General features: G+C 62.9%; 41 protein-coding genes (1 of these 41 running past the window's edge). 23 read left to right on the forward strand and 18 right to left on the reverse strand.

The features are described 5' to 3' along the window. Positions 1-131 precede the first annotated feature (131 nt). Positions 132-1,352, reverse strand: a complete 1,221-nt coding sequence (locus tag AC6I6L_RS09395) for a DUF7350 domain-containing protein (protein WP_497917495.1) — start codon at positions 1,350-1,352, stop codon at positions 132-134. 167 nt (positions 1,353-1,519) lie between these two features. Between AC6I6L_RS09395 and AC6I6L_RS09400 the strand changes: the two genes are divergently transcribed. The 3 genes from AC6I6L_RS09400 (at position 1,520) to AC6I6L_RS09410 (ending at position 6,434) form a co-directional block, all read left to right on the forward strand. Then, entirely contained in the window at positions 1,520-1,945 is a 426-nt protein-coding gene (locus AC6I6L_RS09400) for a universal stress protein (protein WP_497917496.1), read from the forward strand. Positions 1,946-2,079: 134 nt separating this feature from the next. Then, positions 2,080-5,388: a bacterio-opsin activator domain-containing protein gene (locus tag AC6I6L_RS09405; RefSeq protein ID WP_497917497.1), complete on the forward strand. Its 3,309-nt coding sequence runs from the start codon at positions 2,080-2,082 to the stop codon at positions 5,386-5,388. Between the two features lie 308 nt (positions 5,389-5,696). Then, entirely contained in the window at positions 5,697-6,434 is a 738-nt protein-coding gene (locus tag AC6I6L_RS09410; protein ID WP_497917498.1) for a helix-turn-helix domain-containing protein, read from the forward strand. 111 nt (positions 6,435-6,545) lie between these two features. On the opposite strand, the gene AC6I6L_RS09415 is transcribed toward AC6I6L_RS09410, so the two are convergent. After that, entirely contained in the window at positions 6,546-6,731 is a 186-nt protein-coding gene (locus AC6I6L_RS09415; protein ID WP_497917499.1) for a DUF5786 family protein, read from the reverse strand. Between the two features lie 238 nt (positions 6,732-6,969). After that, a complete protein-coding gene (locus tag AC6I6L_RS09420) occupies positions 6,970-9,033 on the reverse strand; it encodes a cation:proton antiporter domain-containing protein (protein WP_497917500.1) in 2,064 nt (687 codons plus the stop codon). Positions 9,034-9,790: 757 nt separating this feature from the next. On the opposite strand from AC6I6L_RS09420, the gene glmS reads away from it, so the two are divergent. Next, entirely contained in the window at positions 9,791-11,605 is a 1,815-nt protein-coding gene (gene glmS, locus AC6I6L_RS09425) for a glutamine--fructose-6-phosphate transaminase (isomerizing) (protein WP_497917501.1), read from the forward strand. A gap of 412 nt (positions 11,606-12,017) precedes the next feature. Here the strand turns inward: glmS and glmU are convergent, their stop codons facing one another. Beyond that, entirely contained in the window at positions 12,018-13,199 is a 1,182-nt protein-coding gene (gene glmU, locus AC6I6L_RS09430) for a bifunctional sugar-1-phosphate nucleotidylyltransferase/acetyltransferase (protein ID WP_497917502.1), read from the reverse strand. A 378-nt stretch (positions 13,200-13,577) separates the two neighbouring features. Here glmU and AC6I6L_RS09435 point away from each other — a divergent pair, with 378 nt between their 5' ends. After that, positions 13,578-13,787: a DUF7563 family protein gene (locus AC6I6L_RS09435; protein WP_497917503.1), complete on the forward strand. Its 210-nt coding sequence runs from the start codon at positions 13,578-13,580 to the stop codon at positions 13,785-13,787. Positions 13,788-13,998: 211 nt separating this feature from the next. On the opposite strand, the gene glmM is transcribed toward AC6I6L_RS09435, so the two are convergent. After that, positions 13,999-15,330, reverse strand: coding sequence for a phosphoglucosamine mutase (gene glmM, locus AC6I6L_RS09440; RefSeq protein WP_497917504.1), 1,332 nt, complete (start codon positions 15,328-15,330; stop codon positions 13,999-14,001). Between the two features lie 463 nt (positions 15,331-15,793). Here glmM and AC6I6L_RS09445 point away from each other — a divergent pair, with 463 nt between their 5' ends. Next, positions 15,794-16,054 carry a MarR family transcriptional regulator gene (locus AC6I6L_RS09445; protein ID WP_497917505.1) on the forward strand — a complete coding sequence of 87 codons (261 nt, stop codon included), beginning with the start codon at positions 15,794-15,796 and terminating at the stop codon, positions 16,052-16,054. Positions 16,055-16,062: 8 nt separating this feature from the next. Here AC6I6L_RS09445 and AC6I6L_RS09450 read toward each other — a convergent pair whose 3' ends face one another. Together AC6I6L_RS09450 and AC6I6L_RS09455 are read right to left on the reverse strand one after the other, a co-directional pair. Further along, entirely contained in the window at positions 16,063-17,073 is a 1,011-nt protein-coding gene (locus AC6I6L_RS09450) for a lipid II:glycine glycyltransferase FemX (RefSeq protein ID WP_497917506.1), read from the reverse strand. Positions 17,074-17,075: 2 nt separating this feature from the next. Then, on the reverse strand, positions 17,076-18,701 hold the full coding sequence (locus AC6I6L_RS09455; protein WP_497917507.1) for an alkaline phosphatase family protein: 1,626 nt from the start codon (positions 18,699-18,701) through the stop codon (positions 17,076-17,078). Positions 18,702-18,960: 259 nt separating this feature from the next. Here AC6I6L_RS09455 and AC6I6L_RS09460 point away from each other — a divergent pair, with 259 nt between their 5' ends. Further along, positions 18,961-20,073, forward strand: coding sequence for a DegT/DnrJ/EryC1/StrS family aminotransferase (locus AC6I6L_RS09460; protein ID WP_497917508.1), 1,113 nt, complete (start codon positions 18,961-18,963; stop codon positions 20,071-20,073). Between the two features lie 46 nt (positions 20,074-20,119). Here the strand turns inward: AC6I6L_RS09460 and AC6I6L_RS09465 are convergent, their stop codons facing one another. Further along, positions 20,120-21,820 (reverse strand): ATP-binding protein, encoded by a 1,701-nt coding sequence (locus tag AC6I6L_RS09465; protein ID WP_497917509.1) that lies wholly within the window; start codon positions 21,818-21,820, stop codon positions 20,120-20,122. A 1,266-nt stretch (positions 21,821-23,086) separates the two neighbouring features. Between AC6I6L_RS09465 and AC6I6L_RS09470 the strand changes: the two genes are divergently transcribed. The 3 genes from AC6I6L_RS09470 to AC6I6L_RS09480 all read left to right on the forward strand — a co-directional run bounded on the left by AC6I6L_RS09470 (position 23,087) and on the right by AC6I6L_RS09480 (position 25,138). Further along, positions 23,087-23,914, forward strand: a complete 828-nt coding sequence (locus AC6I6L_RS09470; RefSeq protein ID WP_497917510.1) for a ParA family protein — start codon at positions 23,087-23,089, stop codon at positions 23,912-23,914. After that, on the forward strand, positions 23,907-24,320 hold the full coding sequence (locus AC6I6L_RS09475; protein WP_497917511.1) for a DUF7970 domain-containing protein: 414 nt from the start codon (positions 23,907-23,909) through the stop codon (positions 24,318-24,320). Before AC6I6L_RS09470 ends, AC6I6L_RS09475 begins: the two co-directional genes overlap by 8 nt. Before the next feature lie 137 nt (positions 24,321-24,457). Next, positions 24,458-25,138, forward strand: a complete 681-nt coding sequence (locus AC6I6L_RS09480) for a DUF4336 domain-containing protein (protein ID WP_497917512.1) — start codon at positions 24,458-24,460, stop codon at positions 25,136-25,138. Between the two features lie 52 nt (positions 25,139-25,190). On the opposite strand, the gene AC6I6L_RS09485 is transcribed toward AC6I6L_RS09480, so the two are convergent. Continuing rightward, positions 25,191-27,098, reverse strand: a complete 1,908-nt coding sequence (locus tag AC6I6L_RS09485; protein ID WP_497917513.1) for a DEAD/DEAH box helicase — start codon at positions 27,096-27,098, stop codon at positions 25,191-25,193. A 125-nt stretch (positions 27,099-27,223) separates the two neighbouring features. On the opposite strand from AC6I6L_RS09485, the gene AC6I6L_RS09490 reads away from it, so the two are divergent. Continuing rightward, complete coding sequence (locus tag AC6I6L_RS09490; protein ID WP_497917514.1) at positions 27,224-27,400, forward strand: hypothetical protein; 177 nt, start codon at positions 27,224-27,226, stop codon at positions 27,398-27,400. Here the strand turns inward: AC6I6L_RS09490 and AC6I6L_RS09495 are convergent. Further along, positions 27,393-28,343 carry a transcription initiation factor IIB gene (locus AC6I6L_RS09495; RefSeq protein WP_497917515.1) on the reverse strand — a complete coding sequence of 317 codons (951 nt, stop codon included), beginning with the start codon at positions 28,341-28,343 and terminating at the stop codon, positions 27,393-27,395. The two genes, AC6I6L_RS09490 and AC6I6L_RS09495, sit on opposite strands and share 8 nt — an antisense overlap. A gap of 738 nt (positions 28,344-29,081) precedes the next feature. Between AC6I6L_RS09495 and AC6I6L_RS09500 the strand changes: the two genes are divergently transcribed. Then, positions 29,082-29,678, forward strand: a complete 597-nt coding sequence (locus tag AC6I6L_RS09500) for a DUF7344 domain-containing protein (RefSeq protein WP_497917516.1) — start codon at positions 29,082-29,084, stop codon at positions 29,676-29,678. 286 nt (positions 29,679-29,964) lie between these two features. On the opposite strand, the gene AC6I6L_RS09505 is transcribed toward AC6I6L_RS09500, so the two are convergent. From AC6I6L_RS09505 to AC6I6L_RS09520, 4 genes are all read right to left on the reverse strand, one after another. After that, positions 29,965-32,070 (reverse strand): hypothetical protein, encoded by a 2,106-nt coding sequence (locus tag AC6I6L_RS09505; RefSeq protein WP_497917517.1) that lies wholly within the window; start codon positions 32,068-32,070, stop codon positions 29,965-29,967. 422 nt (positions 32,071-32,492) lie between these two features. After that, positions 32,493-33,440: a hypothetical protein gene (locus tag AC6I6L_RS09510; RefSeq protein WP_497917518.1), complete on the reverse strand. Its 948-nt coding sequence runs from the start codon at positions 33,438-33,440 to the stop codon at positions 32,493-32,495. Positions 33,441-33,921: 481 nt separating this feature from the next. Beyond that, the gene (locus tag AC6I6L_RS09515) at positions 33,922-35,109 is read right to left on the reverse strand and encodes a GNAT family protein (RefSeq protein ID WP_497917519.1); all 1,188 of its coding nucleotides are present in this window, start codon (positions 35,107-35,109) and stop codon (positions 33,922-33,924) included. Between the two features lie 65 nt (positions 35,110-35,174). Further along, positions 35,175-36,977, reverse strand: coding sequence for a hypothetical protein (locus AC6I6L_RS09520; RefSeq protein ID WP_497917520.1), 1,803 nt, complete (start codon positions 36,975-36,977; stop codon positions 35,175-35,177). Positions 36,978-37,442: 465 nt separating this feature from the next. Between AC6I6L_RS09520 and AC6I6L_RS09525 the strand changes: the two genes are divergently transcribed. Then, a complete protein-coding gene (locus AC6I6L_RS09525) occupies positions 37,443-38,780 on the forward strand; it encodes a hypothetical protein (protein WP_497917521.1) in 1,338 nt (445 codons plus the stop codon). A gap of 273 nt (positions 38,781-39,053) precedes the next feature. Here AC6I6L_RS09525 and AC6I6L_RS09530 read toward each other — a convergent pair whose 3' ends face one another. Continuing rightward, the gene (locus tag AC6I6L_RS09530; protein ID WP_497917522.1) at positions 39,054-40,646 is read right to left on the reverse strand and encodes an alkaline phosphatase family protein; all 1,593 of its coding nucleotides are present in this window, start codon (positions 40,644-40,646) and stop codon (positions 39,054-39,056) included. 286 nt (positions 40,647-40,932) lie between these two features. Here AC6I6L_RS09530 and AC6I6L_RS09535 point away from each other — a divergent pair, with 286 nt between their 5' ends. The 4 genes from AC6I6L_RS09535 (at position 40,933) to AC6I6L_RS09550 (ending at position 45,066) form a co-directional block, all read left to right on the forward strand. Continuing rightward, positions 40,933-41,883, forward strand: coding sequence for a polysaccharide deacetylase family protein (locus AC6I6L_RS09535; RefSeq protein WP_497917523.1), 951 nt, complete (start codon positions 40,933-40,935; stop codon positions 41,881-41,883). An 89-nt stretch (positions 41,884-41,972) separates the two neighbouring features. After that, the gene (locus tag AC6I6L_RS09540; RefSeq protein WP_497917524.1) at positions 41,973-43,076 is read left to right on the forward strand and encodes a Gfo/Idh/MocA family protein; all 1,104 of its coding nucleotides are present in this window, start codon (positions 41,973-41,975) and stop codon (positions 43,074-43,076) included. Next, complete coding sequence (locus AC6I6L_RS09545) at positions 43,073-43,996, forward strand: DUF362 domain-containing protein (protein WP_497917525.1); 924 nt, start codon at positions 43,073-43,075, stop codon at positions 43,994-43,996. The genes AC6I6L_RS09540 and AC6I6L_RS09545 overlap by 4 nt, the downstream gene beginning before the upstream one ends. Positions 43,997-43,998: 2 nt before the next feature. Next, a complete protein-coding gene (locus AC6I6L_RS09550) occupies positions 43,999-45,066 on the forward strand; it encodes an NAD-dependent epimerase/dehydratase family protein (protein WP_497917526.1) in 1,068 nt (355 codons plus the stop codon). Positions 45,067-45,140: 74 nt separating this feature from the next. On the opposite strand, the gene AC6I6L_RS09555 is transcribed toward AC6I6L_RS09550, so the two are convergent. Further along, positions 45,141-46,544 (reverse strand): outer membrane protein assembly factor BamB family protein, encoded by a 1,404-nt coding sequence (locus tag AC6I6L_RS09555; protein ID WP_497917527.1) that lies wholly within the window; start codon positions 46,542-46,544, stop codon positions 45,141-45,143. A gap of 195 nt (positions 46,545-46,739) precedes the next feature. Here AC6I6L_RS09555 and AC6I6L_RS09560 point away from each other — a divergent pair, with 195 nt between their 5' ends. The 3 genes from AC6I6L_RS09560 to AC6I6L_RS09570 all read left to right on the forward strand — a co-directional run bounded on the left by AC6I6L_RS09560 (position 46,740) and on the right by AC6I6L_RS09570 (position 49,929). Next, positions 46,740-47,840: a DUF354 domain-containing protein gene (locus AC6I6L_RS09560; protein ID WP_497917540.1), complete on the forward strand. Its 1,101-nt coding sequence runs from the start codon at positions 46,740-46,742 to the stop codon at positions 47,838-47,840. 212 nt (positions 47,841-48,052) lie between these two features. Next, positions 48,053-49,117, forward strand: coding sequence for a polysaccharide deacetylase family protein (locus AC6I6L_RS09565; protein ID WP_497917528.1), 1,065 nt, complete (start codon positions 48,053-48,055; stop codon positions 49,115-49,117). Continuing rightward, positions 49,114-49,929: a formyltransferase family protein gene (locus tag AC6I6L_RS09570; protein WP_497917529.1), complete on the forward strand. Its 816-nt coding sequence runs from the start codon at positions 49,114-49,116 to the stop codon at positions 49,927-49,929. Before AC6I6L_RS09565 ends, AC6I6L_RS09570 begins: the two co-directional genes overlap by 4 nt. Positions 49,930-50,060: 131 nt before the next feature. Here AC6I6L_RS09570 and AC6I6L_RS09575 read toward each other — a convergent pair whose 3' ends face one another. Further along, complete coding sequence (locus tag AC6I6L_RS09575) at positions 50,061-51,671, reverse strand: alkaline phosphatase family protein (RefSeq protein ID WP_497917530.1); 1,611 nt, start codon at positions 51,669-51,671, stop codon at positions 50,061-50,063. Positions 51,672-51,780: 109 nt separating this feature from the next. Continuing rightward, positions 51,781-52,791, reverse strand: coding sequence for a lipid II:glycine glycyltransferase FemX (locus AC6I6L_RS09580; RefSeq protein ID WP_497917531.1), 1,011 nt, complete (start codon positions 52,789-52,791; stop codon positions 51,781-51,783). A 229-nt stretch (positions 52,792-53,020) separates the two neighbouring features. Here AC6I6L_RS09580 and AC6I6L_RS09585 point away from each other — a divergent pair, with 229 nt between their 5' ends. From AC6I6L_RS09585 to AC6I6L_RS09595, 3 genes are all read left to right on the forward strand, one after another. Then, entirely contained in the window at positions 53,021-54,058 is a 1,038-nt protein-coding gene (locus tag AC6I6L_RS09585) for a DUF1616 domain-containing protein (protein WP_497917532.1), read from the forward strand. 325 nt (positions 54,059-54,383) lie between these two features. Then, positions 54,384-56,189 carry an MFS transporter gene (locus AC6I6L_RS09590; RefSeq protein ID WP_497917533.1) on the forward strand — a complete coding sequence of 602 codons (1,806 nt, stop codon included), beginning with the start codon at positions 54,384-54,386 and terminating at the stop codon, positions 56,187-56,189. 218 nt (positions 56,190-56,407) lie between these two features. Next, a protein-coding gene (locus tag AC6I6L_RS09595; protein WP_497917534.1) for an alkaline phosphatase family protein crosses the window boundary here: on the forward strand, positions 56,408-57,671 show its 5' portion. 455 nt of this gene lie beyond the right edge of the window; the window shows 1,264 of its 1,719 coding nt (coding positions 1-1,264); it begins with the start codon at positions 56,408-56,410; the stop codon falls past the right edge of the window.

The following is a 57,671-nucleotide window of genomic DNA, read 5'->3' on the forward strand; positions in this document are numbered from 1 at the left end:
TCCGATCACAGCGAAAGAACATCCGATCACAGCGAAAGAACATCCGATCACAGCGAAAGAACATCCGATCACAGCGAAAGAACATCCGATCACAGCGAAAGAACATCCGATCACAGCGAAAGAACATCCGATCACAGCGAAAAGCTAAGCGCATCGAAATCGAAAAATGCCGTCTCGTATCCGTCGTGTCGTGACACTTGCGGGGGTGAATCGATCGAGACGCCTACCTCGTCGGCGGAATCGAGTTCCTCGAGATTTGATCCGTAGTGGTGACCGATCGTCTCGTCGAGCGTCTCGCTGAGCGCCGTCTCGTTGAGCACGTCACCGTCGCGTTCGAGCGAGACGGAGATCGAGGTAAACGGCAGTATGAGGTCGTTGTAGGGTGTCCGCGGACAGACCGCCAGATACGGCGAGTTGCCTCCCATTCGATCGCTGCCTGGCTCTAAAACGATCGCGGAGACGTTCGCATCTCCGCTTCGCTCGGTACCGAGTACGTCACCAGGAAGGCCGTCGATCGGTGGCCCACGTGAGGTCGGGCGCGGACCGACCCCGTCGTGTGTCGCGTCATCGTGACCGTCGTGGCTGTCGTGACCGTCTTGACCGTCGTGACCGTCGTGACCGTCGTGGTCGGTAGTTCCGTTCCCATCCTCGTGGTGTTCGTCGCCACCGTTCTCGTGGTGTTCGTGGCCGCCACCGTGTTCCATTAGTGGTAACGCGCCGCGATCTCCGCGTCGGTCTTCCGCGATCGGTTTGATGTCGAGGTCGTGGATGTCGGACTCGTCGTATTCGAAGTCGACGGAGAGGGTTGCGGTTGAATCGAGGCGGCCCTCGAACGCGCCGGTCCGGACGGCGTCGACAGGACCGACCCTTGCGTCGAGCGTGTAGGATCCCTCGCCGGGCAGCGGGACGTTATCTCCGTAATGAAATCCCATCCGCTGTGAGAGCATCGGCCACGGTGAACTTCCGACGCCGTCGATCGGCTCGCCACCGCGCCGGATCTCCAGTGACATGTCCACCGGAAGGACGGTGTGCGTTTGCCGATCCCAGACGGTGAGCATAAGGTGGAGACTGTCGTCGGTGTCGACATCGACGCGACTGCCGCCTCCACCGGGTATCCAGAACCGGTGTGGGATCGTATAGGTGAGTTCGAGCGCGTAGTCACCACTGACCGCCTGGCCGTACGTCCCCATCTCTTCGCTGCCGGCGGGAAGGTAGACCGCGTCCGGGCGGTCCTCGACGATCGGTGGATTCGCCCAGGCGGATTGTTCCTCGAAACCGAGCCGTTCGAGGCAGCCGGCGGTTGCGGCCCCGCTAGCGATGGCCGCCCCACGAAGGAAGGCTCGACGGTTCATTGTCGATGGGTTGGTGTCGGCTAAAAAAACGCCTGTCGGTTCAATTCTCGAAAACCGATACCGTCGACCGACACACGACTCCACCGATACCGTCGATCGGCACGCAATACCCCGGCATCGGCAGGTGCGGAACGTATCCCGCTGCCGGCCGAACGAGTCCCAGAGGAATGTACCAGAACCTGTTGATCGCAACCGACGATAGCGACGGTGCCAAACGAGCGGCAACGCACGCGATCGAACTTGCGGATCGACTCGACGCCTCGTTACACGTCCTCTCGGTTTCTGAAGAGGGACCGCACAGTACCGAAAAGCGCGACGAGATGCGGACCGACCACTCCGAAGAAGTCCATCGAGCCGTCGACCGGGTTGCGTCGTCAGCATCCAAGCGGGACGTCGCGGTGACCAGTGCTATCCGGCAGGGGGTTCCACAAGAAGAAATCATCGCCTATGCCGACGCGGAGCCGATCGACATGATCGTCGTCGGCACGGTCGGTCGAACCGGTCTCGATCACCTTATCGTCGGTAGTGTGGCCGAAGAAGTCGTACGCAACGCCACGGTCCCGGTGGTCACGGTTCGGGAAACCGACGAGTAATCCGGTTTTACCCGGAAATACGGTCGTGATAATTAACGCACCGGGATTCCTACCCCGGATATCGTGGTCCTCCATCGTCACAACTCTCTTGGATCGATAGTCGCCGGCACACTGGATCAGCAGATGGGGGTCCAGTGAGCGACCGCGTCTCGGCCGTCCTCAGTGAGGGACTTTGCGTGCTCGTCGTCGGGGATTCAGCAGCAATCGACGAGACGGCGACGGCACTCTCGACGGCGCTCGATGCCGTCTCATTGGTGCGCGAACGAGCGGCGGCCACCGCTAGCGATCGACTCGCGGACACGGATGTCCACTGCGTCGTGTGTGCGTTCGACGGTTCGGATGCGTCGCTGATCACACGGATGCGAGAGGTGGACGACGAGATCCCCATCGTCGCCGTCGCTGCGACGTCGGCGGCGACGGATGCACTGGATGCGGGTGCCGTCGACGTAATAGTCCCCGGCGAACCCGACCGACTCGTCGCGACTCGTGTACGGAACGCCGCAGCGCGGTATCGACTCGCGACGGCCCCGCTGGACCGCCGACACTGGCCGATCCTCGAGAGTACGACGACGCCGATCTGTGTCGTCGATGCTACAGGTACGATCGAGTACGTGAATGCGGCCGTCGAGGAGCGGTTGGGGTATCCGCTGGCGGAACTCGAGGGAACGTCGCTGGTGCGATTGATCCACCCGGACGATCGATCGTCGCTACGGGATGAGGTCGCCCGGACGGTGGCGGGTGAACTGGGAGCGGCGACTCGACTTTCCCTTCGACTCGGACGGGTGGATGGCACGTGGCGCGTGTTCGACCTCTATCTGGTCAATCGTGAGTCTGATCCGCGGGTCGAGGGAGTCGTCGTGACGATCACGGGTGCTGCCGATTCACACGAAGAACGAGACGGAGTTGTAAGGCTTCAAGATGCGATCGATCGACTCGACGATGCGTTCTTCTCCGTCGGCCCTCGCTGGGAACTGCGAACTATCAATGACGCCGCGCGCGACTTGTTCCAGTCGGTTTCCGAGACGAACTCGACGAATGGGATGCGACCGATCGGAACCAGGGCTGAAGGCGAGGGCAATGATGCGACTCGATTCCGTCGCCTCGAACCGGAACCTGGAACGGTCGTCTGGGAACTATTGCCCGATGCGGTCCGCAGCGAGTTCGCGGATCGACTCCGCGAAGCACGGGCAACGGGATCGGTCGTCGCGTTCGAGACGTCGATTCCCCCATGGGGCGATCGAGTTGTCGTCTCCGCATATCCGTCGGAAACTGGTGTCTCCGTATCCGTACGTCAGCGTGCTGACTTGGCGGCTCGGGACGCCGATCGCGAGCGCCTCGAACGGTTCGAAGCGGTCGTCGACGCGCTCGTTGATGGGATCGCGATGCTCGAGGGGTCGACTATTACGTTCACTAACCCTGCGCTGCTCGACCTGGCAAACGGTGAGGAACTGGTCGGTCGAGAGATCGAGTCGATCGTCGACTCCGAACTTGCGGCAGCGGTCCGAGAACGGACAAACTCGCCGTTAGTGCGGTGGATGGACCCGATCTCGGGGTCCCTGCTCGTCGCTGGCGACCGCCGACCGATCGACGTCTCGGTTATCCCCCTCGGTGGTGCGGAGATCGACGGGGAATCCTGTAGTCGGGCGTGCTGTGTGATTCGCAACCGTCGCGGCTCACCGGCGGCCGGCATCACGACCCTCGCTACCGCAGTGTCCGAGATACAGCAGGCTTCGGACCGATCGACCGTTCGAAAGTCGGTCGTCGACGCCGTGTGCGCGTACACGGCTGCCGACGCTGTCGTCTGGTACGCGATCGAGGACTCGGTGATCCGTCCCACCGCCGTCGCGACGTCCGGGTCGGGGACGGATCGCCCCGTCGATCCACCGACGATTGACGGCCGCGATGATCCGCTTCCGAGTGCGGTCCGTGAGAGCGTGTCTCTCGTTTCGAATCCGGACGATCTCGAACCGTTCGCTTCTCGATTGGGAATCCGGTGTGAACGAGTGCTCACCGTCCCGATCGGAGCGGACGGTCTCCTGGTCGCGACGAGCACCGACTCCGCGGGATTCGACGGAACCGACACTGCACCAATTGACACGCTGGCGACGATCGCGACGCTTGCGATCGACGGCTTCGCGACCGAAACACGCTGTCGGAATCTCGATCGAGAGGTGACCGCTCTCGACGCACTCGTCGCACGAGCGGACGACGTTCGACAGCTCGAACGCGAGTTGCTCGAAGCGGACACGCGAGACGCGGTCGAACGCCGGCTTGCGGAGGGACTCGTTTCGCTCGAGGCGGTCGGCATGGACGCCTCGGTCGAACTCGCCTGGGTCGGTGAGATCGATATCGGCGGGGACGAGGTGACGCTGCGGACCTGGGCCGGGAGGGACGGGTCGTTCCTCGAATCACGCTCCGTTGTCGTCGATTCGGATGCGGGGGAGCCGGCAAGTCAAACGGCAGCGACGCGAGAACCGACCGTCTGCTCGGAGATCGGTGCGGACGCCGTGGAGCCGTGGGAGCGTCTCGCAGCGGAGCGCGGGTTCCGGGCGGCGATGAGTGCCCCGTTGATGTACGACGGGTTCTGTTACGGCGTCGTCGCAGCGTATGCCGACCAGCCAGGGGCGTTCGACGATCGGGCGCGATCGGTCTGTAACCATCTCGCGACGGTCGCCGGATTTGCGATTACGGCTATCGAGCGCAAACGCGCGCTGGTAAGCGAGTCCGTGACCGAACTCGAGGTCGTCGTCGACGCCAGGGCGGATCCGATAACGGTGCTCGCTGACCGCCTCGATGCAGCGATCACGATTCGATCCGTCGTCCCGAGGTCTTCCGGCGGAATCTCGGTCTTCTGCGCGATCGAAGACGCGGGTGGAGAGGCGATTCGGGACGGTGAGTCGATTCAGGACGGTGAGTCGATCCGGGGAGCGCTCTCCGATGTCGGCGGTTTCGATACGTTTCGAGTCGTCGGGGACCGGGGCGGCCACTCGATCGTCGAACTCGGCTGTGACCGAGAGAGTCTCGCCGAAACGCTCGCAGACCACGGGGCGGTGTTGACCGCAGTGACGCCGGCCGGTCACCGGAGCCGTCTGGTCGTTCATCTCTCGAGTACCGTCGACGTCCGGTCGTTCGTCGAGATGCTCGATCGAACGGTTCCGGGAACGGAACTGACGGCTCGCCGTGACCGAACGCGAACGATACGGCCCGACCGATCGCTCACAGCAGAGCTACCGGATCGGCTCTCCGAGCGCCAGCTTCGAACGCTCGAGACGGCGTATTACAGCGGCTTCTTCGAGTGGCCGCGGGAGAGCACCGGGGAAGAGGTTGCGGCTTCGCTCGGCGTCTCTCAGCCCACGTTTAGCCGCCATTTCCGGTTGGCACAGCAGAAACTGTTTAGGCTGTTGTTTGATGACTTACTGGCGACCGACGACGCCGACGAGTAACGCGAGCCGAATGGCAGCTACGATCGGTTACACGGTGGTGCATGGCCCTCCGCAAGATGCGTCGACCACTCGGTCGGTGACGTGGCTCCTGTCGCGTAGTGTGACGGCGGTAACGGGGGCTTTCTCGTCGCGCACAGCCGGTCGCCGCCGCCGTCATAGTTGTTGGAACTGCAACGGATGAATACTGATTGATGATGGTTTGGGTACCGGTTCCGTATCTAGCGTCTACGATGATATAGAACCGGGCGAAAAGGCATGTTAATGATTTCGTTCGTGGTAAGCTCGTCTTACACCGGTCGTCCACTCGGATGGCGGATGGGACTGTGAACGTCGACACCGCCGAGGTCGACGGGCAGCAGGCGGCCGGGGGAGCAGGCGTCAGGTCGGAAGCCGACGGGGGTATCGTTACCCAGCTCTGTCTCGAACACTCGACGTTGTTTCTTGGACCGACGCTTCGGCGCGTTCCGGACGTGACCGTCGAACCGGAGTACTGGACGACGATCGAGCCGGGACGAACGCTCGTGTTTCTCACCGCGTACGGGATCGACGGTTCCTTCGAACAGTTCGAGTCAACCCTCGGGACCGATCCAACCATCTTCGATCCGGTCTGTGTCGACCGTTACCCCGACAGGCGGGTCTATCGGGTCGGGGTGGGCGATCGAACCGTCCCCGTCATCTCCAGGACCGTCGTGTTCGGCGGCAGACTTCTTGAGTGTCAGAGCACCCGAACCGGGTGGCAGTTGCAGGTGCGATTCCGAGACCGCGATTCGCTCGTCGATTTCAACGACTACTGTCGAGAGCTCGATATTTCGGTCACGGTCGAACACCTGCGCGTATCGGACGACGGGAACGACGGGGTAGTCGTCCTGACCGAAAAACAGGAGCAGCTGCTGACCGTTGCTCACGACGAAGGGTACTTCGACGTTCCACGAGGAATCTCCCAGGACGAACTGGCGAATAAACTGGGCGTCTCGAAATCGGCAATCTCACAGCGGCTCCGGCGGGCGATCGGTGCGCTCTGTACGTCGTCGATACCGAACGAGTGAGCAGCGACAGCGCCGCGATCGGGGCGGCGATCGAAGGCATCGCTGGCAGTCTTTGTTACCGGGCGAAGCGTGGGCGAGTCCGCTACGTGAACGAATTTCGACGCCTTCGATTCAATCGTCCGACTTGTCGTCTTTCATCGATCCGAGTTTGGAGACGAGTTCGTCCGTCGAGACGTCGGATTCGAATGACATCTTCCCGTCGTGGTCGTTCTCGTGGACGTTAACGGCCTCTACATCGTCGTTCTCGTCGGCCGTTTGTTGCTGTTGCTCGGATTCATCGTAGCTACCGAAACCCATATCAACACGTAGGTCTGTCACCGATAAAGAAGTGCCGATTCGCCTTCTCGTAGTGAGTCCGTCCCGTACGTTGTGGTACCACACCATCACTGTTAAACGGCTTGTCTGTCACTCCACATCGATTGACGTAGGCCACGGTTCGACGCTCACGAGGGAGCTGACGCTACGCGGAATCAACGTTCACGACAGGACTGACACCGGTATCGATTCACACCCACGGACTACGCCCGAGACTCCATCACTTGAATCTGAGGTACTGTCGATCGTATTCGGGTTCGTCCTGTCGGGGGTGGATCGTAATGAACGATCTGGGTGGCAACGCCGCCAGTCGTTTTGGGAGGGTGTCGAGGGCACTGTGCCACCCGATATCACCACGGCGCGGAGAAATGGAGACGATGAGATCGTCCTCGTCCGTTCGGTCTCGAAGCGACGGTACGAGTCGGTCCCAGCTATCGATCGAGTCGAACGTCGCGGTTGCATCTTCTTCGACGAGTTCGAACAGATGCTCGAACTGGTGTGAACTCCCTTCGACGACGAGCACGTGGAGTTCCGCACCGAGGCCGGCGGCGATTCGCTTGGTGAGGTGGACGGCCTCGTAGAACCCTTCGTGGTGGTCGGCTCCGATCGGGACGACGACGAAGATGCGTCGAGTGGTGTTGATCGGATGGCCGAGGCGGGAGATGAGTACCGGCAGTTTCGTTCGTTCGAGTACCTGGTCGATGATGCTCCCGAAAGCGCGGTGGCGGAACGTTTGGGTGGCGTCCCAGCCCATGAGTATTTGATCGGCCTGGACCTCGATCGATCCCTGGACGATCCCGGAGGCGACGTTGTGATTGACTCGCGTCTCCGTTTCCACGGGAATCTCTGCCGCGCTGCCCGAGGCCGCGAGCCGATCTAGCTCCTCCCTGACCGCGGCGATCTGTTTTTCGGTCGCCTCACTACGGTCGGGCTGGACGACGGTTAGCGCGTGAACTGGCTCCGTACCCCGATCGCCTTTGATGACGAACGCGAGTTCCAGGAGTCGCTGCTGGAGTTCGGCGTTGTGGGACAGCGGCAACAGAATCGTCGGGTCTTTCGCACTCTCTCCTTCGCCCGCAACGTCACGTTCGAGGGCGACCCGATTGGCCGCGCGCTCGGTCAGCCACGGACTCGCGACGGCGGTGACCAACAACATGAGGACGACGGCGTTGAGGATCTCCGGACCGAACAGGCCGGCCTCGAACCCGATCAGCGTGATCGCGAGCGCGGCCGCGGCCTGCCCGATCGACAGCCCGAAGATCACGCTTCGTTCGGCTGAAGTATAGTCTTGCACGCGCGCGACCAGCCAGGCCGCACCGGCTTTCGTCGCGAGCATGACGCCGACGATGACGGCGGCGATCTGGAGGGTTGCGACGCCGTCGAAGATAACGGCCGGGTCGACGAACATGCCCACGTGCAACAAGAAAAAGGGGATGAAGAAGGCGTTGCCGACGAACTCGATTCGGTTCATCAGGGTGCCGCCTTCGGGAATGAGTCGATTCAACGCCAGTCCCGCGACGAACGCGCCGAGGATCGGCGCGAGATCCAGAAGCGCCGCCAGGCTGGCGGCCGCGAATATCGCAGCCATTACGAACAGGAACTCGAAGTAGCTCTCCTCGCTGAACGTCTGGAAGAACCACCGCGAAAGCGGCGGCAGGAGAAACCAGGCACCGCCGAACAACACGAACAGTGCCACTCCGACCTCACCGAACAGCAGGAGGGAAAGCTCGCCGCCGACAGCACCCGTGACGATCGCGAGGACCACCAGTGCGAGCGTGTCGGTAAAGAGGATCCCGCCGAAGACGGCCGTCACGGCCCGGTTTTTCGTGACCCCGTACTGGTTGACGATCGGGTACGCCAGCAGCGTGTGAGAGGCGAAGACGGAAGCTAACAGCAGTGCGGCCCAGATATCAAGGCCGAGGACGGTCTGCATCGCGACCGTCCCGAGGATAAACGGCAGGAGGAAACTCGTCAGTCCGAACAGCGCTGCGTTCTCGGGGGCCTCGGTAAAGCCTTGCAAGTCGAGTTCCAGCCCGACGGTAAACAGGAGGTAGATCAATCCGACTTCTCCGAGCAAGACGATCGCATCCGAGTGGCTGACGACGTCGAGCACGCCCGGCCCGAGGAGCGCACCGAAGAGTACGATGCCGACGATACCCGGTTGCCCGAGCCGTTTGACGAACAGCGGGCCGACCAGAAAAACCGCCATCGCGATCGCAAAGACCAACACCGGCTCCTCGAGTGGGAGTTCAGGGATGGCAACGACGAACGGTACTGGTGTCATCGAAACGGTGTCCCCCGTTGGCGAAACTCGATCGACTCTCGCTGGGTAGCTGACGACGGCGATCGATCGGAACGATGTGGACGTGTTCGGAGCAGAGGCTCTCGTCAGAACGTGACGACAGGTTGGATCTTAAAATGATTGATACGGTGTGGAATCGATATTATGAAGTGGTGAACGTTGCCCTATCTTCGGCATCGAACGTGGATAAACGACCCCCGACGGTAGAAGAATAAACGAGCGTCGATTTCGATCGAGAGTACGCGACAGCATCGCTCAGTTCGACGCGATTCGACGCGGTATTTTGTCGACCATACCTCGGTTTTTCGGTGGATACCGTCCGTTCAGCCCTCCGTACTCCACCTGTTTGCGAAACATACCGATCGATATAGGAGGATAATTGTGTATATTTTGCCTTTTCACGGGAACTATCGAATATTTATTGGTGAACTGTCGACATCCGAAATCGACGTTGCCGTCGACACTTCGTCTCAGAGTCTGGCCCGCCCCGTCGATGTACTCACACGCTACGACTGCCGGTAGCCCGTCTATAGTAATGAATTCGTGGCTGCTGGTGTGTAGCATGTCCGTGCCTCGTTCGTACCCACGGACGTTCACCTAACTATGACACGATCACGATTGTTGCTGACGGCGGTTCACCCTCGACGATGCTCCGCTTTCAGACGGCCCGGTCGGAATGGAGACCCCACTCGGAAACCGGCGAGGACTGCTCTCACTGCGGGCGTGAGGTGACCCTAGAATGTGTGGAATTATCGGTCGAGTCGGATCCGATGATGCGGTCGAGACTCTGTTGACGGGACTCGAGAATCTCGAATATCGCGGATACGACTCTGCCGGCGTCGCGGTTCAAAACGGGTCTGGAATCGACATTCAAAAACGATCCGGAAAGGTCGATGAGCTCAAGTCGTCGATCGAGAATCGGCTCCTCGAGGGAACGGTCGGGATCGGACACACCCGTTGGAGCACGCACGGCCCGCCGACGGACGAGAACGCCCATCCTCATACTGACGGGACAGCGGACGTTGCGGTCGTCCACAACGGCATTATCGAAAACTACGCCGAGTTGAAAACGTGGCTGATCGATCGGGACCACGAGTTCACTAGCGACACCGATACCGAGGTTATCCCGCATCTCATCCAGCACTATCTCGATACCGGCTTCGATAACGAAGCGGCGTTCAGGAACGCGATCGCCGATCTCGAGGGAAGCTACGCCGTCACCGCCATGTTCTCCGGCGAGCACGTCCTCTATGCTGCACGGCAGGGGTCGCCGCTCGTCGTCGGTCTCGAGGACGGGGAATACTTCCTCGCGAGCGACGTGCCAGCGTTTCTCGAGTACACCGAAACCGTCGTCTACCTCGAGGACGGCGACGTCGTGATCGTCGACGAGGACGGAATCGAGTTCACGGACCTTCACGGAAACCCCGTCGTACGTGACTCGGAGACCGTCGAGTGGGACCCCGAACAGGCCGGCAAAGGGTCCTACGATCACTTTATGCTCAAGGAGATCCACGAGCAGCCGACAGCGCTAGCCCAGGCGATCGAGGGCCGGATCGATCCCGCCACGGGCCGGATCGCCCTCGAAGACTTCGAGCCTGGGACGTTCGAGGGAGTCGAGAGCGTCCAACTCGTCGCCTGCGGAACGTCGTATCACGCGGCGCTTTACGGCTCGATCGCGCTGAACCAGGCCGGCATTCAGGCGACCGCGCTGCTCGCGAACGAGTACAGTCTCGCCGCACCCCCGGTCGACGACGGGACGCTCGTGATCGCCGTGACCCAGAGCGGCGAGACGGCCGACACGCTGAGTGCACTTCGGCAGGCAGCGGCCGCCGGCGCGCGGACGCTCACGCTGACGAACGTGGTTGGCTCGACTGCGGCCAGGGAGGCCGACGACGCGCTGTTCATCCGTGCCGGCCCAGAAATCGGCGTGGCCGCAACGAAGACGTTCTCCTCACAGGCCGTTATGCTGGCCCTCCTCGGCCAGCGGATCGCAGCCGACGTTCACGGTGAACCGGCGGCGGACCTCGAGACGCTGCTTCCGGAACTCGCCGCGATGCCGGATCGAATCGCGTCGATCCTCGAGACATCCGAGGCCGATCGCGTTGCCAGACGGTACGCCGATTGTGAGTCGTACTTCTTTATCGGACGGGGCCAGGGATTCCCGGTCGCGCTCGAAGGGGCGCTCAAATTCAAAGAGATCACCTACGAGCACGCCGAAGGATTCGCTTCGGGCGAACTCAAACACGGGCCGCTCGCGCTCGTTACGCCGGCGACGCCTGTGTTTGCCGTGTTCACCGGCGACGAAGACGAGAAAACCCTCAAGAACGCCGAGGAGGCACAGACCAGGGGTGCCCCAGTCGTCGCAATCTGCCCTGACGATCACCGGGCAACCAAGATCGCCGACGACCACCTTCACATCCCAGAAACCGACGCCGCACTCGCGGGACTGCTCGCCAACGTCCAGTTACAGTTGCTCTCCTATCACGCGGCCGATCTGCTCGATCGGCCGATCGATAAACCCCGGAACCTGGCCAAAAGCGTCACCGTTGAGTAGCGATCCAGGATCGGGCCGACGCGTTCGGAGGGTCGTTCTGGTAACCGATTCGCGTCGCTCCGCGTTTCGGTGCCGTACACATCGGAACCGAGCACGGGCCATCGAGACCGCGGGAGCCGGGGACCACCCCCATAGTCCCGGATCCACACGGCGTCGGATTGTGACCCGTACTCGACCGACGTCGGAATCGTCCCTGGAGGGCCAGTTATGATCGAGTGTGCGATACCGATCGATTCCCTCCGTTCCGACTAACTATTCCGCGTCTTATAAATCCCGCACTTGATAAATACGGCTGTCTCGATTGCCGGCGCGGTGCTCGCGATCGGCGTCTCCAATCCCTTTCGGCCGATATCTCCGGTCTTCTCCCCGAAAGCTGTCGTTTTCGTCGAGCAATTCGCTATCGGAACGGGGGTTACCGATCGCGTTCGACGACCGCTCCGGGGCGGGTCGTGACGCCGGACGAGAGTTTCAACCCAGGTGTGAGGCTCGTGTTGATCCCCGTTTTCACCTCGTCACCGATTACGACGCCGAACTTCCGCCGCCCGGTCCCGACGCGTTCTCCTTTTACGGTGACCCGAACCTCGCCGTCGTCGTGGCGCAAGTTCGCCACGGTGGTCCCCGCTCCGAAGTTCACGTGCCTGCCGAGGATGCTGTCGCCCACGTACGAGAGGTGGCTAACCGTGGCTCCGGGGGAGAGAACGCTGTTTTTGATCTCGACGCTGTTGCCAACTGAGGCGTCTTTCCCGATCGCGGTTGCACCCCGCACGTAGGCGTTCGGACCGACGGTCGCCCCCGATCGGACGAGCACCGGCCCCTCGATTACGACGCCCGGTTCGATCGTTGCGCCCGCCTCAACGACGACGTCGCCGTGGAGATGCGCAGCATCGCTCACCTCACCCTCGACCCGACGGTCGAACTCCCCGAGCTTCCACTCGTTAGCCTCGAGCAGTTCCCACGGTCGTCCGACGTCGAGCCATCGCTTCAGGGTGACCGGCGTCACGGCGAACTGGTCGATCACGGTCGCGAGCACGTCGGTGATTTCGTGTTCGCCGCGCTCGCTCGCCGGGACGTCGAGCCACTCCCTCGCCCGTTCCGGAAAGGCGTACGCGCCGGCGTTGGCGAGATTCGTCGGCGGATCGTCGGGCTTTTCGACGATGTCGGTGACGGTCCCGTCGGTCGTACTCAAGACGCCGTAGTTTCGGGGGTCCGAGACCTCGATCGCGCAGACTGCCGGACAGGCGTCGAACAGTCGATCGATCGCGTCCGGATCGTAGAGATTGTCACCGTTTAGCACTGCAAAGGGTCCGTCGAGATGTTCGCTCGCGGCCTCGACGGCGTCTGCCGTCCCGGCCTGATCGCCCTGCTCGGCGTACGTGACCGGAACGCCGCGGTAGGCGTCTCCGAAGTGGCTCCGGACCGTTTCCTGTTCGTAGCCGACCACCAGCACGATTTCGTCGGCCCCGGCGTCGACGGCTGCGTCGACGGTGTGGGCGACGAGTGGTTTCCCGGCGACGGGGAGCATCGGTTTCGGGACCGATTCGGAGAGCGGTCGGATTCGGGTTCCCTGCCCTGCTGCGAGAACGACGGCTTGCATGGTGTGTCGATAGCGTGATCTCGGGGTTTACTATCCGGTCACTACTCGCCCGGTCACCGCCTGGTGTTCGGGAATGATCTCGCATCGATCGCGTCACTTCGTTCGCCGTCGCTCGCTTTGACCGGTGTCAGTAGCGTGGTCAGCGTACGGGTGAGCACCCGCGAAGCTCTGCCGTTTACCGGCGAAAACCGTCGTTCACCGATGAAAACAGTGCGTTTCCGTCGGTAAATATCGAGTTACCGCTAGCGTGAGGCGCTATACTATCGATTTATGTATAGTCTGGATTTACTGCTAATCAGCGCTGAAATGTCACACTAACGTGCTCGTTTCGAGTTATGCTGTCTATAGTAAATACCCTTCTGTGGCTACGGATTTGTGATGTCGACTGAACCAATCGATGCCAAGTGGACGCCGATGACCGCTGGCCAGCAAACGAACGCCCCCTGTTGTGTCAACTGTGGACACCAGGTCACACAGCAGTTCGCCAAAGTGTTCGGAGACAACCACGACGTGGTCCACGCCTGCCCGGAGTGTGCGACGTATCGGGAGATGAAGACCTCAGATTTCATCCCGGAAGACCGACGCTAACGTCTCTCGATCGAACCGACCGGCTACTCGAGTGGGTGTCGCGACTGTACGCTCGATATTCGAACCGGAAATGCGGCGGTGTCGCTTCCCGTCGTCGCTCGACCTCGGAATCAGGGACCGGGGTCGATCGGTGAAGCGAGCAACGGAGTTGCCCCCGGAGACAGGGACCGGGGTCGACTGCAAAACAGGGTGCAGGGAGTAGACGGCGCGATTACGACTCGTCGGTCGCGGTTTCGATCGATTTTTCAATCAAGTCCGTCGCCGTATCGAACAACGCGTCGGCCGCGTCCGGCGATCGACCCTCGGCCGTGACGCGCACGAGTGGCTGGGTACCGCTCGCCCGGATGAGAAACCAGCCGTCGTCGGTCTCGATCCAGACGCCGTCGATCGTTTTGACGTCGTCTCGACCGCTGACACGTTCCCGAACGGTGTCCATCACACGCTCGTTGTCTGAAACCTCGAACGCGGTTCGACGGATGGGGTACTGATCGAGCCCGTCGACGAGTTCGGCCAGCGACTCCGTCGCCGTTACCAGTTCGACCAGCTTGCACGCGGCCAGCGGGCCGTCCGGGCACAGCGTTTCCTCCGGCCAGATCCACGCGCCGCTGGGTTCGCCGCCGAAGACGACGTCCGCTTCCGTCGCTCGTTCCGCGACGAACACGTCTCCGACGCGCGTGCGAGTAACTGACGCGCCGACGGCCTCGAGAGCGTCATCGACGGCGAGACTCGTATCTACCGGGGCTGCGATTCGGTCCCCGGGACCGGCCGCCTCCCGTGCGAACAGCGCGAGGAGGAGATCCTTCGGCACGAAGCGACCGGTTTCGTCGATCGCGAGCAGTCGATCGGCGTCCCCGTCGTGGGCGAGGCCGAGGGCGGCGTCGGTTTCCGCGACGAGTGCGGCGAGGGATTCGAGTGACTCCTCGGTGGGTTCGCTCGGCCGACCGGGAAACGAGCCGTCCTGGTTCCCGTTGAGTGTCGTGACGTGACAGCCGAGATCGTCGAGCACCGACGCCGTGATAGTCCCGGCCCCGTTTCCGAGATCGACGACGACCTCGGGTGATCCGTCGATTTCGACCGCGGATCGCAGTCGATCGGCGTGGCGACTGCGGGCATCGTCGCTGGACAGCCGCGTGCCGAGTTCGTTCCACGCCGCGAACTCGTACTCTTCGTTCCGGATTCGGGCTTCGATCGAGTCCCGGCGATCTGGCCCGAACGCCTTTCCGCCGGGCGTCCAGAGCTTGATGCCGTTGTCCGTCGGCGGGTTGTGTGAGGCCGTAACGACGACGCCGGCATCGGCGTCGAACCCTTCGATCGATCTCGCCACGGTCGGGGTCGCCTCGATGCCGAGGTCGATCACGTCAGCCCCGCACTCGCGACAGCCCGCGGTGGCCGCGTCGACGAGCAACCGGCCGCTGTCGCGAACGTCGCGGCCGACGACGATCCGGTCGGCACCGTCGGACGCGACAGCACGACCGACCTCGAGTGCCAGTTCTGCGGTAACGTCGGACCCGACGGGGCCTCGGATGCCACTCGTTCCAAACATACCACCCGCTGGTCGATCCAATTGCGTTACTATGCGGTGCCTACCGTCGTCGCTGGTCTCGCCGTCTCTCGAATTTCTCGGTCTCCTCGGTTCGCGATCGGGGTTTCGAGGCGTATCCGTGTTCGTGTCGAACCGACGATTCGCGATCGTTGCAGCCCGATTTTTACCCCGACACCCGTCCCGCTTCGCACGTCGGGGTCGATTCGAACGCGCTCTTGGGACCAGCTTCGATCGACGCCGAGCCTGTCTCGTCCGTTAGCGACACCCTATGAGTTTGAACGTTCGTCAGCGTATATCCGTTGGAGTCGATTCACTGCTGAGTGCTCATGGATCGAACGGGAGCGGAAGACGGAGCGGAATCGAGGCGTCGACGGTCGGGTCAGCGACCGCGCCACGGCCACACGGCCGAACCGAGCGCGCCGAGCGACGACCGGACTGTCCGGCAGGATCGTGCGAGGGGACGATGAAGGCGTCCGAATGCGAACCCGAGGCCGACGAGAACCCGGTCGACCGATCGATCTCCGAGCTGCCGCCGAGTTCGAAGCTGGTCTACAAAGTTCTCGAGTACGAGGGGTCGTTGACCCAGGAGGAGATCGCGACGGAGTCGCGGCTGTGCGCCCGGACGGTTCGCTACGCGCTCGGGAAACTCGACGACGAAGACCTCGTGTCGAGTCGGGTCTGTCTCGACGACGCTCGCCAGTCGAAATACCGGATCGACGGCTGACTGTATCGTTACAGCCGTTTTCGATAGGTATCGATCATCAGGTCGAAGCCGAACGAACCGGCCGTGATCGTGTAGTTGGTCTCCAGTCGGGGGTTGAACTTCGCTTTATATCGGTTGATGCTCGGGACGCCGGCACCGACCAGATCGTACCGCTCGATCCCCGATCGGAGTCCGTCACGCATGACGTGCCAGTCGAGCAGATCGTTGATCGCGAGATCGACGGCTGCGTCCGGTTTGACACCTCCCTGCCAGCGGTAGCGGGTCGACTCGGACTCGACGACGAGGATGCCGCCCAGAAATTCGCCGTCGACCCGACAGACGTAGGGGCGGATCGCTCCCTCCGGGAGGGCGTCGTACACCGATCGCGCGAACTCGGTGCTCAACTGGAACGATCGCCCCTGGCTCTCGTATCGCTGTTCGACCTGGTCGATGATTCGATCGATATCGCCGGCAGTCCCTTCTTCGATCACGTACGACTCCTCGTCGGCGTTCCGGACGTTGCTCCGCGCGTCGCTGCTGAACCGACCGAGGAGGTCCTCTTCGCTCCCGTCGAGATCGACGACGTAGGTGTACTCCGGCTCGACGTCGTAGCCGTTCCAGACGAACGGCCGGACGTCCTCGAACTCGGCCGCGACGAACTTCGTGTATAGCGGAGAACTGTGCTCGTCGATCCACTCCAGACAGCCGTCGAGGAACTGCTGTATGCGACGATCCGCCTTGCGCTGTTTGAGCTTGGCGACGTTCAACACGGACGGCCCGAGGTAACACGACCAAGACCGGGGTGCAGGCGAGAAGACGCCGGAAATCGGCCCCTTGGTGTACTCGAACACCGGAAAGATTCCCACGGCTTCCTGTCCTTTGAATCCGGCCAACAGAAACACCGTCGTGTCGGTATCTCTGGCCTGTAACCGCAATGCCTCGGCCCGGTAGAACGGGTTGGTCCCGTCCGACCGATCGACGTATCGGTTCCACTCCTCGGCGTCGTCCTCCGGATCGAGGACGGTTATGTCGACACTCATCGTTACAGGTACCCGAGGTCCGAGAGTCGATCTTCGACGGCCGATTCCTCGGTTGCGACGACCGGAGCCGCTTCGTACGCCGGATACGCCGCCGGCGGACTCTCGTCGACGACCGACAGCGGTTCGCCGTCCATCGCCTCGTCGACGGGGACGTCGAATATCGAACAGATCGTCGGGGCAACGTCGAAGATCGTCGCCTCTCCCAGCGTAACCGACTGATCGAATGCCGGGCCGGTCGCCGCGACGACCCCGGTGCGTTTGTGGTTCCACGGCTCCATCGGCTCTCCGAAGATCCCCGTTCCGAGATCGGTCGAGAGCGCGTGGTCGAAGTCGGTCGGGACGGTGATGATATCCGGCCCGTTCTCGAGGTGGGGCCCATCGAAAACGGCTTCCCGTGGTTCGACGGCCTCGAACACCGGCGATCCGGCCGGGGTTTCGACGGCCGACAGTTCCTCGATGAGTTCGGATCGGGCCGTCTCGTACTCCTCACGCGGAACCGTTCCGTCCGGTTCCCGCCCCTCCAGATTAATCCGAACGCCGAGTTCGCTCTTCGATCGAACGTACGCTCGCGAGTCGGGGAAATCGACCTGCTCGCTTCCGGCGCGGATCACGTCGTTGGGAACCCGCTTGCCGATCGACTCTTTGAGACCGACTCGTTCGAGGGCGTTTGCGACCCGCTGGGTCGTGAACCCGACGCTCGCGGCGAGAGCGATCGCTCGCTCGACGGTGCTCGTAGCGTGTTCGCCTGCTTCCTCACCCTCTAGCAGGTCGTTTTCCCAGGCTTTCGACCAGTTTGGCATTCCCTCGCCGCCGCGCGTTGCGTTGACGTCGCCGCGCTCCCGGAGAAACTCGTTCGCGCGGAATTCCTCGCCGCTGACGGTGCCCATTCCGTGATCGCTGACGATGAGGACGTTCTCGGGGTCGGCCTCCTCGATCGTTCGGGCGAGTTGTCGATCGACCTCACCGTAGACGGCCTCGATCGCCCGCTTGTCGCCGGGCCGTTCGTGGAAGACGGAATCTGTCAACTGGAACTGGAGGAACCCGAAATCGGGATCGATCCGGTCACAGAGGTACCTGAAGGCATCGCCACGACACTCGAGGGTCCGCTCGTAGCCGTCGATCGATCGATCCGGTTCGGGTCCGCTCTGGGGGTAGATTCGGTATCCTTCACACGCATCTTTGACGTCCTCGAGAATTCCGTCGGGATGACACTGCGGGTCCTCCGGCGCTGTCAGTCCGGGTATCAGCGCACCGTCGAACTCGCGTGCCGGGTGTGTCACGGGCACGTTGACGACGACGCTCGAGAATCCGTGGTTGCTCAACAATTCCCAGATTGCGCGCTCGCGCACGTGCGTCGAATTGACGACGTCCCAGTCGTAGCCCTGGAAAGAGAGAAAGTCGAAAACCCCGTGCTTTCCGGGATTCTTGCCGGTGTACATCGACGGCCAGGCCGACGCCGTCCACGGCGGGAGCTGTGATTCGAGCGGACCGCTCGTCCCGCTCTCGAACAACCGGCGAATCGTCGGTATCGTTCCCGACTCGAACAACGGTTCGAGGACGGGCCGACAGGCCGCATCGAGCCCGACCACGAGGAGACGGAGACCGTTGTCCTCGGTCGTACGTTCCATACGCGGGTGGTTCGTCCGTCCGTGCTTTGTTATGCAAGCGCTTGGCTCCTGTATGGTCGTACTTCGGATTCAGTCCGCCGTTGGGGGACCGTTAGCCCAGCGGTGATAAGCCCGGCCTGTCAGCGCGTGTGTCCGTGTACTCTCAGCATGACTAAACGGCCGGACGCTCACTCTCGCTACACTGTGACCGTATCGTCGCACAGACCGATTTCCTGCCCGCGAGTCAACCTGGGCATTCGCGGTTGTATCGACACCGCCGATGATCAGTGACTCCCCCTCACTGTTTGGCGACCCCCAGAGCGATCGATCGCCCACCGGGTTCGAGTCGTTCGTCGAGTATCACACCTCCCGATCGACGTTTTACGCGTCGGGAAAGGTCGCGCTCCGGGACGGGCTTGCGAACCTCGTCGAACACGGTGAAAACGTGTTGCTTCCGGCGTACCTCCCTGACGCCGTCGTCGAACCGTTCTCCGAATTAGGTCTCGAACCGCGTTACTACACGATCGAAGAGAGCCTCGCACCGGACCTGGCTGATCTCGAAACGCGGGTCGACGACGATACCGCGGCCGTCATGTCGGTCAACTACTTTGGTTTCCCCATGCCCGGATTCGACGAATTTCGGGCGCTGGTCGACGAGTACGACTGCTATCACATCGACGACAACGCTCACTCGCCGCTGAGCGTCGACGACGGCAGGCTACTGGGAACGCGTGGCGACCTCGGCATCACGAGCCTCTGGAAGCTGTTTCCGGTCCCAAACGGCGCGGTGTTTTACTGTAACGACGACACCGTTGCCCGGTCGTACGTTCCCTCCTCCTGTGCCGGCGTCCGCGATCGGTTTACCGCCGCCGACTGCCGGTTCGTCGCGAAATCCGTCCTCTTCGACGTTCTCGATCGAACCGGTCGCATTCGGGACGCCGTCGACGCGATTTTCGCCGGTAGCGATATCTCGTCCGTACCCGGTCCGGAGGTGCGCTACGAGGCGGGAAAGGTCCCGATGTCGAAGCTAACGGCGTCCGTCGTCGCCAGGACGGATCCCTACGCCATCCGCCGCGATCGTCGGGGAAACTATCTCGCCTGGCAGCGCGTTCTCGAGACCCGCAGCGACGTCGAAATCCTCTACGACTCGCTCCCGATGGGAATCTGCCCGCAGGTCGTGCCCGTCCGAGCCGAGAACCCACAGCAGTTCCGCGAGTCGCTCACCCGCTGTGGCGTCTCGGACCTCACCACGTGGCCGCGGCTGTCGTCGACCGTCCTCGAGGACCCGCAGTACGAAACCGCCGCGCGCCTGTCACGGGAGCTGTTCGTTCTTCCAGTTCACCAGCACCTCGACCCGCGATCGATCGAGGCGCTCGAATCGCGGCTTCGGTGAGAGCGCGTCGCCGTTTCCACAGGTTCCTTCCCGATAACGAAACGCCTCACTCCGACTGCCCGTCGTTCTCCGCCGCCGCCTCGAGTTTCGACACGGTCGTCTCGCTCAGGGCATACGTTCGGCTGGCCCGTCGGTCCAGCACCGATTCGGTCCGAAGCTCCGAGAGCAAACTCTGGACGGCTACTGGCGATCTATCGACTCGCGTAGCGACTGCCTTCGACCCGAGCGGTCCCGAGCGTGCGAGTTCGGCCACGACCTCTCGTGCCGTCGGCTCGACACACTGGGAATTCTCACAGGCGCGAGCGATCCGATCGTCGAGCCACGCCGCTCCGAACCCGTTTCCACCGTCTGTACCGACGTTTGCGACGAGAATCGTTTCCTCCCCGTCGTCGACGCTCGTATAGCCGAACTCGTGAGCGTCTCCCGTCGCCTCGACGATGCGTTCTTCCTGTCGCGTCTCTCCGGTGTTCGTTTCAGCGCCACGATTCTCCCCGTCGAGTTCCGATCGCAGCCGCTCGTTTTCCGCCCGGAGCCGATCGATCTCCGCTTCGAACTCGTCGATCCTGGCCGATCGATCGACGAGTTCCTCCTCGAGGGCTTCTCGTGTCCCCTGAAGCTCCTCGAGTGTCGCCTCGAGTTCGTCGCGCTCCGCTTCGAGGTCGGCCAGTTCTTCGTGAAGTCGTCGCAACTCCTCGCCATCCTCCGGAAGCTGCGTCTGGACCGTCTCGGGGGCCATTAGTGCGTCGGCCATCTGCCTGGCCGCACTCGAGACGTCGCGTGCGGATTCGAGGTCGTCTTCGAGCGTTTCGATCCGCTTTTCTTTCTTTTCGAGTTCGTTTTCCAGTTCGACGATTCGGTTTTCTTCCTGTTCTTTCCGTTCAGAGATGTTCTGGAGGTCACCGACGAGCGCGTCCGAGACGGATTTGAGGTCCGGGCGCTCGAAGTCATCGAGGCCGGGCGTCGCCCCCGCGTCGAAGGTTCGCTTGCGGCGAAACTGTACTTTCCTGACGTCGGCCTCGGTCCAGTCGGTCTGGACGAACGCCTGTCCGTCGTTGAGGTCAGCGACGAGTTCCGAGTACTCGGTGTCGATGATCCGCCCGACGACTTTCGTGTCGTTGTCCCACGTCAGGCGGTGCCAGACGAGCCAGTTCGCCTGGGTAATGAAGTCCTTTTTGACGTCCGCGGGTCGCTGGCTGATTCCCAGAATGCCCAGCCCGTGTTTGCGTCCCCGTTTGCTGATCTTGATCAGCAACTTCCCGGTTTCACCGACGCCGCCCCCTTCCGGAATGTACTCGTGGACCTCTTCGACGATCAGCAGGAACGGTTTCTTGAGTTTCTTCTCTTTGACGAACAACTGGCGCGCGATCTCTTTGAGCAGTTCGTCCGCGACCGCCTCGTCGAGGTAGCCCGACACGTCGAGGATGACCGGAACGTTCTCCTCGAGTGCGAGACTGGCCATCTGCTCTGCGTGTTCCGGACCGATCTGGATGTCACACTCCTCGTCTGCGCCCGCGTGGAGCATTTCATACTCCTCTTTGAGTCCGTAGTACTCGCCGTCGGTATCGACGATCAGCAGGGGAAACCCGGCGTCGAGTAGCTCTTCGGCCAGTACGGATGCCGTGTTCGACTTTCCCGAGCCCGACTTTCCGGTAACGAACCCGCGTCCGGTCAGAATTTCCACGACCGGGAGGTGTAACTCGGAGCCGTCTACGCCGGTATCGACGTGAATCTCTCGCTGCTCGCTCACCGATCGTCCACCTCTGGCTGATCCGATTCGGTCATGCTATCCGTACTGTTCGATCACGTGACCTTGAATATTGGCCCGCGTCGTCTCCGCGTTCGCTCTCTCTCGTCTGAAAGGTGTACACCGTTCACACTTTTTGAACTGTGTGCACGATGCGTTCGTATCGCTCTCGCTTTCCTCTGACGCTCAGTCTGGAACTCGATCGGTCGGGAAGACTGTCCACGCAGTTCACACCGTTCGGACGTTCCTGATTACCAGCGTCCGTCTGTGAAACCGGTGGCCTCGTCTCCCGCACCGGCCCAACATCTCATCTGAATCTCAGAATTTGTATGCGATTTGCACGGTTTGAACCGCGTACACCGTGTAGACAGTGGCTCGTGCTGTCGGGGTGTGCCCTCCGTTTGGGCTTTCTTCGTCCCGGCTTTTCCCGTTCGCGACGGAACCACTGTTTGCACGGTGCAGACCGTGTCGCTTAACGGTTGACCCGGCGATCGATCGTTCGGCTCCCAGATCCGACGCCGTCGCGATCGGTCTCTCGTGATTTTACTCGACTGACTGGACAGTTTGGAATGTGTACACTGTCTCGACTTTGTACAACGTGCGAGTCATACAGAATGTGTAGACAGTTTCCGATACTGTTAAGTCGTGTCATGGGAATCGTACCACTGTCAGTTGCCGCGTTACACCGATCGAACCGCCCGTCATTTCCTGTACAATGCTCAAACCGTGTAAACGGTCTCAACGGTTGAGGCCTCGTGGACTGTTGGCACTGTCGACATCGAGTCGACTGTCCGGACTCGTTACCCGTTTCACACGGGATAGACTGTTCACACGGTGTGAACAGTGTAAACTGCTACGACCGTATGGACTGCCACGACCGTGTAGACTGCCACGACCGTGTAGACTGCTACGACCGTGTAGACTCCCGTCGCAGTACCTACCGTCGGTGGTCGGCTGGCCGGACAGTGAACGCTGTCTGCACCGCCAGCGGAAGAAACACTGTCTGGATGGGTTAAACCGTGCAAACTGTTCAGATCGCTTGAACTTGGTAGATTGTTCAAACCGTCCAGAGTGTGCTCACGGTCTGAGCGGTTCTCAATTCACAACCGGCGTTCCGGGCCTTGCTCGGGTGCCTGAATGCGTCGGCCACGCCGCCGGAACTTTCGCACACAGTCTCGACGGTTTACACGGTGTACACCGCCTCGACGACCTGAGTCGTTCAGGACGTGATGACAGTTTCGACGGTGAACGCGGCGGAGGGCTACACACGTGACAGACCCACGCGCCGTCAGCGTCGCCCTGCAGAAAGGGGGCGTTGGCAAAACGACGATCGCGATCAACCTCGCAGAACGGCTCGCCAATCGATCGAACGACGTGTTGCTGGTCGACTTAGACCAGCAGGGGAACGCAACCGAAGGGGTCGGACTCGGTGATGCGTACACCGCCGACGTCCATCTCGGTGACGTTCTCGAAGACGGCTCGGAGACGACGCTCGAGGACATCGTCCGATCGACGGACGCCTTCGACGTGTTGCCGGCCCACGAGGACTTAGATAGCGTCGAGAACAGCATCCGGAGTGCGACCTTCGGTGAACTCTGGATCAGAAACGAAATCGTCGACCCGGTGTTGGGCGACACGTACGACTACGTGGTCGTCGACTCGCCGCCGAACCTTGGACCGCTTGCCGACGCCTCACTCATCTCGACTCAGAACGTTATCGTTCCCTTGCGGATGAGCGAACCGAGCGTCAGCGGCTTCGAGCGCATGTACACCCAGCAAATCGGCCCCATTCGCAAGGAAATCGACCTCGATATCCTCGCAATCGTGCCGAACTCCCTGTCGGGCGACAACGAGGAAAAGCGGATCATCGGGGATCTCGAGGAGTCGCAGTTCGCGGAGTATCTCCCGCAGTTCGCCCGATCGAGCCACTTCGACGACTCGTCGTCGTCCGGGCCGGGCCTTCGCGAACGAATCGCATTCCGCCGCGCCTGGCGTGAGGGGGTCCCGCTGGCGGCGTACGACCCCGACTGTGACCAGCTCGATCGGTTGGACGAACTGGCCGCGATCGTCGAACGGGGAGGTGTCGACGATGCCTGAGGAGAATCGGTTTGCGGGGTTGAGCGAGGCGGTCGATGAGGACGACGACGCAGATGGTGACGGGACCCTCGCCGGAAGCAACGCCGATGATGACGGCTCCGCCGAAACCGAATCGAACGCCGCGAGCGACGAGGCAGCGGGAGGGTCGTCGACCGAAGAAGAGGAGCCAACGCCCGCCGATCCGACGGCGTTCGCGTTCGACGAAACAATCAAAAAGACCGTCTACGTTCGCCCCGAAACCGTCGACGATCTCGAGGACGCCCAGGCTCTAGTCGACGCACAGCTGCGAACCCAACACGACGTGCGCGATCTCACGGGCCGGGAGTTCTACGACGCGGCGTTTCGACTCGCCGCGTCGGATACTGACGGCCTGATCGAGGAAATCCTCGCGGCGCGCGAAGAGTGAGCTGTCGACGAGTAAGATCCTCATCGTTCGCCGGTGATACCCTGGTGAGCGACCGACGAACGGTCGTACTGAAGCGTTGAACCATATCCACTTCGGGCCCTCGTTTACTACAGTAGGAATAGTACGCTGTCACTACAATGCTCGAATCCCGAGGGCCGGGTCTGTGGACGTACGAGGAACCGCTCCGATTCGCCGGCGTGGAGTTGGGCCGCATCATGTCGGTTGTTCGACTCTCGAGTGGCGGGCTCTTCGTCCAGTCTCCCGCCGAGTTGACCGGACGGCTCAGACGCGCACTCGACGATCTGGGCGAGGTTCGATTCGTCGCGCCGGCGAGCAAACTTCACGGACACCGCTACATGGAACAGTACCGGGCAGTCTATCCGAACGCCGAACTGCTCGCAGCGCCGGGACTTCCGGCTCGACGTCCCGATCTACGGTTCGATCAGTTGCTCGGAGACACGCCGGACCCCCGCTGGGCGACCGATATCGATCAGGTCGCGATCGACGGCCACCGGTGGCTCACCGAACTTGCGTACTTCCACCGCCCGACCGGGACGGTGATCTTTGGCGACGTCGGCTTTCACGTTGGCGAGACGAGTCCGTTGATGACCCGACTCGTCGCTCGAGCGTTGCGTATCTACGAGCGGGTTTCGCCGCCCGTTGAATTCCGATTTACGATCGCGAACCAGCCCACGTTTCGTCGATCGATTCAGGAGGTCCTCGCCTGGGAGTTCGATCGCGTGATTCCGGGTCACGGCGAAATTATCGAAACAGACGGGAAACAGGCGGTGATCGACGGGTACGACTGGCTACTGTGAGTCGTTTCGGTCGTCCGAACCGCCAGGCTACTCCCCATTCGAGGCGCTTCGGTTACTCGGTACCGGCACTCGATCCGCGATCGACGGTTTCCTCGCGAACCGTCATCCCCTTGCGGCCGAGGTGTTGAAGCTGGCGTCGGGCGAAATCCTCTTCCCGGGTACCGCGCGTCGCGAGGACGTAAACCAGCGCACCGCCTGCCGGGCGCATCGTGCGGCCGGCCCGCTGAGTTCCCTGTCGCCGGGAGCCGCCGAGACCGGACGCGATGATCGCCAGGTCCGCAGTCGGCAGGTCGATCCCTTCGTCGCCGACTCGGGAGACGACCAGCAGGTCTCGCTCGTTGTGACGAAACTCCTCGAGCAGTCGACGCCGTTCGTGGTGGCGGGTCTCCCCGCTGAGGAAGGGAACGTCGAGTGCTGCCGCGAGATCCCGTCCCTGTTCGAGGTAGTCGACGAACACCAGGGCTTTCGAGTCGGGGTGTGCCGACAGCAGGTACCGAACCTCCTCGACTTTGCCCCGATTCTGGGCCGCGATTCGGTACTTTTCTCGGCCCTCGGCGGACCCGTAAGCGTTTTGCTGTTCCTCGTCACCCCACGGCACGTACCGGATTTCGAGTTCCGGCTGCGCGACGAACCCGGCCTCGAACAGTGCCTCCCAGTCGGTGCCGATCGGCGGCCCGACGAGCGTAAAAATCTCCGTCTGGCGATCGTCTTCCCGGATGGGACTCGCGGACAGTCCGAGTCGGTGTCGCGACTGGAGGTGCGTGCTGCGCCGGTACACGTCGCTCGGAACGTGCTGGCACTCGTCGAAGATTACGAGCCCCCACTCGCGGTCGTCGAACAGCGATCGGTGGCGGTCCATTCCCGCGATCTGGTAGGTCGCGATCGTCACCGGCCGGACGTGTTTCTGGCCGCCGTGGTACTGGCCGATCTGATGAGGTTCGAGCGACGTGTACTCCGCGATCGCGTCGGCCCACTGGCGGGCGAGGTCGCGACTCGGGACGAGAACCAGGGTTTCACCCTCGACGTGGGCCATCGCGCCCATCGCGGCGACGGTCTTCCCGCTTCCCGGCGGGCCGACGAAGACGCCTTCGCCGGACTCCGCGAAACGGTCGACCCAGCGTTGCTGGTAGTCCCGGAGTCGCACCCGCAAGTCGATCGGGAGCGCCTCACCCGATTCGAGATCCCGGTGGTCCTGAACCGGGTAGCCCGCTTCGTAGAGAACGCGTTTAATCGCTGCTTCTGCCCCTTCGCGGACCCAGTCTTCGGTGTCGGAGATCGGCGCGTGGACGTGCTCCTCGTCGAGTTTCTGGCGCGCGACGTTTCCCATAATCTCGGCGCTCTGTGCCTCCAGGACCGTATAGCCGTCCTCGTGTGTTGCGAGGCGAAACTGGTGGGCGCGGTCCCACTGGCTTTCGACCCAGTCTTCGAGCGCGTCCGATCGCTGTCCGAGAGCCTGTCGCATCGTCCGGCGGAGGGCCTCGAACTCGTCGTGGGGGGCCTGCCAGACGTCTTCGGGTCTGACGACGTAGCGATAGCCCAGGTCCCCGTTCGTATCAGCGAGGTGGGCGAACTGGGAGAGTTGCGCGCGCGTAAACTGGTCCGGTCGATCGACGACGATCTCGCGGCGTTTCGGGAACACGACGACGCGTTCGCGATCGGTCAGGTCCTCGAGTTCGGTCGGGTACCAGACGACGGGGTCGGTCTCGACGGAGAGACGCTCTAGGTCCCCCGTCGTGGCGAGATCCTCGAGTGCGTCGCTGGCGTCTTCGTGAGAGATCTCCAGCGCACGAGCGACCGCGGCGGCGGTGAGCACCGGTCTGCCGGCCTCCTGGCAGGCGTCGTGAAACGACGCTAGGGTGATAGAGGTGGCGTCTCCATCCTCGTACTCGGCAGTCGGTACGCGGCGCTCTCGCTCGCTCGATTCGTCGGCGTTCTCCGGCGAGGACCGGTCGTCAGTCACTGCCGGGGATACTGGTGGGACGGGTAAACCGGTTACGTTCGTGGCGGCGATCGAGCCAGTTGCACCCGCCGAAGCGACCGGGTGGGTCCACACAATATATCTTGCTCGACGGTGTCCGTTCGCGTATGTTCCGTGCGATCCTCCCGGACGGACAGATGGCGTGTGCAGAGTACGAACACACAGAACAGGGCGTTGAGCTGTACGACGAGAGCGGCGAGTTCATCGCATTCGTTCCGTACACGAACTTACACGCACTGGTCGACGAGGACAGCTATACGGAGAACGATCGCTCGATCATGTAGCCGGCGTCTGGTCGATCGCGTCGAGTTGCTCGCGGTAGCGGTTTCTGACGGTGACGACCGTGGTCTGTGCGGTGTCGGCGACGGCCCGCTGTGGGATCGTTTCGTCACACAGCAACCCGGCTGCGTAGATCGCGGCGGCGGCGAATCCGGTCGGTGACTTGCCCGAGTGGAGCCCCTGCGCCGTCGTTTCGTCGATGATTTCGACGGCTTTCGTCTCGACGTCCTTCCCGACGTCGAGTTCGGAGCAAAATCGCGGGACGAACTGCCGCGGGTTCGTCGGTTCGAGATTGATGCCCAGTTCGTCCGCGATGTACCGGTAGGTTCGGCCAATTTCGCGCTGGTCGACCCTGGAGACGGAGGTTACTTCTTCGAGGCTACGCGGAATGCCCTCCTTTCGACACGCCGTATAGAGCGCGCTGGTCGCGACCCCTTCGATCGATCGGCCACGGATGAGATCCTGTTCGAGCGCCTGCCGGTAGATGACGCTTGCAGTCTCTTTGACGGGCTTTGGGACGCCGAGCGCGCTGACCATCCGATCGATCTCCGACAGTGCGTACTTGAGGTTGCGTTCGCCGGCGTTTTTCGTTCGAATTCGTTCCTGCCAGACACGAAGTCGATGGAGCTGGCCGTGCTTATCGGCCGACATGGAGTGGCCGTTTGCGTCCCGGTTGCGCCAGTCGATCGTCGTCGTCAGTCCTCGATCGTGCATCGACTGGGTGAGCGGAGCCCCGACGCGTGAGAGTTCGTCGTGTTCCTGGGCGTTGAACGCACGCCATTCGGGACCGTAGTCGATCGGATCTTCACTGAGAACCAGCCCGCACTCCTCACAGACGCGCTCGCTCCGATCCGGGTCGTGGACGATCGTGTCGGTTTCACAGTCGGGACACAGGCCGGGCTCCGTCTCCTCGGATTCGGTCCTGGTATCGATGATAGACCGCGTCATCAGTACGGGGAGAAAACCGTGGAAGCATTGTAAGGGGCTCACATGGTTTCGAGAGAAACGCCGACTTACTGCGACCCCCGAATCGAGAGAGATGCGAGGACACAGGTCCCTATGCCGGCCCGACGAAGCCGACCGAGTCGGCCCCGTCGATGCAACGTCCACTCGGTCGAGACCGTGAGGGTTGGGCTTTTTGTCCCCTCAGTGAGGGTGTCTACTGCGAATACGACATGCGTACCGTTCGAGGGCTGGCATCCGGAGCAAAGTAACGTCCGAGTGCACCGCGTAAATTTGTCTTGTCGGCCCGAACCGACGTTTGCTTTTATGTCGCTCCAGTCGAATGTTCCGAACCAGTGCCGTGTTGAGGATCGCTCCGCCGGGCCGTGGTCGACGCCTGCGACACCGTGTCCCAGCTACCCGTATGCGACAGGTATACTCGAACAATCGTTCGATACTGGGAGTCCCGTCAGCCGATCGTCTTGACCGATCGGACTGTGACTCGACGTCGAGTACGCGCGGGGTGGGAAGCCGCTCCGTACCATCCGTGTCTTTGCAGCCGGTGCAAAACGTGGCTGACCTTAAGAGTGTCACTGTTGGTGTACAACTTGGTGTGTCAAACGTGATTGCGAGCCTAACGCACGTATTGCGGACCCTGCCTGATCGGCAGGGTAGTGGCCTCTTCGACCGGTATCGGTCCCGGGGTTGCTGGAACGACCGGCCGGCGTCTGGGGGGCAGCGATAATGTCCTCAATCGATACATCACTCCCCGATGAAATCGCTTCGGTCGCGGATTCGGACGAAGACGAGCGACTCTCGAAAGACGTCATTTTCGAACTGCTAAAAAATCGTCGTCGCCGGGAAGTCCTCACGTACTTGCTCGAAGCCGAGGAGACGGTGACACTTGGCGAACTGGCAGAACAAATCGCCGCCTGGGAGAACGATACGGAGGTCAACGCACTCAGCTCGGATCAACGAAAGCGAGTGTACGTCGCCCTCTACCAGACCCATTTGCCCAAGATGGACGACGCCGGAATCGTCGAGTACGATCAGGACCGTGGCCTGATTTCGCTGTCGGACAACGCCGACCTGTTGATGATGTATCTGGATACGGATAGCCATCGACAGGATCGGTGGGACCGGTGGTATGCCCTGCTTAGCATGGTCGGTGCCGCCTTCGTCAGCGCCGCGTTTCTCGGCGTCCCGTTCGTCTCCGCGATCCCGACGACCGCAGTTGCAGGGACGGTCGTCGTCGCGTTCTTTTTGCTGTCTATCGTCCACGTCGCGACGAACCGCCAGCGCGAACGGACCGTCGACGGGAAACTCTCCCGGATCGAATAACCGGCGTCGATCGTATTATCGGGCAATCCGGTTTCACCGTCCGGTCGTCGGTCGCGAACCGATCGACACGGGAGGGTAGGTCGGGAAGGACTTTTATTATGGGCGCTCCTACGGACGAGTGGCTCCCGGTGACCGTCATCCAGTATCGGAACAGTTCGCGTGCCAGCTTGCTGTTCTCGACGCGGGAGCCGCTTTCTCTCGAACGACACGACGAGTGTTCGTCGCGCTCGAACCCCACACAGTGGCGCGACCGATCGGGTTCCGTCCGCCATCGGGTTCTTCGCCGTTACTGATCGCGAGCGTTGTACTGCACGTCGACCGTTGCATCCCCGAGTAGCGTGAAGTCCTCGATGGCGCCCTCGAACCAGTACGCGTCGAGCCAGTCCCCGACGACGCCGCGAACGGCCGTCCCCTCGATGACGCGCTCCTCGTCGACCGAGTCACAGCGGTACTCGGATTTGATGACTGCACCGCTCGCCCTGAAGGAGTAACTCGACGCCTCCCCAGCCGTGGTCCCGTCGATGACCAGCGCGTGTGGCAGGAGTTCGTGGTCGCCGTACTCGGTGGGATCGATTCGCTCGCCGTCGAGGAACACGTCGGCAGTTCCGTCGGTGAACGTGATATCGGCAAGCGACCCCGAGAACCGGAACGTCTGCGTACGATCGGCGAGCGAACTCTGGACGGTCGACCCGGAAATCGTCGTTACGTCGTCTTCCGGCTCGGTTTCCGCGTCGAGTTCGATCGTTCCGTCGACCGTGATCTCGTAACTCGCCGGCGTTCCGCGCCCCTCAATCGCGATGACGTGGGGCAGTTCCGGGCCGTACTCGGTGGGATCGATTTCCTCGCCGTTTAGGAACACGGTTCCAGGACCGTCGACGGTCACCTGCTGTAGGTCGCCGCCAAACCGGAACGAGTCCTTCCAGTCGGCGACGACACCGTGGACGACGCCGTCCTCGACGACGTCTTCGTCGTCGATCGTTGCGCCCTCGTAATTTGATTTCTGGATCTCCCCGTCGACTTCGAACTCGTAGCGGGTCGCGTCGGCGGTATCCCCATCGATCACGACGACGTTTGCGAGCACGTCGTCGAACTCGTCTGGAGAGATGGCCACGCCGTTGACGCGAACGGTGGCTGGTCCGTCGACGCTGAGCCGTTGAATCTCGCCGTCGAATCGCCAGGCGTCGAGGTGATCCGCGACGGTGCCGCGTGCGTGCGTCCCGTCGACCTCGGCCGCGTCGTCGATCGTCGCATCCTCGTCGGTGCTCGGTTCGACTGCCTCGCTGACGACGAACTCGTAGCTGGTGGTGTCGGTGGTTCCATCGCCATCGAAGACGACGACGTTCGGAAGGTCGTGGTCGTCTTCGGCTCCCTCGTCGTCCTCGGCGTCCCCTTCGTCTCGCGATTCCGTCTGGGTCGCCGGCGACCCCGAGGTTCCCGTCGAAACGCCGCCCGATGCGGCCTCCTCGGCGGCAGTCGGCACGCCGTCGGGGATCGAGAGATCGGGATCGTTCGAGACGCCGTCACCGATCGCTACGGTCGACCCGCTCGCTCGCTGAATCTGGCCGCTGTAGCCCCCGCTCTCGAAATCGACTCGGCCTGGGGAGCCGTTCGCGCCCGCGACGATCGAGTAGGGGTACGGCCCGTCCGCGAAGTGCGACCCGCGAATAGAGACGGTGCCGCCGTTCCACACCCAGACCGGGCGGCCATCCGTCTCGATGTACCCGCCGTATCCGGGACCGTAATCGGTCGTGTCGTTGTACGCGACGCAGTTTTCGATCGCGTCGTTCGCACTCGCACACCGGAACGTCGAGACGCCGTTATTCTTGCCGAAGCAGTTCTCGAAGCGAACGCTTCCGCCGTAGGCGGTGTTCGAGCAGTAAAATCCGTTGTTCGGATAGCCCTGGACGTTACACCGTCGAAAGGTGACGTTCGCGTTGCTTTCCCGATGCATGAAAACCGCGCCGGGACCGTGAACGAAGCTTTCGCCCTCCTTGGTCGCCCCGTCTCCGAGGTAGACGTTCTCGACGAGGACGTCGCCGCTGGGTGCGGTAAGTGAAATCATAAATCCGCCGCCCCGAAAGAGGCCCTCGAAACCGATGTTCCGGACGACGGAGTTACCGCCTTCGATGAGGATCAAAAAATCCTGTCCGGTCGTGAGGTCGATCAGTTTGTTCTCGTAACGCTCGCCAGCACCGATTCTGACGACCTGCCCGCGCGCCTGCACGACGTCGTACTCGTCGCTTCCCGCGGCGGTGCTCGCAAACGCAGCGCTCGCGGTCGTTGCGCCCGCGAGCTTCATATACGATCGTCGGCGCAGTAATACGTCATTACCCCGATCGTCGACACTGTTGACGGTGTCCGCTGTATCCAGTCCCGAAGGTTCGCGTGCCATGCAATCGGGTAATCAGACACTACCGCAATAAACTTTCCCATACAAGTTAGGTAAAATTAACTGAATGTAACATAACTCTGTGTATTCGTTACGTATACTATGAACGTACTCTCGAGAAAGTAACTAGAGCACCAAAATCCGGCACCACGCACACGACCGGCAATCTTCGTCGTCCGGTCCGTTCAAGCGAGTCCGTCTCGATAGTAATACTGAATTACTGCCCGAACTGCCGGTCCGTTCCCGGCCGAACTGTTGTGGCTCTGTGAGGTACGAGTCACGAAAAACTCCAGAGATGGAGGGCCGAGACGTCAGTGGCGTCGGTCGGGGAGGGCCGAAGCGTCGGCGGCGACGATCGGGGTGGGCCGAAACCTCAGGGGGCCGTTCGGACTCGAGGTACTCTGGCGGCGGTGTCGCGATCGACGTTAGTCCGTCCCGCCGCTGGCCGCTGCTTCGGCGGAGGTCGGCACGCCGCTCGGAATGATTGCCTCGGGGTCGGTCCCAACGCCGTCTTCGAATTCGACGGTCGAGCCCGCGTTCTCGGCAATGCCGGCGCGGTCGTCGTAGTCGGTATCGCGGACCGTGACGGTCGTGGCAGACCCGTTCGCACCGGCGTCGATCGCCGTGTGCTGGCCGTTCATGTCGATCTGGCAGTTCTCGATCTCGATCGTGCCCGGTGCCCACGCCCAGATACCGCGACCGGTGTAGCCGCTCTCGTCGACGTAGACGCTCGAGTTGGTGACTTTGCTGCCTTCGGTCGCGAGTCGGAAGTGAGAGACGTAACAGTTCGCGGCGAAACTGCTGTCGATGTGGACCGTCCCGCCGCCGGCGTTGCCGGGTGCGGAGGCGTAGATCGCGTTGTCCGCGTACTCCTGGACGTTGACGCGCTCGATGTCGAGGTGGCCGCTGTGGGCCGGGTTGACCCAGAACGCGGTCTGGCCGTGGCCGGTTGCGCTCCCGTTTCGGGCGTCCGAACCGTCGCCGAGGTACACGTTCTCGATCGTGCTCGTGTTACCGCCGGTGTCTGCGACGCCGAAGGTTGCGGAACCGGTGCCCGAGGTATTCGTTCCCTCGAAGCCGACGTTGCGGATCGTCCAGTCGGTGCCCTCGGCAATGATGACGATATCCTGTCCGGTCGTCAGATCGATGAGCTTGTTCTCCCAGCGGTCACCGTCCGCGACGGTGATGGTCTGCCCGCTTGCCGGAATTTCTTCGTACTCCTCGTCGGCGGCTGCGCTGCCGACGACGCCGCCGGTCGCTACCGTGGCTGCGACGGTCGCGATCGATCGCACGTAGTTACGGCGGCTTAATTGCGGCTTACGACCGTGATTCGGAGCGGTGTCCGGGTCGGACGTACGGGGATGGTGCGCCATACACGTCCGTAACTTCGGCTTACGCTCATAAACTTTTCTTTACTGTTATCGATTAAATTTACAGAGTATATTTAGATCAGTATGGAACCACTCAGAATCTGTGATCGATTCGTTCCGAACTTACGATCGCCGGCGACGAACGAAAGACCGATCCGCGATCGACTACTCGGAGAACGAATCGGAGAAATAGACTATTACCGACGACTGTCTCGTGGCTTCGGCTTTCCTGGTCGGCGTCTGTCCGGTCGCCAAAGACGACCTCGGTCTCGCCAGGCACGGGGGAGTTGGTGGCGGCGACCGCGTCCGCTGGCAAAGGAACTCACCTCGCTTTCCACTCGACGGTCGTCTCTGTCCACCCGACGGTCGTCGGCTGCCTCCACGGTCTGGGGGCCATTCGATCCCCGCGGTCTGTGGCCGATCCACGTACCCGGATCAGCAACCATTTTGGCGTCCGCCCGGCCCGCCGGTCGACCGTCTCCGCTCACCAGGCTCGATCGGCGAAGGTAGTCGACCAGTTCGATTCATCCGCGATCGCTCGTCCTGCGACGGTCAGGGGGTGACCGGCGTCCGTACCGAGGGACCTTACGAACCGCACCGACGGCGATCCGATCGTCGAGAGTGGTACCGAACCGTCCGCCAGAAATCCGAACTGATTCAACAGGCTGGCGGGCATCGCCGTCCCGCACGCCGAGACGAGATCGCTGTCTCGACGATCGTCAAGCACTCGATCGAGGATCGCCCGGAGGCCGTCCGCGCGCTCCCGGGTTGGCGCGAGCGGGACGACCTCGAGGAGACAGGTCAGGACGGTCCCGTCACGTTCCGTTTTCGTTCCGGTAATGACTCCGGCGATCGGGTCGCCGCGACGGGTCGCGAGATACGCGTCGATCGACCAGAGCGGGTTCGCAAAGCGCCATTCGTAGAAGCGAGCGTCGCGGACCGCGTGTAGACCGGCCGATTTGCCCTGGCGTGCGAGCGTGATGAACTGCGAGATGGGAACGTTTGCAAACCGGTTGACGGTAACGTCCGTCGGTATCGAAACCAGCCTCTCGCGTGCGCGATGAATAATATCAGTGACCGGCTGGCCAATCCGATCGATCGTCGCCAGCCGATCGTCGCGGCCCTCGAGCAGTGCGGTTGGGCGCTGCAATCGATAGAAGGTCTGAGCTGGGCCGACGGCTTGCCAGGCGGAGTCTCGGCGGAGCCAACCCTCGTCGGCGGTTGCGACGGTCGTACAAAGCGTTGGCGTCCTATCCTGGCCGCGTGCGTCGAGTCGCGCTGTGAGTCGCGTTTCGAGTCCGTCCTCGCGGTGACCGGGCCGGATCTCGACGTCCGCGGGCTGTTCGACGCTGATCCACTGTTCGCCCGCCGCAAAGTCGAGGGTGAACCGCGGTCCGACGCCGACGATTTCACCGCCTCGGTCGGCAACGTTCAACGCGATGTCGTCCCGGTACGGTGTCTGCTCGTACTTCCATCGAAACCACGCGTCGACCCGGTTCCTGCCGACCGAGTCGTACACCGAGAGAACGTCCTCGCGGTCTGCGGGTTCGTACGGCCTGATAATCGTCTGTTCGTCGACCGATGTCGCTGATTCGTCGAGTTCGGCCGATGGCGTGCGGTTGTGGTTGTCGATGCGATCGATCGATCGCGAGGATTGCTGGTCGGTTGGCACGGTTCTCAGGCCGAGAAACGGTGGTCTCCGGCTTTGTTACGGGTCTCTTTCAGCGCCGGGTGTCGTCAGTCTGCTGCGGGTGGATCGCTATCGACGGCGTACATCCGGAACTCGTCGTTCGAGATGACCTTGCTCGCAGACCGATCGCGATCGATCCCGGTGACTGCGGCTTCTTCGTACCGGAGCTCATCGTAGACCTCGAACTCGCGGGTTTCGTCCCACTGGGTGACGATAAAGTAGTAGTCGATATCGTTGTACGCGCCGCTGTAGTTGCCGCTCTCGAAGGCCGTGGCGTTGACTTCGCCGCTGGCCGTCGACGCTCCGCTCAACGCCCCCTCACGCTCGACGCCGTTGATCCCGTGGTCGTACCGAAACGGATCGTAGCCGAGTCCGGCGTGGGGCCGATCCTCGGCGGCGTGCTCGAATCCGGATTCGTAGCCGCTGAACTTCTCGTCGGTCACGTGCTGTCCGGGATCGTAGATAATCGGCGAGGCAAAGACGGTCATCAAGCCGAGGACGAGACACGCACCGAGTGCGATTGCACCGATCGCGTTCGCGCCGGGTCGGGTGACGATCGACGAGAGTCCGGAGAGCAGGTGGGCGATGGCGATGCCCGCGAGGATCGTCAACAGGACGTAAATGAACCCGATCTGGCGAAACGCCATGTTCGGCGTTCCGATAAGATAGACCAGAAAGACACCGCCCAGCGGCCCCAGCGCGAGGCCGAAGTACGTAAGGTACGACTTCGTCTCCCGATCGAGTTTCGTCCATCCGAGCCACGTGACGACGAGGAAGAGGGCAACAACGATCCCGACCAGGGCCATCTCGAAAAAGAGCTTGACGAACAACTCTCCGAGACTGCCGCCGATCTCCGTCAGCGAGGAGCCGGCCTGATCGATCTCGGTGCCGGCTCCGACATCGTTGGCGAACAGCCCGTAGGCAAGCCCTCGAACGGCGGATCTGAACGTCTCGTTGCTGACGACCCAGAGGGTAAACAGGCCGCCGAGAACGACCGTGTGGGCGTACGTCGTCGGCTGTTCGACTATCGGGTGGTCGTCGTACCGCCGCCGGGCGAGGAACTGTACGAACGCGATCGTCCCGAGCACGAGGACCACGTTGATCATCTGCTGGGGGTGGACGAGCAACAGCGTGAGTCCGGTGAGGTAGATGAGAACGCTAAACGGAGATAGTCCGAACGGCAACCGTTCGATCGTCGCCCGCCGCCCGAGGTACGTGACGAAGGCGAAGATCACCACGGGAGCCAGAAAGAGCGCCATCGAGTTCGTGTGGACGCTGAAGTGGGTCGCGATATTGTTGATCGGTAACACCATCCACGAGACGATGGCTGCGACGCCGACGGCTAGCCCCCCGCCTTGAATGCCTCTGACTGCGAGCGGAACGAACACCAGAAACGGGACGAACAGGGCGAGGACGGCCAACAGCAACCCGCGTTCGACCGAGACGCCGCCGACGAAATGGAACAGCGACGCGAGCGAGTGCATGCCCGGATAGAACAACTCGTGTGGGGCGACTTGACCCGAGACGATATCTTTCGTCCAGCCCAGGTGCGTCAATCCGTCTCCCATCCCGGTGTACCGGTAGTTTCGGATCACCGGGAGACTGACGATCGCCATCGTCGTCAGTGCCCCCAGCCCGATCCCGACGGCCTGGGCGCGACCGCGACAGCTCAACACCGTACTGACGGCGATCGCCAGTGCGAGTGCGAACCCGATCCACGTCGCCGCCGGCGTCGCCGTATACATCGATGCTTCGTACGCACTCGCTGGATTCGCTCGCGCGATGAGGACTCCGACGGCGACGGCGACGAATCCGACCGCGAACACGCCGTTCAACGTCGTCCGTCTCATACCAGTTCCCTCCCGAGTCGATCGGATCGGCTGTCGATTGGCATCTGTTGATCGGTGAGTCGACCAGTATGCGGTTTGTTATATACGCAATACAGGAATCGGACCACAGCCATCGGCGGCGGCCCGTCGACTGCCTCGACGACCGATCGGCAGAGTCGACGTTTCCGGATCGGTCGACGGGTCCGGACGGTCATATCGTGATGGGGCGTGCAGATACTCACGGCTTACATTCCCCGTTCGTCGAGTGTATGGTTCCACTGACAATCCGGGGTCCCATCGGGAGACCGTTAGAAGACCGTCAGCGAGGTCGTTCGTGACGGCTAGTCGAGTTCCGCCGAGAACCCGCCACAGCACCTGTTAGACGTGTGAATACGATCTCCTTTCGTCCCTTCCGGCGAATCAACGATGTCGCCGGTTTTTGTACGCGTCCGTTCATCGTCTCTCCGTCCACACCGTTTTCCACCGATGCCATTCACTATCACATCCATCGCTGCCGAGGAATCGACGCTCGAGTGTTCGATCGAGGCGAGTTCGGCCCTCGATCGCTTTCTGACGAACGAACCGTTCAGAGCGAGTTACGACGTTCCGATCGAGGGCGTCCCCGAGGGCGTGCTCGCGATTCCGGTGCTCGCCCAGCTCTGTCCCGTCGCCTGGGCCAACGGGGACGACGTCTACGTCGACGAGGTAGACGCGACGTTCGCGCGTGCTCTCGAGGACGTCAAGGCCACCCTGCTCTCGATGTACGACTTCATGGAGGGCGGTCACCTGTATGCCCGCCGAACGATCGATCCGGTTCCCGACGGTAGGAGGGGAGCGAGAGACGCCTGCGACACCGATGAGACGGGCGAGAGCGGCCTCCTCTTTACTGGCGGGGTCGACTCGACGTGCTCGTACGTCCGTCACAGCGACGAGTCACCGACGCTGATCAGCGTCCGCGGCTGGACGATCACGCCCGGTCCGACCGACGACGACAAGTGGGACCAGCTTCGATCGCGGGTGTCCCGGTTTGCAGCTGACCACGGCTGTGAGACGGCGTTCGTCGAGTCGAATATGCTCGCCGCACTCGACCACGCCATGTTGCTGGCCCACTACAAGCGGTTCGTCGACGGCGCGTGGTACAGCTCCGTCGGCCACGGTCTCGGCCTGCTCGGGCTCTGTGCGCCGATGGCCTACGCCCGCGGGATGGACGACCTCTACGTCGCTGCGACCCACTGGGACGGGATCGACCTCGAATGGGGTTCGCGTCCCGACATCGACGATTACGTTCGCTGGAGCGGAACGCAGTGCCACCACGACGGTTACGAACTCACCCGTCAGGAACGGATCGACACCATCGCTGACTACATTCGCGAGGAGGTTCCGGGACTCCAGTTGCAGACCTGCAACGATCGGATGGACGGCAACTGCGGCGGTTGCGAGAAGTGTTACCGGACGGCGGTCGGTCTCCGGCTCTCGGGTCTCGATCCGACCGACCACGGCTACGCCTTCGAAGACGCGGACTACCACCAGGTGCGTCGATCGCTCGAGGACGGCCGATGGGTGCTCGGTCAGGACGAACGCTACATGTGGGAAGACATTCGCGACCGCGCTCGCGAGACCGAGCCGCGATCGCCGTCCGAACGCGCGTTTTTCGAGTGGCTCGACGACGCGGATCTCGACGCGCTCGTCGCCGAATCGGGGTCATCGCTGGTCGATCGACTCCTCCGTGCGAGCGCCAGAAACGCCCCCGGAAGCGTCTACAACACACTTTACCCCGCCTACACGACGGCGATGGCTGGTTTCCGTCGGGCGCGATCGCGCTAGCTGACTCCGCGGTCGGTTTCAGACCTGATCCCGGCGAGGGCTGGCTTTTTGGTCAGTACTGAAACGCTGTGTACACAGTTTACACCGTGTGAAATTTGCAGACTGTGCGAAATGACCTGGCGGTATACAGCGTCCCGTATCCGACCGTTCGCGTTGTCCCGACTAGCGTCCCGTCGATCCTTCAGGTCGTTCGTGACCGCCCGCCGTTTCGCGAAAAACCAGGGCAAGTAAGGATGGCTCCCGATCGGGTGACGGGTCGGCGGCGGTCGCCCATCACTCCATGTATCCGAGTCCCTTCAAACGGTCTTCGACGTCGGTAAAGTCGTCGTCGACGCTGTCGGAGCGCTCTCGCTGGCTAACGTCGATGCGATCGACTTTCGTCGTCGACGGGGTCGCAGTCCTGTCGAATGCGTCGAACAGCACGCGGCCGTCGGCGTTTGTCGGAACCGGCTCACCGAGTCCGTGCAGCAGTGTCGGTGCGACGTCGACGACGCGTGCTCCGCGTAGCGTCGCGCCCTGATCGATCGACGGGCCGCGACAGAGGATAATTCCGGTTTTGCGGTGGCTCGCCGAGGTCGATCCGGTATTCCCGAAGGGCGTGTCCGTGATCGCGTTTCGCGACTCGTAGCCGTCGATGCCGTTAACGATGAGATCGGGTGAGGCGTCGTCGGTGGGAAACAGATCGTCGCCGTCGAAGACGTTGAGGAGGCGCTTGCCGTCGTCGTCGGTGACCGACTCGAAGAGATCGGCGAGTTCCTCTTTCAGCCGCGGAACGTCATTCGGATCGACCGCGCCGCTGTCGAACCGTTCGGTGTCGTTGATGTAGAGGTTGCCGGCGTCGTGAACGAACGCCACGGTTCGATCGTAGTCGACGTCGTAGAGCGCGTGATCGCCCGGAATCTGCTGGGCCACCGAGTCGACGAGTCGCCGCGGCAGCGTCGAGACGATCAACTCTTCGGTGATGCCGACGCGATCGAGCGCGTCCGTGATCCGGTCTCTGGAAATACCGAGGCTCGCGAGCGCACCGCGAGTGCCGTCGTCTTCCTGTCGGAACAGGTACCCCTCCCGCTCGAGGATGTGATTGACGTAGATCAGTTCCTCGATCGGCCCGAAGCCGTGGTCCGAGACGACGTAGAGGTCGGCATCGTGATCGTCGGTGTACTCCATGACCTCGCCCAGCAGGTCGTCGAGGAGCCGGTAGTGTTCGAGCAGTAGCTCCTCGTCCCAGACGAGGTGCTGGAAGCGATCGGGAGCGGTAAAGACGAAGAAGAACAGTCGCCAGTCGGTGCCGGCGCGATCCATCTGCAACCGAAGCAGTTCCCGTCGTTTCTCGAGCATCGTCGCGACCGCCTCGCGGAACTCGTCGAGTCGACCCGCGTAGTCGGGGTAGTCCAGGCTGATCTCGTAGTCGGGAATCCGCTCGTCGATCTCCTCGCGGAGATCCGGCGGATGCGTAAACTCCCGCTCGGTCGAGGGCGTCATCATTCCCGTGACCATGGTTCCGTCTATTTTTTGAGGCGGGTAGGTCATCGGGACGTTGCCGACGTGGGCCGGGCCGAGTTGCTCCCAGAGCGTCGGTTGCTGGAGGTCGTAGCTCGTGTACATCTCGTGGGAGTATCCAGCGGAGAGGTTCTGGAAGCCGTAGATGCCGTGTTTGTCCGGCCAGACGCCCGTCGCGATCGACGGCCAGGCCAGCGGCGTCGTCGGTGGGCGGGTACTCTCGAGCGTTCCGGAGGCCCCCTCCTCGCGCATTTTTGCGAAATTGGGGAGTTCGCCCGCCTCGCTCCACTGTTCGATGAGACGCCACGGTACGCCGTCGAGTCCGAGTACGAACGCTCGCTCGGTGGTCTGTGGGGATCCGCTCATGATGTGGTAGTGAATACTGTGGTCGAAGACTGCCTGCTGTCCGGCAGGTGGCGAGATGGCCGCTTTGTTATGGCGACCGAACAGCGAGATGACGCCGTCTTCGACACGCGTTCGGCGTCCCTAACTCCGCCGTGGTTTCAGGCCGCCTCGAAGGCGGGTATACGACCGAATTCGTGTCCGCGTACCGTGACCGTATCGAACCGAGACAGTTCCGAAAAGTGAGCAATAACAAAACGATCGAACCGTCTCCGACACCCTATGACAGACGCCAATCCGGGTGGGCACTGTGGGTAGCGTCGTCCTCTCGCTCGACGCCGAACTCGGCTGGGGATTTCACGACCTCGAATCGCCACCCTCGCGTCGGGTCGAGTCGGGCCGTCGCGGCTGGTCGGTCATGATCGAGCAGCTATCCGAGTTCGACGTTCCGGCGACGTGGGCCGTCGTCGGCCACCTCTTACTGGAAGACTGCGACGGGACCCACGCTGACCATCCGGCACGCGAGGGCTGGTTCGAGCGCGAACGGACCGAGTGGCGCGACCGCGCGGACCTCCGGTTCTGTCCCGACCTCGTCGAGGAATTGCTCGCCGCCGACGTCGATCACGAGTTCGCGAGCCACTCCTTTTCCCACGTGCTGTTCGGCCATCCGGAGACGGACCGGGACCTCGCGATCGCCGAACTCGAGCGGAGTCGCGAGATCGCAGCCCAGTGGGGACAATCGATCGACTCGTTCATCTACCCGCGCAACGACGTCGGTCATCGTGATGTCCTGGCCGAGCAGGAGATCACGGCCTACAGAGGGCGGACGCCGAACCGACACGGCGCGCGCGCGGTCTACGACTCGACGATCCGAGACCGATCGTTCCTGGTCGACCCGACCGTCGACGAGTACGGACTGGTCAACGTGCCGGCGTCGCTGTTTCTGTTCGGCTTCGAGGGTGCGGCGCGGACCGTCGCCGAGTCGATCTGGACCGACCCGATGGTGCGAGTTGCCCGTCGTGGCATCGACGAGGCGGCGCGCTCCGATGGGATCTTCCACATGTGGCTCCATCCGAATAATCTCACGCACGAGCGGGACGATCGGCGAATGCGGACGATCCTTTCCTACCTCGATCGGATGCGATCCGAGACCGACCTCACCGTCGAGACGATGAGTAGCGTTGCTTCGCGGATCGATGTCAACCGGGGAGCTGATGGCACCGTCAGCCCGACGAACAGTCAGCCGATGAGTGGGTATTGACCGCCTGAACGAGGAACGACGGACTACAGGCTGTCGTTACGCTGTACGACGATGATAACAAAGCCCGCTGACGCCCCGTTCTCGGGCAGATGTCACCACGAATTATCGATCGAGTGACCGACTCGAGTTCGCTCGACGTCGGCGTCCTCGGGGTCGGAAATATCGGCATGGTTCACCTCCGGTCGGCGCTCGCGATGCCGGGCGTGGAGGTTCCCGCAGCCGCCGACGCAGTAGCGGAGAATCGAGCCAGGGCCGAGCGCGCCGGGGTATCGCGAACGTACGACGACTACGTCGATCTTCTCGCAGACGAGTCACTCGACGCGGCAGTCGTCGCGCTTCCGCCGTTTCTTCACGCCGAGGCCGTCAGTCACGCCGCAGACGCGGGCGTCGACGTCTTCGTCGAGAAACCGCTCGCCCGATCGACCGAGGAGGCCGACGAACTGCTCTCGGTCGCCGACGAGGCGGGAATCGCCGTCGGCGTCGATCACACGCTTCGCTACCAGCCGGATATGGTCGGCGTCAGAGCGGCCTACGAGGCGGGTCGTGCCGGACACGTCCCCTACGCCTCGCTGACGCGGCTCAACGACAGCCCGCTCGGGCGACCGCCCGCCGAAACCGAACCGCCGGCCTGGCCCCACGACCCCGACGCGGCGGGTGGCGGCTCGCTGTACGAACTCGGCGTCCACTGTTTCGACGTGCTCGAGTGGCTGTTCGGCGACCTCGAGGTTCGCGACGCGACGATCGGGAACACCCTCGAGATTCCCGTCGAGGATGCGGCGACGGTCCTCCTTCGGGCGCCGGAAACGGAGACTGCGATCACGCTTCACTGTGGCACCTACCAGTGGGAGCAATTGCCGGCGGTCAACACTCAACTCCGTCTCGAGGGACTCACGGGAACGATCAGCAACGACGATCACCGCCCGGAGAACTTCTACGCGAGTGCGGCCCGGTCTGCGATCGAAAACGTCGCCAGCAGGGTTACCGGCGACGAACCGGACGTGTTTGGCCCGACGTTCTACCTACAGGCACACTACGACGCGCTGGCGGACTTCTGTGAAGCGATCCGCGAGAACGAGTCGCCGCCGGTCGACGGTACGGACGGCCGCCGCGCCCTCGAACTGGCGGAAACGGCCTACGAACACGCCCAGCCGGAGCCGACACCGGAGCGAACGCCATCGGAGGTGACGCTGTGAACACCGTTCGCGGTGCCGCGGTTCCCGACGGCGATCGTCGCGGCGGGTGGACGCCCACCGTCGAGACCCGGATGGCGCGATTCGAATCACCCGTTCGACAACTGCTCGAACCCCACATCGACTCGCTCGCAGCGGCCGACGACATCACGCTCGTCCCCGACGCCCATTACCCGTACCACCCATCGACGGGGATGGTCACCGACCCGGCTCTCGTCGGGGCGCTCGTCGCCACGCTCGAGCGGGAGACCGACGCCGCCGTCGCCGTCGCCGGCTCTGACCAGCCGGTGATCTCGCTCGCTCGAGCGGCGGGAACGCTCGGCTATCGGACCGTCCTCGATCGGTTCGACGCGACGCTTGTCGATCTCGACGACGGGACGCCTCGGGTGGACGAGCGCGTCACCGTCGGTGACCAGGCGGTCACTCTCTCGATTCCGACGCGGCTGACGTCGAGCGCCGTCGTTTCGGTCCCGACCTTGCGGCCGACTCGCGACGGCCCGATCGCGGGGGGAATGCGGACCCTCGCGCGCCACGTCCACTGCTCGATCGAGGGCGGCATCGCGGCGGCTGCGGCGACGGCGGCGATCGACCCCGAACTCTCGGTTCTCGACGCGTCAACGGTCTACGCGGGTGAGCCGTACGCGGCCGAGACGCTCCTCGCCGGTCCCGTTGGCACGGTCGACACCGTTGGAGCGAACTTGCTCGATCGATCGATCGCCGACGACACGGCACTCGAACACGGTCCCGGAACTGACCCCAACTCGATTCGCATCGAGGGAATCAACGTGGGTGAACTGGCCGATCGCCTTCCCGCTGGCGACCTACCGCCATCGACCGCGCCGCATCCGGCCGTATCGCTTGCCTACCGAACCTACGCGGCGGTCAGCGGGGACGCCGTGCCGCCACAACTCGACGGGGATTGACGATGGCGACGCACGATATCGCGACCGACGACGAACCAGCACTTCGAAAGACGCCGACCGCAGATACTCGTGACACTCCGACTGCAGACACGGCACTGGCTGCTGACCTGGGGCCGAAGACCGCGGCGGTGACCGGTGCGACCGGCTTTCTCGGCTCGCGGCTCTGTGAGCGGCTGCTCGCAGCGGGCTGGACGGTTCGCGGACTCAGTCGCCCAACCTCCGATCGAGGCGGACTCGACGAGGTAGAGTGGCACGTCGGCGATATTTCCGAAGACGACACTCTGCGATCGCTCGTCGACGGTGTCGACGCCGTCTTCCACCTCGCCGGTATCGGGCTCTGGAGCGCCGGCCCCGAGACCGTTGCGCGCGTCAACCGGGATGGAACGCGAGCGGTCCTCGAGGCCTGCCACGATCGCGACCCTGGCCGTCTCGTCTTTACCAGCACGGCCGGGACGCGCCGCCCGGCCGTCGACGGCGATGTCGCAGACGAGGGCGACGTGGCCGACCCCGTCGGTGCCTACCAGGCCTCGAAGGCGGCGGCCGAGCGGTTGGTCGACGACTACGCAACGACGGACGACGCCGTGACGGTCCATCCGACCTCGATCTTCGGTCCCGGCGACGAGGCGTTCACCGCCCAACTGATCGCGATGGGGACCGAAGCCACGATGCCAGCCCACCTGCCGGGCGGACTGAGCATCGTCGGCGTCGACGACGTCGTCTCCGGGCTGCTCGCGGCCTACGACCGCGGCGAGTGTGGCGACCACTACATCCTCGGCGGTGAGAATCTCACATTCGATCGCGCCGTCTCCCGAATCGCGGCGTACACTGGCGGCTCTCCGGCCCGCGTTCGGGTACCCGCGAGTGCGATCCACGCGGCGGGTCCGGTCGCGGAGGTTGTTGATATCGTCGCTGATCGCCGCGTGTTCCCGTTCGATCGCCAGATGGCACGACTCGCGACTCAGCGGCTGTTCTACAGCTCACGGAAGGCCCACGAGGAACTCGGCTACACCTACCGTCCGATCGAGTACCACCTCCCCGAGACGATGGAGTGGTACCGATCGCAACGATGAGGCGACCGATCGCTGGACGACAGATTCAGCCCTGATGCGACCGGTCCGGATGAGGAGACCGTGCCAACTGTAGATTATTCCCGCGTCGGTTCCCTGCGTTGAGCAGCGAACCGGCGGTTCAGCAGATACGAAGCAGTGCCGAGTCCGGCGAGCGCACCACCGATCCCAAACCCTGGACTGCCATCGTCTTCGCCGTCCGGTTCGCCACCAGTTTCGTCGTCGGTCTGGCTGTCGGTTTCGTCGTCGGTCTGGCTGTCGGTTTCGTCGTCCGACTCCTCGCCGTGTTCGTCGCTCGCTCGGACGATGTCGAACGTCTGGTCGGCGTACTGCCAGTCTTCGTGGTGTCCGAGCGTTCCGAGCATCGCACGTGATCCGTCGCTCGAACCGGTGACGTCCGCGTCGAGTGCGATCACCGTGTTTCCTCTCGCGGCGAAAACGGTTCCGTCCACGACGATCGGTGAGCCGGAAATGTGCCCATCGTACTGCCACCGTTTCTCTCCAGTCTCGATATTCAGCGCGGTCAGCGCGGTGTCTCCGACGAAAACTGTCCCGTCCGCGATCGTTGGCGAGGTCTGGACTCGATCGTCGGTGGAAAATCGCCAGCGTTCCTCGCCCGTCTCGGCGTTCACCCCGTAGACGTAATTGTCCCAGCTTCCGACACAGACGGTCCCATCAGCGGCTGTCGGGCCGGACGCGATCCGACCCGGTTCGTCGAACTCCCACTCCGGCGTTCCCGTTTCACCGTTCAGTGCGTACAGGGTGCCCCCACCGCTCCCGATGTATACCGTTCCGTCGACGACAGTGGGGGACGAGCCTACCTCTCCACCGGTGTCGAAGCTCCAGTTTTCATCGCCAGTCTCCGCATCGAGTGCGTACACGTAGTCGTCGCGTGCACCGACGAAGACTGTCTCGTCAACTACTGTCGCCGACGAACGAGTCCCAAACACCTCGAAACTCCAGCGTTCCTCGCCGGTTTCGACGTCCAGTGCGTAGAAGTCGTCGACCTCGCCACCGGCGAACACGCTTCCGTCGCTCACCGTCGGAGACGAATGCACTTCGCTGCCGACGTCGAACCGCCAGTGTTCGTCGCCCGTGTCCGCATCGAGTGCATAGACCTTTCCATCCCAGGATCCGACAAAAACGGCCCCATTGACGACGTGTGGTGGTGCTGTCACTACCTCGTCGATATCAATGGACCACCGCTCCTCGCCCGTTTCCGCATCGATCGCGTAAACGATCCCCCCATCGTCAGCGAATCCACCAGCGTAAGCCGTCCCGTCCACGACGGTGAGTCCGGATTCCACCGTATTTTCGCCACCGAACCGCCATATCTCGTCGGTAGATCCGGCCCGAACGGTTCCAATCCCTTCGACACCAACTGCCGAGACGACGCCGATACCTGCCGTTGCTCGGAGAAACCGTCGCCGATCGATCGCAGGGAATCCACGGTCGTCGGCATCTGTCGTATATCGACTCATGTCGTCATCTCTCGAGCACCCTTCAAAAGGTATTGTGGCCAGACTGTCACGCCCTCCGTCAACGGCAACCGTCGTTCTGAACTGGTTGGCCCTACCCGATACGGACCCCGTTCCGCTCAGCACGGCCGGCTTCAATCGCGATACTCAGGTGTACGTGTGCTATTACAATGGCCCGATGGCGGCTACTGCCGATCGATGCGGATTCTCGTTTTCGCCAACACCCCCGCCCACGTCCACCTGTATCGCAACGCCGTCGATCGCCTCCAGGCGGCCGGCCACGACGTGCTCGTCCTGACTCGCGAGTACGCCTGTACGACGGCGCTACTCGAGTACTACGGTCTCCCCTACCGAATCTACGGTACGCACGAGACCGATCGGTTCTCGAAACTCGGCTTCGCGCTCGAACTCGGCGGCCAGCTTCGATCGATCGCTCGGGAAACGCTCCGATTCCGTCCCGACGTCGTCTTCGGACGCGGCCCCTACGCCGCGGCCGCCGGCACCCTCGCCCGCTCGCCCGTCGTGCTCGTCCTCGACGACGAACCGGGCGATTTCAACCACACCGTCTCTCGCCCCTTTGCGGACTGTATTCTCTCGCCTGCGGTCACCCGCCGAGATCTCGGCGACGCTCACTACACGTTCGAGGGGTTCAAGGAGTGTGCGTATCTCCACCCCGACGTCTTCGATCGAACCGTCGACGTTCGTGGCGCACTCGGGATCGGTCCGGAGGAACCGTACGTCCTGCTTCGGTTCAACGCGCTCGACGCTCTCCACGACACGCATCTCGAGGGGTTTTCGATGGCCCAGCGTCGGGACCTGATCGACCGACTGAGCGATCGCGCCACCGTCTTCGTCTCCGACGAAGGCGGGGATATGGATCTCACCGGGTCGCCGGCCAGACCGTACGACCTCCACCCGGCGCTGATCCACGACGCGATGGCCGAGGCCTCGCTCGTCGTCTCCGACACCGGGACGATGGTCACCGAGGCCGCGCTGCTGGGAACGCCCGCCTTCCGCTATCGGGGGACCGACGAGCACGAGTACGGCGAGTTCCTGGAGCTCGAACGCGCCGACCTCGCTGAACAGTTCGACTCCTACGAGCGCCTCCGCGACCGATCGGTCGATATCCTCGTAGACGACGACGCCGCGGCCCGCTGGCAACGCCGCCGCCAGGAGTACGTCGGTGATCTGGTGAACCTGACGGACATCCTCGTCGCCATTGCCGAGTCGCGGGGAGAGGTCGACCGACTCGCGTTACCACCTCGCGAGTTGCTGCGTCCGCGATCGGCGTCGGCCTGACATCGTTGGCGGCTCGTATCCTGCTGTGTCGATCGTCGGCAGTCTGGGGGAATAAGCAGATCCTACTCACGGCCGACTGTCGCCGGGCCACTGATTGCCGGAGACGATCGTTTCAGCGCTCGTGACCGATCGACGTTCGTGACGGATCTGGGTTGGTGACTGGTATATGTGGCACATACTCAATATATCTGGTATGTCAGACGTGTGTATCGATGACAGGAACAGCGACGATCAGTATCGAAGTCGAACTCGGCTGGGGACTCGTTCGGTACGGAAAGCTGCACAAACTCAGCGAGGGACGGGCGGCCGAGACGCGCTACCTCTCGCGCTTGCTCGATCTGTGCGACGAGTACGACGTCCCAATCACGTTCGACGTGGTTGGGCATCTGTTCTACGAAGAGTGTGACGGCGACCACGGTGGCCCCCACCAGGACGGCTGGTGGGACGTCGATCCCGGAACGTCCGTCGCGGAAGACCCCGAGTTCTACGCCCCGGACCTGATCGACGACATTCGATCGCGGGAGACCGACCACGAGATCTGCACGCACACCTTCTCGCACGTCGAGTGCGCCGAAGTCGAACCCGAAATCGTCCTCTGGGAGCTGGAGCGCGCAAACCGGATTCACCGCGATCACGGCCTCGGGTCCAGCGACTCGATCGTCCCCCCGAGACACAGTTCTCCGCCCTCGTCCGTCCTCGAAGAGGCCGGCATTCGAGTCACGCGAGTGCCGTTTTCCCGCGCCGACGGCGAGAGCCCGGCGGCGACCCGCCCCGGCAAACTGTTCGATATTCTGGCGGGCACGCACCCGACGATCGAGCCGCGACTCGTGGATGGCGTGCTCGAAACGTATAGCCCGGCATACACCACGTTCGCCGCGCCGTTCCTCCAGATCGGAACCGCACCGCCACACGCCGTGTACCGCACGATCCCGCTCCCCGTCCGCCGTCGACTCCACGCTCGAAACCTCACACGCGGTGTCGATGCGGCGGCGGCCGCCGACTCGTTCGTCCACTACTGGTGTCACCTGTACGACTTCGCCAACGACCAGCAGTGGCCCCAGATCGAAGCCTTCGTCGAGTATCTCTCGACACGTGAGGACGCGGATGCGATCGACGTCCGGACGATGCGAGAACTCCCGGATCTCGTCACGGGCCGGGCTACAACAGAGGCCGATTGGGTGGACCCAGGTGCGACCTTGGACGGAACCGAGATCGATCGCGAGCGCGAGGACGCCGACGAAATTCCGCTTCGATCGCGGGAGTGGAACCGGTCATGAGCGACGACGGGCTGTCAGTCGGATTGTTGCTGTCCGGGCCATCGATGGAGCGATGGGCGCTCGAAGCGGTCGAACATGCGAGGCGATCCGCCGGGATTTCGATCGATCTGATCGTCATCGAAGACGGCCGGGATGCGCCCTCGGGCGCGTGGGAACGATACCTCGGTGCGGTGACCGAGTACGGTGCCTGGGCTCCGATGCTCGGGTTACACAGACTCGTGAATCCGCCCTCGTACCTGGAATCGGTCTCGATCGACGATCGATCGTGGTTCCAGTCGGCGGCCGTCGTTCATGCTCGGCCCGAATCTGCGGACGGCCTCGGTCAGCAACTTCCCGCGTCGGTCATCGACCGGATCGCGGCGGCGGAGATCGACCTCCTGTTTCGCCGCGGATTCGGGATTCTCACTGGTGACGTGCTCACGACCCCAACCTACGGCGTCGTGAGCTTCCACCACGGAAACATCAGGGAGTACCGCGGTCGCCCGCCCGCAGTCTGGGAGTTCGCGAACGGCGAGGCCGAAGCAGGGGTGACGCTACAGCGCCTCGCGCCGACTCTCGACGGCGGCGAGATTATTGTCGAAAAAGCCGTCGACATCGGAGACTGTCACACGTGGCAGGCCGCCAGACGCCGGCTGTTCGAATCGTCGGTAGAGATGCTTGCGACCGCATGTGAACGTGTTCCAGACCCGACGTTCGAGCCGACCGTCGTGGACGAACTCGGCCCGCTGTACTCGGACCCCGGGGCGATCGACGTCGCCAGAATCGGTCTCAAAAACGCCCGCGGCCGCGTGTTACACCGGCTGTCCGGCTAACGTCTCCCTCGATCTGTTTCTGCGCTCTTTCGGGTTCGGCCTCGACCGTCCTTTGCGCCTCAGCTCAAACCTTCGGTCTCGCGCCCCAGCCCTCTCTGGCCGCGGGCTGGATCGCCGCTGCCAGCGTTGTCTCACTCCAGATAGCCGAGATCCGCGAGTCGCTGCTCGACGGCCTCGTCGGCGGTATCGACCGACTCCTCGGGGTCGAGTCGAGGGTACTGTTCGGTCCCGGTGCTGTCGACGCAGGGTAGCGGCTGGCCGTCCATGCGCTCGTCGATCGGCACGTCGAGCGTCGACAGGACCGTCGGGGCCACGTCGAAGAGGTGGGCAGTTCCGACGCCGCCGGATGCGTCGATCGCGTCGCCGCGGGCGGCGATCGTCCCGTAGAGCTTGTGATTCCAGGGTTCGGTCGGCGGGCCGAACTGCTCGTCGCGCACCGTTGCCGACAGGAAATGCTCGAAGTCGGCTGGTACGGTCACGATATCGACGGCTCGGTCGGCTTCCGGGCCGTAAAAGTACGCCTCCCGGCGTCGCACGTCCTCGAAGACCGGCCGTCCGTCGGGGGTTTTCACGGCCCGTAACGACTCGATCAGTCGATCGCGGACGGCCTCGTACTCCTCTGGGTCGACGATACCGTCGGGTTCGCGTCCTTCGAGATTGATTCGAACGCCGAGTTCGATCCGCGATCGCACGTACGCCCGCGAGTCGGGGAAGTCGACCTGTGTCGCACCCGCGCTGACGAGTCCCGCGGGGGCGTGTTTCGCCGCGAGGTCTGCGAGGCCGAGCCGTTCGAGCACACCGCCGATCCGCTGGCTAGTGAGGCCGACACTGGCGGCAGCAGCCATCCCTCGTTCGGTGAGTCCGGGGTCGCGATCGGTCGCCTCACTGCCGCGTTTGAGGTCGCCGTCGCGGACGGTCGCCCAGTTAGGCATCCCGCGACCGCCGCGGACGACGTCGACGTCTCCTCGCTCTCGAAGGAACTGGTTCACCCGGAACTCGTAGCCTCCGTAGGGTCCCATCCCGTGATCGCTGGCCACGATCACGGTGTCGGGATCGCAGCGGTCGAGAATCGACGCGAGCTGGGCGTCCACCTCGCGGTAGATCGATCGAATCGCGTCGTCGTTTTCCGGTTCCTTGTGAAAGATCGAGTCCGTCGCCTGGAACTGGACGAAGCCGAATTCGGGATCGAATCGATCGGCAAGGTACCGAAACGCCTCGCCGCGCATGCGGACGCAGTCTGTGTAGGCTGCACCCAGATCGTTGACCGCCTCCTCGGGGTAGACACGGTACTCGCCGATCGCGTCCCGGACCTCTTCGAGGAGTCCCGCCGGATGGCAGTCCGGATTCTCCGGGGCGGTGTAGCCCGGGATCAACGCCCCGTCGAACGATCGTGTCGGGTGGGTCACCGGAGCGTTGACGACGACGCTGGAGAGGTCGTGGCGATCGAGCAACTCCCACATCGCCCGTTCGCGAACGTCGCTCGCGTTGACGACGTCCCAGTCGTATCCCTCGAAGGAGAGAAAGCTGAACACACCGTGTTTTCCCGGGTTCATCCCGGTATAGAGGGAGGGCCACGCGGACGCCGTCCACGGCGGAATCTGAGATTCGAGCGGCCCACCCGTCCCGTCCTCGTAGATCGATTCGAGCGCCGGCAGCTCACCCGCCTCGAACAGCGGTTCGAGCACCTGTTCACAGGCCGCGTCGATCCCTACCAGCAACGTCCGGAGAGACGAATCACTCATCGTCGAACGGTCGTCGATACCGAACCTTCGTTATGCTGAGACTTACCGGCCAGCCTGAACTGAGTGGCGTCCCGGTCTGGACCGTCGACGACGGGCGCGACGACCCGCGCTATTTGACCGTGTTGTACAGCGAGGCGATCGTCTGCATTCCCCACTCCCCGAACTCGATGCTGTAGTAGGTTCGCAACTCGGGGTTGAACTTCGCTTTGTAGCGGTTAATCCGCGGATTATCGGCCCCGATCAGGTCGTAGGTGGTGAGTCCGCGCTCGCGAGCATCGGACATGACCGCCCAGTCGAGCAAATCGTTCGTCGGGAGGTCGACATCCGAATCGGTGCGAACGCCGCCGAGCCACCGTCCGGTCGTCTCGCCGTACTCCAGTGCCAGAATCCCGCCGACGAACTCGCCGTCGACTCGCAGCGTGTACGGGCGCACCGCACCCCCGTCCGCTCGGTCCGCGAGGTCGAGCACGAACTCCGGGGTCACGGCGAAGCTGACGCCCTGGGACTCGTATCGCTGTCGAACCTGGTCGACGATGAGTCGGATCTCCTCGTCGCCGCCGACCTCGATTTCGTAGGTGTCCTCGTCGGCGTTCCGGATGTTGCTTCGGGCGTCGCTGCTGAACGACAGCAGCAGATCGTCCTCGTCGGGCGTGAGATCGATCGCGTACGTGTACTCCGGCGTCACGTCGTACTCGTTCCACTTGAACGCCCGCGCGTCCTCGAACGCGGTTCCGGTTCGCAGGTGGGCGTACTTCGGGGCGAGTTCAGATCGAACCCACTCGAAACAGCCCTCGATGAACCGTTTCTGCCGGCGCTCCCGTTTGCGCTGTTTGAGCTTCTTCATGTTCACGAACGCGGGACCGAGATACGGCACGCGGAGGTGTGGCGGCGGCGAGAAGACGGTCGTGACGAACCCTTTTTTGATTTCAAAAACGGGGAAGAGACCGACTACCTCCTGTCCTTTGAACCCGATCAGTGGGTGCAACGTTGCGTTCGCGTGGTCGGCTTGCACCTGTAGGGCCTCGTACTCGTGACAGAGCGTTCCCTGCGGCGATCGATCGACGTACCCGTTCCAGCGATCGAGGTCGTCGTCCGTCGCCAGGCGAACCTCGATGCTCATCGGGCCACCTCGCCGTCGTGTTCGAATATTGCCGTCGTTCGGTCGTCCATGACTGACCGGTTGCGATACACGTACTTTGTAAGTACTCCACTTCTATCGGTCCGGGGTCCCGATTTGGGGGATGGCACTCTCCTCTCGCCGGTGGTCGATCAGCTCCTGAAACCCGCGTTCGGTTATCCGATAACTAACAATGGCCATCACAGTTGACCGATCGGTAGTTACCGCTTCCATGAAAGATGTTCTGTCGAAACCGTTCGCGTTCGTACAGCGACGAAGCAAGGCCGTCCTCGCCGGGCTTCCGGCCGATCTGGTCGGAACCGTCGGCTTCGTCGTCGCCGCGGCCGTCGCGTTGACCGTCGTAGACGTCTCTTCGCCGGTCGTTCGAGCGGCGATCGGGTTGCCGCTGCTGTTTCTCGCACCCGGGTACGCCGTCGTCTCGACGCTGTTTCCGCGTCTGGAATCCGTCTCACGGTCGGAAGCGGATGGGTCGACGGTCCTTCGCCAGACGCGGACGCTGACCGACGTCGAGCGCCTCGCGCTCTCGTTCGGGCTGAGTTTCGCGCTGTTGCCGCTGCTCGGACTGCTGGTCGCGCCGGTCGGCTTCACGACGGAAGCCGTCGTCGGAACGGTGGCCGGTGCGACGCTGGTCCTGCTCGGGATCGCGATCGGTCGTCGGCTGACGGTTCCGGCGTCCGAGCGGTATCGGTTCGGCTTCAGTCGCCGGGTGGATCGCCTCCGCCAGTTTCTCACGGGCAGCCAGTCGACGACGCTGACGGCCGTCAACGTCGCGCTCGTCGTGAGCATGGTACTCGCGCTGACGACCGTCGGATACGCGCTCGTCGCACCCCAACAGGGCGAGGAGTACACGTCCGTCCAGTTGCTCACCGAGAACGACGACGGCGACCTCGTCGCCGGCGGTTATCCGCCGTCGGTCGACCCAGGCGAGTCGATCCCGCTTGTCATCGCCGTCGACAACAACGAGGGACAGGACATGAACTACAGCGTCGTCGTCCAGGAACAGCGCCTCGAAGACGGGGAGGTCGTCGAACGAACCGAATTGCGCCGCATCGATTACATCCTCAGCGACGGCGGTATCGGCTACGGCGATCGGGATATCACCCCGACGTCGGACCCTGGTACCGTCCGAATCTCGGTGCTCGTCTACGAGGGCGAGGTGCCGGAGACGCCGACGATAGACAACGCCTATCGACACGCCTACTTCTGGACTGACGTCGGCGGTGACGCCGACGGCGCGATCGACGGGTAACACTCCTCGCCCCTCTGAGTCCGCTGTTCTGTGCGGATTCTCGCCCCGTCTCCACGCGCTCGTTCCACTCTTTCAATCTGCACCTGGCTTTCCAGCGGTCAGTTCCGTTCGGCTGCTCGAACGCTCTCGTCCGACCGGTTTCGCCCCTCTCTCGACCGCCCAGTTCTTTCGGGGCACCTCGCAGTCCTTCTCCGACCGCCCTAGCTACCCGAACCGCACGAGCCGCTTCTGTCGGCCCGGTAGCGTTCGAGAGGTAGCCGGCCGATACCCGGCTTCACTGTGCGTATAACAATTCCCGGCTTCCGTCTCGATACGGTAGAGTCGCATGTCACACGCTCCAAACGCCGACTGGGCACGCTGGCGGAAACTAGCGCTCGCGATCGGGTTTCTCGCGGTTTCCGGTGGGACGATGCTCGCGCACGCGAACCCGGCAACCGGGTACGAACTCTCGATGTATACGATGACGCCAACGTCGGTGTGGGTTGGACTGCTCGTCGCAGTCGTCCTTGCTCTCGTCGTCTCGGTGATGCCCAACGTCGAGTCCGGGCTTCGATCGATCGCGCTCTTGCTCGGCGGTCTCGCGGTGGTCGTCTTCGCCGGACTCCCGATCATTCGCGGCTATCGATTTTACGGCCACCACGACGCGCTGACGCATCTGGGCTGGGCGCGAGCGCTCGGCGACGGACGGATCGCACCGCTCGACCTGTTCTATCCGGGCATCCACACGGTTTCGGTGTTCATCTCTTCGACGGTCGGATTCGCTACTACTCACTCGCTGTTGCTGGTGGTCCTCCTCGCAACGGTTTCGTTTTTCGTGTTCGTTCCGCTCACCGTCGGTGAGATCACGTCGAACCCACTGGCAGTCGTCGTCGCCGCGTTTTCGGCGTTGCTGCTGTTGCCGATTACGACGCTGGCAACGCACATGCACGCCCACGCGATGACGCAGGCGGTGATGCTCTCGTCGCTGTTCGTCTACCTCCTCGTCAAATTCCTTTTGACCGACACCGACAGTCGGTCGGCCTCCGCGATCGGTGCCGGACTCGCGTTCGTCTCGATCGCCCTCGTCGTGTATCACCCACAGCTCGTCGCGCACCTGCTCGTGGTGGCTGTTGCCATCTGTTTCGTCCAGTTTCTCGCCCGCCGATATCGACCTACCGGACCGATCGCGACCCAGCAATCGCTGTACGGCCAGACGGCGGTCCTGGCCGGCGCGTTTCTCGTCTGGAGTTCCAACTACGGGTTTTTTATCGGAACGATTATGAGAACCGGTTCCTCCGCGATCGAGTACCTGTTCGGGTCGGGACAGGCCGGCGAGTCGGTCGCCACGCAGGGGGCGTCGCTGACCGCGATCGGCGGTTCCGTGACGGAACTGTTTTTCAAATTGTTCGGCGTCCACCTTCTGTTCGTCCTTCTCATCGCGGCATTGCTGTTCGCGCTGCTCGTGCGGCGCGAGGCCTTCACGGAACCGGTCGCGACGACGACGATTCAGTTCACCGCCGGTCTCGGGGCACTCGGTGTACTCTTCGTCGTCTACTTCATCGCCTCCAGTTCCGAAATCTACTTCCGGGTCTTCGGGCTGATGATGGTGTTCGTGACGATTCTCGGCTCGATCGCGCTCGCCGGCTCTCTCTCGTCGCTATCGCGTGCGAGTACACCGCGGGTGGTCTCCGCGGCTGGGACCCTCGTTCTCGCCTCCCTACTGGTGTTGTCGCTGCTGGCGGTGTTCCCCTCGCCGTACATATACACGTCGTCCGGACACGTTTCCCACATGCAGATGGAAGGGTACGAAACGACCTTCGAGACGCGGGACGACGCCGCCACGCTCGTCGGACTGCGAAACGGGCCGAACCGATTCGACGATGGGGTGAACGGAAACCCCGAACGGATGCGCAGCCACTCGGGACCGCCCGAGGACGGACTCGACTCGGACGAGGCCTGGCGCTCCGAGGAGGACCAGTACTTCGCGATTAGCCAGGCCGACCGCGATCGGGAGACGATCGCCTACAAGGAACTGCGGTACTCGGAATCCGAATTCGACGCCGTCGCAGACCGACCCGGCATCGATCGCGTCCAGTCGAACGGTGAGTTTGAACTCTACTGGATACGGGCAAACGGAGACGCGGCGACGTAGCTCTCGTTCTGTACGCGCCAGCCTGGTTTCGGGGGGGCTACCGTTGGCGAAACCGTTCGATAACAAAGGCTGACTACCCGGTTTCTCGACGCAATGAATTGGCCGAACGAACGGACTCACACGCTGCGTGTCACCCGCGAGAGGGAGGACGGACTCGCACGCTCGGATGGACAATCGATTCGGACACCAGGTTCGGCTTCGGGGCTGCGGAGGGATCGATGAAAACAGTCGTTATCGGGCTCGATGCGCTCGATTTCCGCTACCTGGACCGGTACGCGGAGGCGACACCGACGCTTCAGGGACTCCGCGATCGCGGCGTCGACGCCACCCTCGAATCGACACACCCGCCCTGGACGGGGAGCGCCTGGCCGTCGATGTACACCGGAACCGATCCGAGTCACCACGGCGTCTACGGGTTTTTCACGTCCGACGGCTATCCGGAAGACAGACGGCTCGTCTCGCGGACGGACGTGCAGTCGCCTGCGCTCTGGAATTACCTCTCGTCCGTTGGCGCGGGTTCGGTGGTCATGAACGTCCCCGTCACCCACCCGGCGGAGCCGATCGACGGCGCGATCGTGCCGGGGTATCTCGCGGTCGAGGACGAACCCGGCTACCCCGACGATATCCGCGAGGAACTCTCGGACGCGATCGGCGAACCCTACCGAATCTACTCGCGAGCGGAGGTAAGCTCTGATCTCGACGCGAAGTTCGAGGGCTACTGCGAGTTGATCGACCAGCGCCGCAACGCGGCTGTCGAACTGGTCGGGCGAGACGACTGGGAGCTCGCGCTGTTGCAGGTCCAGAAAACCGACGCCGTGTTCCACAACTTCGAGCGCGACGCGCAGTTTCGGCAGATCTACGCGGCTGCGGACCGGTTCGTCGAGGATGTCCTCGATGCGGTCGAGGATGACGTCAACGTCATCGTCTGCTCCGACCACGGGATCGGTCCCGTCACCGGGTACAACATCCACGTCAACGACGTCCTCCGCCAGCACGGATTCGTCGAAGCGGCCGACGAGAGCGATCGGCCGACGATCGGCTCGGAGAAGGCGTCGCTGGTCACCGGCGAGGGCGGTGGCGGTGCTCCCGGCGACGGTCGCGACGGTGCCACCGACGGGGTCGGATCGGACCCTGTCAGGGCCGGCGTTGAAGACGACCAGTCGACCGCCGCGACCTCTTCGTCGCTGGTCGAGGGGACGATCCGCGCGGGCCAGCGAATCGCGTCTTCGCTGGGGGTCGAGCCAGCGGACATCTACGCCGCCGCCGAGCGCGTCGGGCTCGAGTCGACACTGCTGCGACTCACCCCTGATGCGGTCAAATCGGCCGCCACGGATACCGTCGACTGGCGACGGTCGCGAGCCTACTGCGTCGACGGGACCCGCATGGGCGTTCGGATCAACCTCGCGGGTCGGGAACCCGAAGGGGTCGTCTCGCAGTCGGCCTACGAGGACACCAGATCGGAACTGATCGAGATTCTGTCCG

This window comes from Halosolutus sp. DAT137 (assembly GCF_059736405.1).

Excerpts from the sequence above, each read along its gene's own strand:
- AC6I6L_RS09445 (WP_497917505.1), top strand. The coding sequence starts at position 15,794 with ATGAAGGCGTCCGAATGCGAACCCGAGGCCGACGAGAACCCGGTCGAC.
- AC6I6L_RS09415 (WP_497917499.1), bottom strand. The coding sequence starts at position 6,731 with ATGGGTTTCGGTAGCTACGATGAATCCGAGCAACAGCAACAAACGGCC.
- AC6I6L_RS09525 (WP_497917521.1), top strand. The coding sequence starts at position 37,443 with ATGCCATTCACTATCACATCCATCGCTGCCGAGGAATCGACGCTCGAG.
- AC6I6L_RS09510 (WP_497917518.1), bottom strand. The coding sequence starts at position 33,440 with ATGGCGCACCATCCCCGTACGTCCGACCCGGACACCGCTCCGAATCAC.
- AC6I6L_RS09475 (WP_497917511.1), top strand. The coding sequence starts at position 23,907 with ATGCCTGAGGAGAATCGGTTTGCGGGGTTGAGCGAGGCGGTCGATGAG.
- glmS (WP_497917501.1), top strand. The coding sequence starts at position 9,791 with ATGTGTGGAATTATCGGTCGAGTCGGATCCGATGATGCGGTCGAGACT.
- AC6I6L_RS09410 (WP_497917498.1), top strand. The coding sequence starts at position 5,697 with ATGGCGGATGGGACTGTGAACGTCGACACCGCCGAGGTCGACGGGCAG.
- AC6I6L_RS09590 (WP_497917533.1), top strand. The coding sequence starts at position 54,384 with ATGTCACACGCTCCAAACGCCGACTGGGCACGCTGGCGGAAACTAGCG.
- AC6I6L_RS09400 (WP_497917496.1), top strand. The coding sequence starts at position 1,520 with ATGTACCAGAACCTGTTGATCGCAACCGACGATAGCGACGGTGCCAAA.
- AC6I6L_RS09540 (WP_497917524.1), top strand. The coding sequence starts at position 41,973 with ATGTCACCACGAATTATCGATCGAGTGACCGACTCGAGTTCGCTCGAC.
- AC6I6L_RS09500 (WP_497917516.1), top strand. The coding sequence starts at position 29,082 with ATGTCCTCAATCGATACATCACTCCCCGATGAAATCGCTTCGGTCGCG.
- glmM (WP_497917504.1), bottom strand. The coding sequence starts at position 15,330 with ATGTTTGGAACGAGTGGCATCCGAGGCCCCGTCGGGTCCGACGTTACC.
- AC6I6L_RS09555 (WP_497917527.1), bottom strand. The coding sequence starts at position 46,544 with ATGAGTCGATATACGACAGATGCCGACGACCGTGGATTCCCTGCGATC.
- AC6I6L_RS09560 (WP_497917540.1), top strand. The coding sequence starts at position 46,740 with ATGCGGATTCTCGTTTTCGCCAACACCCCCGCCCACGTCCACCTGTAT.
- AC6I6L_RS09480 (WP_497917512.1), top strand. The coding sequence starts at position 24,458 with ATGCTCGAATCCCGAGGGCCGGGTCTGTGGACGTACGAGGAACCGCTC.
- AC6I6L_RS09490 (WP_497917514.1), top strand. The coding sequence starts at position 27,224 with ATGTTCCGTGCGATCCTCCCGGACGGACAGATGGCGTGTGCAGAGTAC.
- AC6I6L_RS09565 (WP_497917528.1), top strand. The coding sequence starts at position 48,053 with ATGACAGGAACAGCGACGATCAGTATCGAAGTCGAACTCGGCTGGGGA.
- AC6I6L_RS09520 (WP_497917520.1), bottom strand. The coding sequence starts at position 36,977 with ATGAGACGGACGACGTTGAACGGCGTGTTCGCGGTCGGATTCGTCGCC.
- glmU (WP_497917502.1), bottom strand. The coding sequence starts at position 13,199 with ATGCAAGCCGTCGTTCTCGCAGCAGGGCAGGGAACCCGAATCCGACCG.
- AC6I6L_RS09395 (WP_497917495.1), bottom strand. The coding sequence starts at position 1,352 with ATGAACCGTCGAGCCTTCCTTCGTGGGGCGGCCATCGCTAGCGGGGCC.
- AC6I6L_RS09435 (WP_497917503.1), top strand. The coding sequence starts at position 13,578 with ATGTCGACTGAACCAATCGATGCCAAGTGGACGCCGATGACCGCTGGC.
- AC6I6L_RS09505 (WP_497917517.1), bottom strand. The coding sequence starts at position 32,070 with ATGGCACGCGAACCTTCGGGACTGGATACAGCGGACACCGTCAACAGT.
- AC6I6L_RS09570 (WP_497917529.1), top strand. The coding sequence starts at position 49,114 with ATGAGCGACGACGGGCTGTCAGTCGGATTGTTGCTGTCCGGGCCATCG.
- AC6I6L_RS09495 (WP_497917515.1), bottom strand. The coding sequence starts at position 28,343 with ATGACGCGGTCTATCATCGATACCAGGACCGAATCCGAGGAGACGGAG.
- AC6I6L_RS09455 (WP_497917507.1), bottom strand. The coding sequence starts at position 18,701 with ATGGAACGTACGACCGAGGACAACGGTCTCCGTCTCCTCGTGGTCGGG.
- AC6I6L_RS09450 (WP_497917506.1), bottom strand. The coding sequence starts at position 17,073 with ATGAGTGTCGACATAACCGTCCTCGATCCGGAGGACGACGCCGAGGAG.
- AC6I6L_RS09575 (WP_497917530.1), bottom strand. The coding sequence starts at position 51,671 with ATGAGTGATTCGTCTCTCCGGACGTTGCTGGTAGGGATCGACGCGGCC.
- AC6I6L_RS09550 (WP_497917526.1), top strand. The coding sequence starts at position 43,999 with ATGGCGACGCACGATATCGCGACCGACGACGAACCAGCACTTCGAAAG.
- AC6I6L_RS09585 (WP_497917532.1), top strand. The coding sequence starts at position 53,021 with ATGAAAGATGTTCTGTCGAAACCGTTCGCGTTCGTACAGCGACGAAGC.
- AC6I6L_RS09580 (WP_497917531.1), bottom strand. The coding sequence starts at position 52,791 with ATGAGCATCGAGGTTCGCCTGGCGACGGACGACGACCTCGATCGCTGG.
- AC6I6L_RS09530 (WP_497917522.1), bottom strand. The coding sequence starts at position 40,646 with ATGAGCGGATCCCCACAGACCACCGAGCGAGCGTTCGTACTCGGACTC.
- AC6I6L_RS09460 (WP_497917508.1), top strand. The coding sequence starts at position 18,961 with ATGATCAGTGACTCCCCCTCACTGTTTGGCGACCCCCAGAGCGATCGA.
- AC6I6L_RS09420 (WP_497917500.1), bottom strand. The coding sequence starts at position 9,033 with ATGACACCAGTACCGTTCGTCGTTGCCATCCCTGAACTCCCACTCGAG.